The organism is Bradyrhizobium sp. ORS 111 (assembly GCF_045571485.1).
GTDB lineage: Bacteria > Pseudomonadota > Alphaproteobacteria > Rhizobiales > Xanthobacteraceae > Bradyrhizobium.
Genome location: NZ_CP120701.1, coordinates 7,807,787 through 7,865,457 on the forward strand (window position 1 = coordinate 7,807,787; position 57,671 = coordinate 7,865,457).

Genomic DNA, 57,671 nt, shown 5'->3' on the forward strand with positions numbered 1-57,671 from the left:
GGGACAAGCGAAACTAAGACAGAAAGCCTATGCTGATATTCTCGCCGGCCACCCAAGCTGCATCTATTGCGCTGGCGCAAGCGTGGCTACAACGATCGAGCATATGCCCCCGATCCAGATGTTCGAGGGGAGACAACGGCCGAAGGGACTTGAATATCCGGCCTGCACAAGCTGCAATAACGGAACGGGGCGGTCAGATTTAGTCGCTTCGATGCTCGCACGAGCTCTTACCAGCAAGGATACCGAAGTCCACCGCAGGGACCTACAGAAAGTCCTCTCGGCGGTGGCGAACAATGTCCCAGGCGTACTGCAAGAAATGCGGATCGCTCGAGGAGGGGAAAAACTTGCTCGAAAGCGGCACGGAATTCCGCCCGACATGCATCCGCTGCGAGTCGATGGTCCGCTGCTGACGCAGCACATCCTCATCTTCGCGGCAAAGCTCGGTTTCGCGCTCCACTACGAAACGACAGGAACGTGCATTCCGCTGGCCGGAGGCGTTCAAGTTATGTGGTTTTCTAACCTTCAGGCCATGAACGGAGCCATTCCACAGGAACTGTTCAACTTGCTGCCTGCTCCATCAACCCTTCAACAGGGGATAAAGAGCGTAGGAGATCAATTTCAATACGCTCTAGCGCAAGGCGAACAAGACCACTTACTATATTTTGCGTCATTCAATCGTTCGTTTGCCGTCGCAGGAATCACCGCGACAGATCGATCTATTTGGTTAGAAAGCTACGCCGATCGCTTTCCGATTTATGCGCCGGGCAGCTTCCGAAGTGCTGACGTCTGTAAGCAATGACTAGCTCTCCCTTTCACCACTCCACCGGTTGTAGCGCACCACGTGCGCAGCGTAATCTCCGGGTGCCCGAAAGCTGAGCGTGTGCGCTGGCGGCGCACGGCGGGGATTGCCCCGCAGTACCTGTGGTCCTACCCCCGTGCTTTCTTGTTGCACCGGGCCCATGGGTGCGGGTGCTGGCACCCGGCGTTCCCCGCGCCCACTGCTTCAACGCGAGGGTCCGAACTGCCGCAAAGCTCGGGCCGATCAGGTCGCGAGCGCGCATCTCTCTGCTGTCTGACATGTGAATCGACCTGAACCTGCGTGTCGCGGCGTCCCGTCGCTCGCGCGATGGAATTGACGAAGGATAGTTTGCTTCGAACCATCCGGCGCGGAGCAAGACAATCCATTGCGGAGACAAACGATAGATGGATTGTTCTTGCGAGTTCGCTTCCGCCTTCCAAGGCTACGGCGCGACGAGAGACGACTCGACGAGTCCGCCTACGTTGAGTCCTCAGCGAACAAGTCGGCGTGACGACAAGTCCGCTGCTGACAAGTCCCGCCATGGCGCTCGGAAGGGCATCTGGTGAAAGAAGGATTAACGAAAAACGCCTTTAGACAAAGAATATTTCCAACGTGAAGATTCGCATCACGCGCGCATGAGGCACATGCAAAACGCTGCGATCTCTTTCATAAATTTGTAGTCTAACCAGACGCCCAACCACGCTCGCGATTCGGCGCGGCACCTTCCGCAATACTAGCGGGACCGTGAAGAGGATCACGGTCGGCACAACTCATCGTGAGGCGCGTGCGCCGCACCCTTGGGAAGAAGCCGGGCCCCACCTAGATCGTAGCTCAAGAACGACCCACGCAAAGGAATTGGTAAATGCAACTTCGCGCATCCGACACGCGCGGAAGACTGGTGCCTGCGCTCGCGTCCGCCGCCGTGGCGGTGCTGGCAACGGCCGCCCTGTTCATCCTCGAATTCAACCCGCCCCGCAATGTGCGCGTGGGCGACCCCGGCATGATCACCACCGCCGCGGCCAGCCGCGCCGGCGCCATCGTGCTGCCGACTGATCCGGAGACGACGGGCGCCATCCGGTAAGACGAACTGCAACAACGTCGTCCCGGCCTGGTGCGCAATTGCGCACGGGGGCCGGGACGCATTATCCCGAATGCATCTGTGGCACGACGCTGGGGCCACATTCCGCATAACGGCAAACAGCGGTGGCTATGGGTCCCGGCCTGCGCCGGGACGACGGTCAATCTGAGCGGCACCACGCCGCATTTTCGCATCCCTGCCCCAGCTTCTCGCCACAAGCCTGATCCGCGCAGCCTGCGTAAGCTCTCCCTTGCGAACAACAATAAACGCAAAAGGGAGGCTCTCGAATGATGTGGAAGGCCATCACGGTCGCGGCGGCGATTGCGCTCGCGGCACAGGCGCAGGCTGCCGAGAAGAAATACGGCACCGGCGCCAGCGACACCGAGATCAAGCTCGGCCAGACCTCGCCATTCTCGGGCGCGGCGTCGGCCTACAGCGTGATCGCGAAGACGCAAGCCGCCTATTTCAGGATGATCAACGACCGGGGCGGCGTGAACGGGCGCAAGATCAACCTGATCACGCTCGACGACGGCTACTCGCCACCGAAGACGGTGGAGCAGACCCGCAAGCTGGTGGAGCAGGAGGAGGTCGCCGCGATCCTCAATCCGCTGGGCACCCCGACCGGCCTCGCGGTACGCAAATATCTCAACGACAAGAAGGTGCCGCAGCTCTTCGTCGGCGCCGGCGCCACGCTGTGGGGCGACTACGCGCATTATCCGTGGACGATCGGCTTCCAGCCGTCGTACCAGGCCGAGACCGCGGTCTATGCGAAATATGTGCTGGCCAACAAGCCGGACGCGAGAATCGCGCTGTTCTACCAGAACGACGACGCCGGCAAGGACTATGGCAACGGCTTCAAGAAGGGGCTGGGGCCGGAGAACACCGCGAAGATGGTGGTGGCGGAAGCGACCTATGAATCGACCGACCCAACAGTCGACAGCCAGATCGTGAAGCTGAAATCCTCCGGCGCCAACGTGCTGTTCATGCACGCGATCCCCAAGCAGGCGGCACAGGCGATCAAGAAGATCGGCGAGATCGGCTGGAAGCCCGACATGTTCTTCCTTGCGGCGACCTCGACCTCGGTATCCTCCGTGCTGAAGCCCGCGGGCTTCGAATACTCCAAGGGCATCATCTCGTCCTACTCGCTGAAGGATCCCAACGATCCGCAGTGGAAGGACGATAAAGACGTGATCGCCTGGCAGGAGTTCATGAAGACATACTTCCCGGACGGCAATCTGCAGGACCAGCTCATCGTCTACGGCTATGTGGTGGCGGAGGCGACCGTGCAGGTGCTGAAGCAGTGCGGCGACGACCTGACCCACGAGAACATCATGAAGCAGGCCGCCAACCTCGACACCACGCTGCCGATGCTGCTGCCCGGCATCAAGATCAAGACCTCGCCGACCGACTACTTCCCGATTCAGGCGATGCGGCTGCAGAAGTTCAACGGCGAGACCTGGGAGCTGTTCGGCGACACCATCGGGAATGATTGAGGGGGAGCGATTTAAGGCTGGCCCCTCCACATCGTCGTCCCGGCGCAGGCCGGGACCCATTACCCCGACCGGATGGTGTGGCGCGACGCCGGGGCCACAGCCCGTTGCAACAACAGGCTGCAGTGGTTATGGGTCCCGGCTCGCGCTTCGCTTGGCCGGGACGACGCGGAGGCTACACTCCCCCTTATCAACAACGGCCGGGACGACGCGGAGGCTACACCCCCCAACAGCGGCCGGGACGGCGGGAGGGTTACGCCCCCTTCTCCAGCAGAAGCTTGAAATCGGCCCGCGCGCGGCGCGCTTCGGCGCGGGCGGCGTCCGATGCGTCGCCGAGGCCGAAATAGCCGTGGATCAGGCCTTCGCCGGAGTGATAGGCGACCGGCACACCTGCAGCCTGCAACGCCTTGGCATAGGCGTGGCCCTCGTCGCGCAGCGGGTCGAACCAGGCTGTCGTAACCACGGCCGGCGCGACGCCCTTGAGGCTCGTCGCGCGCAGCGGCGAGACCCGCCAGTCGGTGGCGTCGGCCTTGTCGGCGAGATAGTGCCCGCAGAACCACTCCATCACCGCACGCGACAGGAAATAGCCTTCCGCATTTTCGGCGCGCGACGGAAACCTGGCATTCTCCGCGGCATCGGCGAAATTGCCGACGACATCGGTGACGGGATAGACCAGCAATTGCCCGGCGAGCTTGATGCCGGCATCGCGGCAGGCAAGCGCAGTGGTCGCGGCGAGATTGCCGCCGGCGGAATCGCCGGCGACGCCGACGCGCTGCGGATCCCCGCCGAATTCACCGAGCCGCGCGATCACGTCGCGAACAGCGGCGAACGCATCCTCGAACGCGCCGGGAAAGCGCGTCTCCGGCGGACGGCGGTAATCCACCGAGACCACAACGGCGCCCGTCTCGATCACCAGGTTGCGCGCTTGGCGGTCATGCGTCTCGAGATCGCCGGCCACCCAGCCGCCGCCATGAAAGAAGATCACGGTCGGCGCCCTGCCGCTGCCATTGCGATAAAGTCGCGCAGCGAGCTTGCCCGTTGCGCCCCCGACCTCGATGTCGCGCGCCACATCGACCGGCGGCGGCGGCACCGCCGCGCGCTGCGCCGCCAGCGCTCGCAGCGAATCGCGCGCGCTCTGCGGCGTCATGGTGGCGGGGTCGCGCAGCGGCAGCAGCGGAATGATCTTCTCAATGACGGGATCGAGGGGCAGTGGCATTGATGTCCTTCAGGTCAGGTGCTTGGAAAGGGTACCGGCCTCGATCGCGGCGATTTGCAGCGCGATGAAGCGGCTATAGATGCGGGCTTGCGAGAACGCGCCGCCGGTGAACCAGAGGCCGGGCTGACCCGTGCGCGTCCACATGTTGCGGAGCTCCTGCGTCGTATCGTCGAAGCCCCAGACGCGGCCGACGCGCCTTGCGACGTCGTCGCCGAACAGCTTTGCGAGCAGATGATCGAGGCCCTTGTAGCCGGTCGCGAGCACGAACAGCTCGGCGTTCAATTGAGAGCCGTCCTTCAGCGCGAGACCATCGGCGGTGAAGCCTGCGATGTCGGCGGCCTGGATCAGGCGGATCTTGCCGTCGGCGATCAATTCGGAGCAACCGACGTTGAAATAGTAGCCGCCGCCGCGCGAGCGGAATTTCAATGGCCAGCCGGTGCCGTCCTCGCCGAATTCGAGCCGGAAGCCGGCGCGCTCCAGCCGCGACAGCAACGGCGCATCGAGCCGCTTCACCTCGTCGGTGATGAGCTTGTGCGCGATCTTCATCACCGGCAACGGAACGCCGGAATTGAGGATGTCGCGCACCTCGATCGGCGGGCCGTCGCCGAGATAGGTCCTGTCGTAGAGCTGCGCCGGCTCGACGTTGACGACCATGGTCGGGCTGCGCTGCACCATGGTGACGTCGGCGCCCACGGCGTGCAGCTCCTGGCAGATGTCATGCGCGCTGGTGCCGGTGCCGAACACGACAACCGACCGATCCGACCATTCGCGGCCGGCTGCAAATTTACTGGAATGCAGCACCCGGCCCTTGAATTGCTCGATGCCGGGAATCTCAGGGTTGTTCGGCGTGCCGCTGACGCTGGTTGCGAGCACGATGTGCTTCGGATGCAGCGTGCGCGTGTGCTCCGCGCGCTGCAGCGTCACCGTCCAGCGTTGCGTGGTCTCGTCATAGGCGGCGCCTTCGAACGCAGTCTCGGTCCAGAAATCGAGCTCCATGATGTCGACATAGCTTTCCAGCCAGTTCGCGATCTTGTCCTTCGGGATGTAGTCCGGAAAGGTCTGTGGGAACGGCAGATAGCGGAAGTGGTTGACCGGCGTCTTGTTGTGCAGCTTCAGCCCGCGATAGCGCAGCCGCCAATTGTCGCCGATGCGCCGCGCGCGATCGACGATCAGCACGTCGAGCCCGATCCGCTTGCACTCGGTGGCGGCCGCGATGCCGGCATGGCCGCCGCCGACGATCAGTACGTCGGGCTCGCGATCGGCGTACGCGCGCGCGACCTGCCGCTGCTCGATCCAGTCGGGCGCGGCGAAGTCGCGGGCATGGATGCCGTCGGCTGCTCTTGCGCTACCAGCGTCGCAGATCGAATCGAAGTCGAGCATGGTCGAGAACGTCCACGCCACGGAATGTCCGTTGGCACCGGGCAGCAGACGAACAGCGCCGGTGCCGGGGCCATGCGAGGTGTCGAAGGTGAAGACGGCCTCGATCACTTCCCGTCCAGCCACGACGGCGCGCCGCGGTATCAACGCCCTGTCGTCGATGCGAAATCCCGTGGCGCGGACTTTGCCGGCGCGCTGCGAGAGTTCAGCGGCGACACTGTGCCGGCCGCTGAAGGTCGCGAACAGCCAGGAGATCCCGAAGAGGTTGCGCCAATGGCCGTCGGGCGCGAACAGCACGGCGAGATCGTCAGCAGAGCCTGTGGCGAGCGCGCCGTTGAGGGCGGCGATCCAGTCGGCCGCGACGATGTCGGGCGTTTCCTCTTGAGCCGGCTTCAGTTTGTCCAGCATGGTCGTGCTTTCTTGAGGAGCAGTTGCCAGCCATCTGACAACATGCTCTCGGAAAGCACAACCGTCATGCGACGTGTTGCTGCAGCGGCTCCGCCTCGGCTGGCGGCGCGGCAGTATCGGCGGGCGTAGCCGCGAGGTGGTTGGCGAGCGCGGCGGCGTCGCCGACGGCGAGACCACTCATCGGCGATTTTGGCGAAGCGCTTGGCGCGGCCCCCTGATCGTGATGAAGCCGTGCGCATCAACCGTGACGATGTCGCCGGTGTCGTGCCAACCCGCGGCGAGATGCTCCGACACGCCGGGATGTTCCGCGCAGAGATAATCGAGCATAACGTTCGGGACGCGCACCGAGAGACATCCGCCGGGCGGTCCTGATGCGCGCTTGAGCAACGCTCAAGCTTCGGCCGCGAAGATGGACATCGGATCAAGAACGCCAGGCGTTCCAAATAGCGTGCAAGCGAAGGTCACGCGCGCGTGCGCGTGATCGCGCCGGCGACGATCTGCATGGCGACGCCGAGAACCCAACCGACCATGACCGTGGCGGTCCAGGCGATATGCGGCTCGCCGTGCAACACGATCACCCCGACCGAGAAGAATGCCACCAATGTCGCAAGGAAAGTTCCGACCGCGCTGAGGAACTCTGCCGCGTCGATCTTGCGCGGCGATTTGCCATTCCCGGCGCCAAAGGCAAGCTGCGGCGTGTCGATGCCAAGATAGAAGCCGATGGCGCCGCAGAGCATCATGACGAGCAGGAACGCCTGCGAGGTCAGCACCGATACGCTGGAGCCGACATGGACCGCCACGAACAGGCCGCTCGCCGCCCCCGCCATGGCGAGGCCGAGCCGTTCCAGGATATGAGCAAATTTTCGCACGCGGGCCCGCATCGTGGTGCCCTCATCGGTTGCAGCCGCAAAGCTAGGCCGTTTCGCCGGGTCTTGAAAGCCGCAGTCGGCTCACATGAGCGCGACTTCGCCTGACCGCAATCTGTGATCCAGCCGACAGACACGGTTGCAGTTCAACTGTCATACTTCTCAAGGCTGCGGCACGGCGACCGGGGCAATCCGACGCGTCCAATTCATATTGACGAGATATTTCTCGACAGCGATTCGGAGGCATCATCATGATTTCAAGAATTCAGGCTTTTCCAACCACCGACGGCATCTTCGTGGTCTGGGAGGTGTCGGCAATGATTCCGAACTGCCTCGGCTTTGCGCTGTATCGCCAGCAGAAGGGCAAGAGCGCGAGCGTCGTCGACACCTGGGTCGGCTTCGAGGACCAGGCGCAAGGCCACAAGAACGGGGAGCATCGGCCCAGCACCGAATGGCCGGTGCAGAAGACAAGCTGGACCGATTTCCTGGCCCCGAGCGACGCGCCGGTTCGCTACGGCGTGGTCCCGGTCCTCAAGGACGGCGACAGCAAGGTGAAGCCCGCGGCCAACGCGCCGTCGACATGGAGCGACTATGTCTCCGCCATGCCGACGGGTCCGCTGAAGCCGTGGTTCAACCGCGGCACGATCTCGGCGCAATGGCTGTCGCGCGTGATCGGCCAGGACCGCACGCCGGCGCAAACCCTGGACAAGGCGATCTCGACCAAGGGCAACAAGATTCGCGACTTCCTCAAAGGGCAGCTCGGCGCCCGCCTGCTCGCGCTGCTGGCCGACGCCAGGACAAAGAAGCGCGACGTCTATCTCGCGCTGTACGAGCTCAACGATCCCGAACTGATCGCCGCGCTGACCGCGCTGAAGGGCAGGGCCCATGTCGTGCTCGGCAACAGCACCGGCAAGTCCGACGCCACGGCAAAGGACACCGAGAAGAACGCCGGTGTGCTGAAGAAGGCCGGCGTCGACATCGTCCGCCGCAAGATTGCGCCGAGCCGCTACGCCCACAACAAGTTCGCGGTGTTCTGCGACGGCGCGCAGAAGCCGCAGGTGGTCTGGACCGGCAGCACCAACTGGACGCGCACCGGGCTTTGCACCCAGAACAACAACGGGCTTGAGATTACCGACGATGAGATCGCCGCCGCCTATCACGATCATTGGAAGATGATCTATGCGGACGGCAGCAAGTCTCCGAGGGAATTGGCGACGGCGGGCGATCGAGACTGGCCCTTCACCATCGGCAAGTCCGATATCAGCGTCTGGTTCACGCCGACCACCAAGAGCGGTGATCTCAAGGAAGCCACCCGGATGATCGAGGGCGCCGAGCACGGCGTGCTGTGCCTGATGCTCAATCCGGGCAACAAGGGCTTGCTCGGCCCGATCCTGGAGAAGGCACAGGACAAGAACCTCTATGTGCGCGGCGTGCTCAACAATTTTCCGGCACAGGGCAAGGACAGCCCGAAGGATCAACTGCACCTCTTGACCAGTGACGGTCAACAGCAGGTCTTCAAGGGCAAGCAGATCGCCGACGTGATCCGGCCGGCCGGTATCAACAAGACCGCGGACTGGTGGCAACGCGAGATCAAGAACACCGGCAAGTTCATGATCGCCGTGCACAGCAAGGTGATCGTGCTTGATCCGGCCGGCAAGACCCCGGTGGTGATGACCGGCTCGCACAATTTCAGCGACCGCGCCAGCACCAAGAACGACGACAATCTCGTAATTGTCAAAGGCGATTCGCAACTGGCGCTGACTTATGCCGCGCGCATCATCAGCATCTACGGCCAGTATCGCTGGCAGGCCTGGCGAAATACGCCGGAGGGGCAGAAGGACAAGGGGTTGAAGCGCAGCGATACATGGCTGAGCAGCCGCATCGGCAAAGGATGGGCCGAAACCGAGACGCGGTTCTGGCTTGGCACGACGTGACCGTGCATTGTTGCGATCGGCCGACGCGGAGCGCAGGACGGTTTTGGCCGTCCCGCGCGACCTGTTGGTTCAGTTCTTGTCAACGAGCACATTTCGATGGCTAGTCCCAAGATCATCATTCTGTCTGACGGCACCGGAAATGCCGCCTCCAGCGTCTGGCGGACCAATGTGTGGCGGGTCTTTCAGGCACTCGACCTGCAAAGCAATTGCCAGGCCGCCAAATATGATGACGGCGTCGGCACCTCATCCTTCGTTCCGCTTGCCATTCTTGGCGGCGCCTTCGGCTACGGCCTCAAGCGCAATATCCTGGACGCGTACAAGTTCATCTGCCGCAACTACGACCATCAGGATCATTCGAAGATATACCTGTTCGGATTCAGCCGCGGCGCGTTCGCCGTGCGCGTGCTTGCCGCGCTGATCCTCGATCAAGGCCTAGTCGTCGCCGACACCGAATCCGAGTTGCACGACGGTGCGGTGAAAGCCTACCGCGCCTATCGCGCCAAGGGTTACCACTCGGTGTGGCGCATCGAGGTGCTGTTCCGGGCCATTCGCGACTACATCCTCGTGCCGGTGCTGGACCGCCTGAAGGGCAACAAGCCGTATGCACGGATCGCGCGGAAGCCGGTTCCGGCGATCGAATTCATCGGCATCTGGGATACCGTCGCGGCTTACGGCCTTCCCATCGACGAGATGACCCGCGGCATCAGCAACTGGGTGTGGCCGCTCGAATTGCCGAACCGGATTCTCAGCCCACGCGTCAAGTGCGCGCGGCACGCGCTGGCCCTCGACGACGAACGCACGACCTTCCACCCGGTGCTTTGGACCGAGCACGAGCCGGGGCAACCCCCGCCGCCCGTGCCGGCGACCATCGATGGCGAGCGCCTGGTCCAGGTCTGGTTCGTCGGCATGCATGCCAATGTCGGCGGCGGCTACCCCGACGATGCCGTCGCGTTCGTGCCGCTGGCGTGGCTGGTCGACGAAGCCGTCAAGCGCGGTCTCGTCTTCAAGAGCGCGCCCGTCGCCGACCCCGATGCGATCAGATCGATCAGGTCTTCAGAGGACAAGGACGGCCGCCTGTACGATTCGCGCGCCGGGCTCGGCGCGTACTACCGATACGGTCCGCGCAAGGTCGCTGATCTCTGCGACGACCCTCACGTCGGCGTCTTCGTGCCGATGCCGAAGATCCACGAAAGCGTGTTCGAGCGGATCGACAGCGGCTGCAATGCCTACGCTCCGATCGGGCTTCCGCCCAATTATGTCATCGTGTCCCGAAGCGGACAGATCACGCCGCTGGGCTCCGCAACGTTTGAAACCCCGGCCAGTGCGCCGGCACGACATGCGGCCCAGGAGAAGCTCTGGAACTACGTCTGGATGCGCCGGATTGCGTACTTCGCCACGCTGGCAGCGTCGCTGCACCTGGCAGCGTTCTGGCTGTTCCACAACCAGCACAAGGAGCACGAGTTCGACTCCCATTTCAGGATGGTTTCCGAGCTGGTGCGCTTCGTCGAATCGTTCCTTCCCAGTTCGCTTCATTGGTGGACCGATTGGTACGCGGGCAACCCGGAATGGTTCGCCGGCGGCATCATCGCCCTCATCGTGCTGATGACGGTCGGCAGCGCGCTCAGTGCGACGATCAGTGACAAGATGCGGATCATCTGGCGCGACCGCGCCAAGCCGGCCGCACTCTCCGGGATCGTGCACGACGCGATCTACGCGTTCCGCACCAGCGCGATCTATCAGTGGGTCCTCAACGTCGGGAAACGACACGTCGTTCCGTTCGTGCTCACCGCCGCCCTGGTCTGGTACGGCGCAACGCTGCTCAGCCATTTTCTGTTCAACGCGGCGGACTCGATGGGTGCATTCTGCCGGGGGACGGCGGCCGACAAGCTTGTCGCCGTCGACAAAGGCATCCCGCAAGATGCTGCCGACTTCGATACGAGCGCGATCTGCGCGCCGACCGGGCTCGCGGTGCGCACCGGCTTCAGGTACGAAATCGCGATCACCATGACGGATCCCTGGGAGGACGACGAACGGTCGGTGACGCCGGTCGGATACCGGACGTCCACCAGCGAGCCCTCGAAACGCTGGCGCGGATACGCGACGATCTTCCTGCGGCGCATCCTGTTCCGTCCGTGGTACAGACTGATCGCGCGCGTCGGACAAACCGGGGTCGATGAATATTTTCTGGACCCCGCGCCTGTGCCGAGCACCGACCCGCAAGTCTATAAGGCAAGGTTCACGGCCGACCGCAGCGGCGAGATCTTCCTCTATGTCAACGAGGCCGTTATCGGACTGCCGGGGCTCTCCAACTGGTTCTATGGAGATCACAAGGGCAAGGCGAAGGTAACGGTGAAGTTGCTGTGACGTGGCGCTGCCCGCGTCGCGCCGGCGTGGCTGGACCGCCAACACAGCGCGGGGCAGCAGGCACCGCCCCGCACCTTTCTTAGAGCATGATGGGATTAGGTTGACCTGAAAGCAACGTCGGAGGTCACCTCTCCCTTGGGAGAGGTCGATTTGCGCAGCAAATCGGGTGAGGGGTTACGGTCTATCGAGGGCGCAAGGCCCCTCACCCGGATTGCTTCGGACGATGCTCCGCATCGCCGAGCGCAACCCGACCTCTCCCCGTCGGGGAGAGGTGGACAGAAGCTGCTGCGAGTCGATTCGCCCCAATCTCATTGTGACGTGGCGCTGCCCGCATCGCGCCGCCGTGGTTGGACCACTAACATACAGCGCGGGGCAGCAGACACCGCCCCGCACCCTTCTTAGAGCATGATGGATTAGGTTGACCTGAAAGCAGCGTCGAAGGTCACCTCTCCCTTGGGAGAGGTCGATTTGCGCAGCAAATCGGGTGAGGGGTTACGGTCTATCGAGAGCGCAAGGCCCCTCACCCGGATTGCTCCGGACGATGCTCCGCATCGCCGACCGCAATCCGACCTCTCCCCGTCGGGGAGAGGTGGACAGGAGCTGCTGCGAGTCGATTCGACCCAATCTCGTCGCGCTTTACCCCTTACGCCGCGCGACCGAGCGAGGCGTCGAGATGCTTCAGCCGCGGCATCACCTCGTTCTTGAGCAATTCCAGCGAGCGCCGCCAGGCCTCCGGCTTGTGCTTGTAGTCGAAGCCGAACACCGACAGCACGCCGAAGCCGCCGACCTCCTGATAGATCTTCTCGATCTTCTCGGTGACGGTCGCCGGCGAGCCGACGATCCAATTCCGGCGCGCGCAATATTCAACCGTAACGTCGCTGTCGGGCACGTCGGGCGCGTGCTTCAGATAGTCCTTGAAGCCGAAATGACCGAGCAACGGCAGGAAGTATTCGCTCATCATCCGGCCCATCATGTCGCCGACCGAAAGCTTCCAGGCCTCCTCGTCGGTGTCGGCGACGAACACCTCGCGCACCATTCGCCAGTCCTTGCGGCTCGGCTTGCGGCCGGTCTTGGCGGCGCCGGCCTCGACCGACTCCCAGTGGCTGCCGACATAGGCCGGGTTGAGGTTGAGGCTCATCGGGATGAAGCCGCGCTCGCCGGCGAGCTTCAGCGTATCTGAGTTCTTCGACAGGCCGGCAACCCCGATCGGCGGATACGGCGCCTGCACCGGCTTGATGTGCGGCTTGAGGAAGTCGAACATCGTGTCCGGCTTGGTCACCGTCCAGTACTTGCCCTTGTGGGTCCACGGCGCCGGATCGGTCCACATCTTCAGGATGATCTCGAGCGCCTCGCGGGTCATGTCGCGGTTCTGGCCCGACATGCCGTCGACATTGAACATCGCCCAGTCGCTCGGCAGGCCGCTCGCGGCGACGCCGAAGTTGAGCCGTCCGTTCGACAGGTGATCGAGCACCGCGACGCGGTTGGCGAGCTCGGCGGGGTGATGATAGGGCAGCAGGAAGCCGCCGGGCCCGATGCGGATGGTCTTGGTCTGCAAGAGCGCCTGCGCGATCAACAGGTCGGGCGACGGATGCGGCTCCCACGGCGCGGTATGATGCTCGCCGATCCAGGCCTCCTGATAGCCGAGCTCATCGAGCCAGCGCAGCGTCTGCAGGTCCCAATCGTGGCCCTCCTTCAATCCGCACTCCGGCGGATGCGAGGGCATCGCGAAGTATCCGAGTTCCATAAGGGCTCCTCTCCTCGTTGTTCTCCGCGTGTCTTGCGCACGCGATCGAAGAGTACCTCCTTTGGTTGCGGCCGCAACATGGCTTTGATGCCAAGCGGGGCCCTGCATCGGTTGAGCAGCCCGGATGGAGCGGAGCGCGATCCGGGTGGATCTCGCAGCCTGCACCGCGGTCCTGGATTTCGCTTCGCTTGATCCGGGCTACTCAGCGTTGAAATTTCTACCTCGCTCCGAACGTGGTCTTGCCGAACAGCGCCTTCTGCGTTGAAGGTTGCGAGCGCCAGTATTGCGGTGGCGCGCTGACCTCGCCGCCGAGTTCGGCGGCGGCGTGCCAGCCCCAGCGCGGGTCGTAGAGCATGCCGCGGGCGAGCGCGACCATGTCGGCCTTGCCGGAGGCAACGATCTCTTCCGCCTGCTTCGCTTCGGTGATCAGGCCGACCGCCATCGTGGTGACGCCGGCCGCCTCCTTCACTGCCTGCGCGGCCGGCACTTGGTAGCCCGGCCCCAGCGGGATCTTCTGCAGCGGCGAGACACCGCCGGACGAGACATCCATCCAATCGACGCCGCGCTTGTGCAGCTCTTTTGCAAATTCAACGGTCTGCGCAAGGTCCCAGGCCCCCTCGACCCAGTCGGTTGCCGAGACGCGGATGCCGATCGGTTTGTGATCCGGGAATGCGGCGCGCACCGCGTCGAACACTTCGAGCGGAAAGCGCATCCGGTTTTCCAGCGAGCCGCCATACTTGTCGGTGCGCTTGTTGGCGATCGGCGACAGGAACTGGTGCAAGAGATAACCGTGCGCGCCGTGCAGCTCGAGCGCGTCGATGCCGAGCCGTTCGGCGCGCTTGGCCGCCGCGACGAAGGCATCGCGGATGCGCTTCAGACCGGCCTCATCCAGCGCCAGCGGCGGCGCCTCGCCGCCCTTGTGCGGGACATCGGACGGTCCCACCGTCTGCCAGCCGCCTTCTGCGCTCGGGATCAATTGCCCACCCTCCCAGGGGCGTCGGCTCGACGCCTTGCGGCCGGCGTGAGCGAGCTGCATGGCAACCGCCGCCTTCGAATGCTTGCGCACGGAGGCGAGGATCGGCTTCAACGCCGCTTCGTTGGCGTCGCTGTAAAGGCCAAGGCAGCCCGGCGTGATCCGCCCGATATCCTCGACATGGGTCGCCTCGATGCAGAACATTGCCGCGCCCGACAGCGCCAGCATGTTGATGTGGGTGAAATGCCAATCGGTGGCCGAGCCATCGACCGCCGAATACTGACACATCGGCGACACCATGATGCGGTTTGGAAGTGTCAGGCCACGCAACTCGATCGGGGAGAACAGGGCGCTCATGCGGGACTATCCGGAGCTGAGGAAGGGAGTGTGCGGCTTAAGATAGAGGGCGTGTGCAAAATCACCAACCGTCCGCCCGATGAAACGAGCCCGTGCGCAGACCAGCAATGCGCCAGCGCGGGGCACCTCACTCCAGCAGCGTGAATTGCAGCAGCAGGTTGCGCTGGATCAGTGAGAAATTGTCGTCCGAGACCATCGTCAGCACGGTCTCGCCCTCCGCCGTCACATGGGCGTCGATGCCTTCCATGTTGTCGATCTCGTTGCCGAGGTCGGCGTTGAAGATCGCGGGACCGTCGACGACGGCGCCGGGTCCGATCTCCGACAGCGCCAGGCGGCGGATGCGGATGCCGACGCCCCCGATCCAGGAGAATTTGCGCTCAAGGATCAACAGGTCGCCAGACGGCAGCAACACCGCATCGCTGATGTCGAAACTGTCGGTACGCCGGATGCTGAACTGGCCCGGCGTTTTGCCGCCGACGAGAAAGGCGATCAGATTGCCGCTCGGATCGAGGCCGCGTTCGGACAGCGCGAGCAGCGTGCCGGCGAGCGGCAGGCCCTTGGGCACGAAGACCAGCGCCTCGAGCCCCTTGTTGAGGGGAAGCTTGCGCACCGCCGGCGGCATCGGCACCACCTCGCCGCGGGCACGGGTAAAGCCTTTGGCGAAATCGTAGCGCAGCACCTGATTGACGCGCTCGAGCCCGACATAGACCACGGAGCCATCGAGCGCGATCGATTCCGAATCGTACCAGTTGCGCGAGGTGATCGGCCTGCCGTCGGGCCCGAGCAGCGGCGCGGCTTCGACGTCATCGAGCCCGACCATCTCCCGGCCGCGATAGACGATACGACCGGTGAACCAGCTCCCCTTGTCGCTGACCGCGATGAAGCGCTCCCCCTTGGGATCGAGACGCAGGCTCGACAGCCCACCAAAGCCGGGAAACGGCGAGGTCAGGATCAGGCCGCTGCGATATTCCAGCGCGCCGAACCGCGTCCGCGAACGATCGCGGATATCGAACGAGGGCAGCGGCCGCGCCTTGACCTCGATCGAAACGGGTTCACTGACGGAATAGGGGCTGGGTTTGGCGGCCCGCTTCGGCGGCGTCAGCGGCGCGCTCTGCGCCTGCGCAAGGCTCGGGAGCGCGGCGGCCGACAGCGCCGCCGCCACATCCTGCAGGAAGCGGCGGCGGTTAACAGGTGGGCGCATGTCTCACGAGTGGAGCCTGCGTCGGGTGCCCTGTACAGGCGCGGCGCCGTGGGTCTCGCTGAACAGCTCGGCGAGTTTTTCGGTGATGGCGCCGCCGAGTTCTTCGGCGTCCACGATGGTGACGGCGCGGCGGTAATAGCGCGTGACATCATGGCCGATGCCGATCGCGATCAGCTCGACCGGCGAGCGCGTCTCGATCTCTTCGATGATGTGGCGCAGGTGCCGCTCGAGATAGTTGCCGGGATTGACCGACAGCGTGGAATCGTCGACCGGCGCGCCGTCGGAGATCATCATCAGGATGCGGCGCTGCTCGGGACGCGCGAGCAGGCGCTTGTGCGCCCAGTCGAGTGCCTCGCCGTCGATGTTCTCCTTGAGCAGGCCCTCGCGCATCATCAGGCCGAGATTCTTGCGCGCGCGCCGCCACGGCGCGTCGGCCGACTTGTAGATGATGTGGCGCAGGTCGTTGAGGCGGCCGGGATTGGCCGGCTTGCCCGCGGCCAGCCACGCCTCGCGCGACTGCCCACCCTTCCAGGCGCGGGTGGTGAAGCCGAGGATCTCGACCTTGACGCCGCAGCGTTCCAGCGTCCGCGCCAGGATGTCGGCGCAGGTCGCGGCGACCGTGATCGGACGGCCGCGCATCGAGCCGGAGTTGTCCAGCAGCAGCGTCACCACGGTGTCGCGGAACGTCGCCTCCTTCTCATGCATGAAGGACAGCGGGTGATAGGGATCGGTGACGACGCGCGACAGCCGCGCCGGATCGAGGATGCCCTCCTCCAGATCGAACTCCCAGGCGCGGTTCTGCTGCGCCATCAGGCGGCGCTGCAGGCGGTTGGCGAGCCGCGCCACGATGCCCTGCAGATGCGCGAGCTGCTTGTCGAGATAGGAGCGCAGCCGCTCGAGCTCGTCGTGATCGCAGAGATCCTCGGCCGCGATCACCTCGTCGAATTTCGGCGCGAAGGCATGATACTCCGGACCGCGCGGCTCATTCTGTCCGCGCGAGTTGGGCCGCGTCGCCTCACCGGGCGTCTCGTCGTCGCCGAGCTCGCCGTCGTCGAACGTGTCGCTGGTGGAGGCTTGCGCGCTCTCCATCGCGCTTTCGCTCATCTCTTCGGCGGTGGCCTGCGCTTGATCGGCGCTCATTTCCTGCGCGGCGTCGGAATCGGGCGAGCCCTCGGCGCCGGACTGATCGTTGTCGCCGTCCGGGCTCTCGTCCTGATCGTCCTCGTCGGTATCCATGTCGCGCTCGTCGCCGAGATCGAGCGCCGACAACAGATCATGCACGAGGTCGCCGAACCTCGCCTGGTCCTCGGTGAAGCGGCTCAGCTTGTCGAGCCGCGTGCCGATCTTGTCTTCCAGCACCGGGCGCCAGAGATCGACCATCTTCTTGGCGGCCGCGGGCGGGGCGAGGCCGGTGAGACGCTCGCGCACCAGCATCGCCAGCGCATCCGACAGCGGCGCATCGGCGCGATCGGTGATCTCGTCATACTTGCCGCGATGGAAGTGATCGTCGAGCATCGCAGTGAGGTTCTTGGCCACACCGGACATCCGCCGCGAGCCGATCGCCTCGACACGCGCCTGCTCGACCGCCTCGAACACCCCGCGTGCCTGCGGATTGCCGGGCATCAACTTGCGATGCACCTTGGGATCGTGACAGGCGATCTTCAGCGCGATCGAATCGGCATGTCCGCGCACGACCGCGGCATCGCGCTTGGTCATCTTGCGCGCCGGCTCCGGCAGCCGCGCCTTGCCGGGCGCAAGTCCGGGGCGTTCGGCAGCGAAGCTGACCTCGAGCTCGGGCTTCTTGGCGATGGCGCGCAGGCACGCGGTAACCGAGCGCTTGAAGGGCTCGGTCGGCGCTTCCTTCGAACCGGGGCGGAATTTGATGTTGGAGGTTGTCATAGCGATTTCGTAAACCAATGGCGCGTCACGCCGCCGGGATACCCCTCAATCGAACCGAACTCTTGATAGCCGTTGGCACGGTAGAAACCGGGCGCCTGGAAGCTCATCGTGTCGACATAGGCCCGGGTGGCTCCGAAGCGCCGCGCCTCGTCCTCGATCGCCGCGATCAGCTTCGCACCGAAGCCTCTGTTGCGAAACTTCTGCTCCATCCAGAAGTACTGGATGAACAGCACCGCAGTCCAAAGCTCTCCGACAATGCCACCGACGATCTCGTTGCCGTCGCGGAGCGAGATGGCGAAGCGCTTGTATTTCTGCTTCCCCATCTTCTCATTGTTGTAACGCGCCAATCCGTCGAGCACCGCCTTCTTGGTCTGGATCAGGGTGCGCTCGACGGAGACTGTTAGCATGGATCAGCTAAGCGCCACGTTGACCGAGGATTCCGGCAGCTCGACGTTGAAGCAGCGCTGGTAGAACTCGGCGACCAGCGGCCGCTCCAGCTCGTCACACTTGTTGAGGAAGGTGACGCGGAACGCGAAGCCGATGTCGTTGAAGATGTCGGCATTCTCGGCCCAGGTTATCACCGTGCGCGGGCTCATCACCGTCGAGAGGTCGCCGTTGGCGAACGCGTTGCGGGTAAGGTCCGCAAGCCGCACCATCTTGTTGACGATGTCGCGGCCTTCCTGCGTGCGGTAGTGGCGCGCCTTCGCCAGCACGATTTCCACTTCCTCGTCATGGGCGAGGTAGTTCAGCGTGGTGACGATCGACCAGCGGTCCATCTGGCCCTGGTTGATCTGCTGGGTGCCGTGATAGAGGCCCGACGTGTCGCCGAGGCCGACCGTGTTGGCGGTGGCGAACAAGCGGAACGACGGATGCGGCTTGATGACCTTGTTCTGGTCGAGCAGGGTCAGCCGGCCGGAGACTTCCAACACGCGCTGGATCACGAACATCACGTCCGGGCGGCCGGCGTCGTACTCGTCGAACACCAGCGCGATATTGTGCTGCAGCGCCCAGGGCAGGATGCCGTCACGGAACTCGGTGACCTGCTTGCCCTCCTTGACCACGATCGCGTCCTTGCCGACGAGATCGATACGGCTGATGTGACTGTCCAGGTTGACGCGCACGCACGGCCAGTTGAGGCGGGCGGCAACTTGCTCGATATGGGTCGACTTGCCGGTGCCGTGATAGCCGGTGACCATCACGCGGCGGTTCTTGGCGAAACCGGCGAGGATCGCGAGCGTGGTGGCACGATCGAAGCGATAGTCCGGATCCGATTCCGGCACGTGCGGATCGACTTCGGAATAAGCGGGAACTTCCAGGTCGCTATCGATTCCGAAGACCTGCCGGACCGACACCTTCATGTCGGGCAAGCCGACGGGTTCCTGCGTTTTGGTCTGGACGGCGGTCGTCATTCATCCTCCGAGGTCCCGGGCAGTCCCGAAACCAGATTTAAGCATTTGGCTGCGGATTGGGTGCTTCGCACAAGCCTAGCAGAGAGCAGCGGCTGGAAGAAGCCCAGGGGCTAATCAAAGTTCCGTTGTGCTATCATGAAGATAAGGGCGGAGGTCGATTTTTGGAAGGCTGCCCTGCGAATCACGCCGTACTTTCGCCGCATCACCACGGCGCCTGGGCACTTTTCCCAACGGCACGGAGTTGTTAGGTCTGCAACCCCGGTTCCACGGCCGCAGGATATTTGTGACCTCTTTCCTTGACCCCTTGATCAGCTTCGTTTCGGCCAACGCATGGCTTGCCTATCTGACGCTGTTTCTGGCCGCCCTGCTGGAGGCCGTTCCGGTGGCCGGCTCGCTGGTGCCGGGCTCGACCATCATCCTCGCGCTCAGCGCGCTGGTGCCCGGCGGCGAACTGAAGTTGTGGCCGGTGCTGGCCGCCGCCGTGGCGGGCGCGGCGCTCGGCGATGGCAGCGCCTTTCTGATCGGCCACCGCAGCCAGCGCGAGATCCTCTCGACCTGGCCGCTCAGCAACTACCCGCGCGTGATCGCGCAGAGCGAGGCCTTCTTCAACCGCTGGGGCGTGCTCGCGGTGTTCTTTGCCCGCTTCGTGCCGCCGATCCGCGCCTTCGTTCCGATCACGGCAGGGGCACTCGACATGCCGCCGGCGCGCTTCTACGCCGTCAACATTCCCGCAATCCTGCTCTGGGCGCCGGCGCATGTGCTGCCCGGCGTGCTCGCCATCACCGCGCTGCACGACTATGCCGGCCTGCCGCATCACGGCCATGTCGGCAAGCACCTCTGGATATTTGCGGTCGTCGGCTGCGCCTTGATCATCACGCTGGCGGTCTGGACCATCCGCCGCCGGCACGGCGGCGGCGTGATCGAACCGGCCCGATCCAAATAAGCATCTCAAAGGCTGTTGGTCGTGGCGCCCCGCCCGGGGGCCGGGCCGACATAGCGCGCGCGAGGCCGGATCAGCTTGCCGTGTTGCAATTGTTCGCTGGCATGGGCGATCCAGCCGACGCTGCGGGCCATCGCAAACAGCGCAAGCTCACTCCCCGTGGGCATCCGTAAGGCGTGCACCAGCACGGCCAGCGCATAATCGATGTTCACGAACTCGCCGGTCGCCTCCGCGATCCGCTCCGGCACTTCCTTGGTGAACTTGCGCGGCGCGCCGGCGCGGGTCAGCGCCTCGAGCAGCGAGATCGCACGCGGATCGCCCTTCTTGTAGACGCCGTGGCCGAAGCCGGCGAAGCGTTCGCCGAGCGCGACGCGCTCGCGGATCACCGGCGCAACGTCGTTGTCGATCATGGTCTTGACCAGATGCGAGGCCAGCACGCCGGCGCCGCCATGTTTCGGGCCCTTCAGCGCTACGAGTCCCGCAATGACGGCGTCATAGAGATTGAGTCCGGTCGAGGCCGCACAGCGCGCGGTGAAGGTCGAGGCATTCAGCTCGTGGTCGGCGAGCAGCACCAGCGCGCGGCGAATCAGATCGGGCGCGTGCTTGTTGTCGGGCGCCCAGACCCGAGCCACCTGCTGATGTAGCGGCTCCGCCGACGTTCGTGCATTGAGCATGGTTGCGACCACGAGCCGCAAGATCCGGCCCCCCACCATCGCACGTCCGTCCGGCGCGCGGGTGAAGGCACCGGGATCGGCGCTTGCCGCCAGCGCCAGCACCGCGACGGTCCGGTCGATCGGCGCCGCGCGGCGCGTGGCTTCCGCAATCATTCGCATTTCGTCCGAGACGTGCGGGCAGTTGTCCGATGTGAACGGATCGACGTCCGCGACATCCCATAACAATGTCGCGGTGTGCTCCAGCGTATCGCGCTCGGCGAGCTCGACGCAGTTGACGCCGCGATAGATCGGGCCCTGCTCGGTGATGGTTGCGACCGCCGAATCCATCACGGGCAGATCCACGTCGAAACTGCGCAAGCCGCGCGGCTCGGGCGATGGCGCGCGGCGTTGCTTCAAATCCCTGATGTCCTCGGCGCGGTAGCGGTGGCTGCGCGAATCCGGCGAAGGCTCGGAGCGGATCAGCCCGCGGCTGACATAGGCGTAGAGCGTGGCCGGCGAGATCGCGAGCTCGGCGGCGGCTTCCCGGGCGGAGAGGTAGAGCTCAGCGGATTTTTTCATATTGATTGATATAATCAAGATTGATCAATACGTCGAGAGGTCCGACCTTTGCGGGGTGAAGCAAGGAGATCGGGCATGAACATGATTCTCACCAAGAGCCGGATCGGTCTGGACGGCGTCCCCGCCGCCGAGACCGTGTTGAGCCATGTCGATGGCGAGCGCGGCGAATTGATCATCGCCGGCGAGCACCTCGCCAACCTCGCAGGCAAGTCGAGCTTCGAGGGTGTCACTGCGCGACTGTGGAACGGCGCCACCGGCAAGTCGCTCAGCGAGGCCAATGTCCGCGCCAGTCTCGGCGCCGCCCGCGAGCGCGCCTTCGCCCGGCTGCCGGACCTGTTGCCGGCGACGCGCGGCATGTCCATCATTGATGGCTTCCGCGCCGCGATTGCCGGTTTGCGCAGCGAGGACGGGCTGGAGCACGAGGCGACCATCGTCGGCGCCTTCCCCGTGATCGCGGGCGCCCTGGTGCAGCGCGCCAAGGGCCGCGATCCGATCGCGCCGGATCCGAACGCCGGTCACGCCGCCGACACGCTGCGGATGCTGCTCGGCCGCAAGGCCGCGCCGCGCGAAGTTGCCGCGCTCGATGCCTATCTCGTGACCGTCTGCGATCACGGCATGAACGCGTCGACCTTCGCCACGCGAGTCATCGCCTCGACGCAGGCCGATCTGTTCGCGGCGATCACCGGCGGCTATTGCGCGCTGACCGGCCCGCTGCATGGCAGCGCGCCGGAGCCGGTGCTGGAGATGCTGGATGCAATCGGCACGCGCGAGCGGATCAAGCCGTGGGTCGACGACGCGCTGGCGCGCGGCGAGCGGTTGCCGGGATTCGGCCACCGGGTGTATCGCGTGCGCGATCCGCGCGCCGACGTGCTGAAGGCTGCGATCGAGCGGCTGGCGGCCGACGGTGCCGACCTGCCGTTCGCCGGGGAGGTCGAGGCCTATATCCGCTCAGCGTTGCGCAAGAAGAAGCCGGAGCGGCCGCTCGAGACCAATGTCGAGTTCTTCACCGCGATCCTGCTCGATGCGCTGGACATCCCGCGTCAGGCGTTCACGCCGATCTTCGCCGTGGCCCGCGCCGCCGGCTGGACCGCGCATGCATTGGAGCAGCGGCGCACCGGCCGGCTGATCCGGCCGAGTTCGTCCTATGTCGGGGCGATGCCGAAGGGCTCTGGCAAATAGGCTGCCGAATGCGACGGCGGAGGCATCCACTCCGCCGTCGTCCCTGCGAAAGCACTAGGGCATCTACACATCTTTTCCGGACCGAAAAGTGACTCTCGATCAAGGACTTGCTTGCCACTCGATGACGCCATTTCGCGAGCAGAGCTTAGCAAAAGTGCGGCGTTTCTCTGCGTTGCTAAGCTAAGTCGTTGAGAAGACTCCGGAAGACATGTAGATGCCCTAGTGCGAAAGCAGGGACCCATACGCCGCGGCCCGTCAACGGGGCAATCAGACCAACATCTCGTGTGAACAATGAGCGCCGGTGGTTATGGGCCCCTGCTTTCGCAGGGGCGACGAAGGCGAGAGACTTCAGGCCTCGCGCACCACGGTCTTCAGATAGTTGTACGCCTTGATGATCTCGATCAGGCGATCCTCGGTGGAGCGGTCGCCGCCATTGGCGTCGGGATGGTGCTGCTTCACCAGCGACTTGTACTTCGCCTTGACGTCCTCGAGCGTCGCCTCGGCGCCGAGCCCCATCACCTGGAGCGCCTTGCGCTCGGCGTTCATGATCTTGCGTGTTTCGGGCTTGGCCTGGGCGCCCGGACCGGGCCGCCAACGGCCGCGGCCGTTGAGCTCGGAGAACATGTGGAACGGATCGGACGCGGCGTCGAAATCGCCTTCGCCCTTCTTGCCGCCGCTGTTGGCGCCCATCTTCCAGGTCGGGCGATGGCCGGTCAGCGCGTCCTTCTGGTAGCGCGCGACGTCCTCCGGATTCATGCCCTGGAAGAAATTGTAGGACTGATTGTATTCGCGAACGTGATCGAGACAGAAGTGCCAATATTCGCGTGAGTTCTCACGACCCTTCGGGGCACGGTGCGCGCCCTTGTTCTGGCAACCCGCCCACTCGCAGGCGACCGCCTCTTGGCCGGCCTGCGCCTGGCGCTTCGCACTCACCTTGGTCGGCTTGATGCGAATGGAGTCGAAGAATTTTGATGAATCGATCGGCATGTTGTCTTTGACTACGCAATGCACAATTCTTCAAGTCTTGACATTGCACAGACCTCGTTTCCCGCTGCACCATTGACGAAAGGCCGTCGCGAACCTAATTCGCCGCCATGAGCACGAAAGACACTATCATAAGCAAGTTGCGTGAAGCTTTCTTGCCGGAAAGCCTCGACGTCGTCGATGAATCACATCTGCATGAAGGCCATGCCGGCCATCGGTCAGGCGGCGAGACGCATTTCAGGGTGTATATTGTATCGCCGACCTTCGAAGGGAAGAGCCGGGTCGAGCGCCATCGCATGATAAATGCGGCGCTGGCGCAGGAACTTTCGGCCTCCGTGCACGCCCTGGCGATCCACGCGAACGCCCCCGGGGAAAACCGGCGCTAGCTCGCGCTTGCCTCGCGACGCCGCGGCGGTTTTCCTCTAATGAGGATGCATACTCCCGGCGATGGACCTGCGCCATATCCGAGCAGGCAATCTTGCGGATCGCATCGCCGGCCGATTAAAGGGGGCCGCCCGATGATCCCTCGCTGGCTACGCTTCCAGTCGATCGCAGCCGCTGCCGGCCTGCTCCTGACCTGCGCCACGCAGCCGGCATCGGCGCTCGATATGCCGAGCCCGTTCGTCCAGGAAGTGTTGATCAAAAGCATCCTGGTCTCGCTCAACGACGCGGTGGCCGCCGATAATTTCACCGTGTTCCATGCCAAGATTTCGAAGCCGTTCCGCGACCAATTTCCGCCGGACAAGCTGAGGACCGTCTTCAAGGATCTCATCGACAAGCACGCGGTGTTCGATGCGATCGTCGCCAAGCCGATCGTCCTGGACCAGGACGCCAAGGTCGACGACAAGGGCGTGCTGCAACTGAAGGGCCATTTCGATACCACGCCCAAGCAGGTCAAATATCAGCTCGGCTTCATCCCCTCCGATGGCGCCTGGAAGCTTTCGGGTATCTCGATCGACATCGAGTAGCTCCCGAGCTCTAGACCCGTCATCCTGAGAGGCTGTGAATCTAATTGAAGGTTGGCAGCTTTAGCGGAGAGGGACTGCGGCGGGCAGAGGCTAGCGGTGATTGTTTGGTTCAGGCGGCGGCCTGCAGCAGGCGGTGTCCGGCCAGGATGTTGTTGGTGAGGGCGAACCAGCGCAGCACCGTTTGGACCTTTTCGAGGCCGCGGACCATAAACCGCTGCAGGCCCCAGTTGCGGAAGCGGGCGTTGATGCACTCTGCCTGGACGCGACGCCTGTAGACTGACTTGCCGTGCGGGCTTCTCATGCGGGCGCGCCAGGCGGCGACACCCGGTCCATCCCTGTCGCTCGGCTGATAGGGATCGCGCCGATGCTTGCTGCGTGAAGGTGGCCCGTAGATTTTGATCCCGCGGCCAGCCGCCCACTCGGTATCGTCATTCTTGTTGAAGCCGCCATCGACCAGATGGCGCTTCGGCCATCGGCCATAGCGGCGGTTGATCTTGTCCAGCATCGGCCGGGCCAGGCCGCGGTCGGAACCGACCGTTGTGACGTCGGTGACGAGCACGATCTGACCACCGGCGGCAGTGGAGAGCTGGCAATTGTAGGCGGGACGGAAGCCACCATCGGCCATCTTCATGACGCGAGCATCGGGATCAGTGGTGGAGGCGCGCGGTTCCTTCTGCTTCTCGACCTGCTTCTTGTTGGTCGTGCTGCGCCGTTCGCGCTCGGCCTCGATCTCGGCCAGCTTCTTCAGCGCCGAGGCCACACGCGCCTCGCGTTCACGTGCGGCCCGTTCCTCGGCCGCAACGATCCGCCGGTTGCTGGCTTGCGGATCGTCAGTGGCTTCTTCCTTCAACTGGCGGATCAGCCGTTGCGCCTTGCGCAGCTCTTTGTGAAGCTTCTTGCGGCGACGGAACGATTTGGTCCCAGCCGACGCACGCACCCGGACCCCGTCCTGTGCCACCTCATCCAGGTCGATGACCCCGGCCACCGACAGGCTGGCGACAGTGTCGCTCAACAGCCGATCCAGAAGCTCCGGATGCGCCGTGCGGAAGTCGGCCAAGCCGTGATAGTTGACGCTGACCCCGCCGCACAGCCACCGATAGACGTCGTGGCTCTCACATAACCGCGCCAGCGCCCGCGCGCTGCCAACGCCCTCGCTCGTCGCATAAAGCCATAGCGCCAGCAAAAGCCGCGGGCTCGCCGGCGCCTGTCCCGGCGTGTGGGTGCGGGCTCTGATCGCCTCTTCAAGCTCCTGCAGATCAAGTTTCTCAACGTAGGCCCAGATCACCCGCACCGGGTGGTCGGCAGCCACCAATGCCTCTAGATCGACCGCCCGAAGTTCGATCTGATCGCGCACCGGCTCTCGCATCCGCGGCTCGCCCGCATCGTTCGCACGTGCTCGTGTCTGCTGCGGAAGATCCGAAAAGAGTTCATCGCCGGACATCGTTGCACCTCTCCAGTGTCCACAATCAGGAATCACTGCAAGCGTGCAAACTCAATCAAAATCTGCACAAAGATTCACAGGCTCTGAGGAGGCCGCAACGCGGCCGTCTCGAAGGATGAACGGCCATCGCTCGTGCCCGTCGCCCTTCGAGACGCCGCTTCGCGGCTCCTCAGGGTGACGGTGATAGATCGACACCACTCGCCACGCCGCTAGAACGCCGTCCCCGCCCGCTTCGGTTTCTTCTCGTCGAGCTCGCCCGCCTCGCGCGGAATTGGAACGATGCGCAGCGCGGTGATGCGGTTGCGCTCGCGGCGAAGGACGCGGAAGCGGAAGCCGTGGAAAGTGAAGCTCTGGCCGCGCTCGGGGATCGAGCGCGCCTCGTGGATCACGAGGCCGGCGACGGTGGTCGCCTCTTCGTCCGGCAGATGCCAGTCCATCGCGCGGTTGAGATCGCGGATCGGCACCGAGCCATCGACCACAACCGAGCCATCCGGCTGGGCGCGCACACCGGCCACCACGACGTCGTGCTCGTCGGAGATATCGCCGACGATCTCCTCCAGGATGTCCTCCAGCGTCACCATGCCTTCGACCTCGCCATACTCGTCGACCACCAGGGCGAAGTGGGTCTTGCGGCGGCGGAACGCCTTCAACTGCTCGGAGACCGGGCGCATCTCCGGCACGAACCAGGGCGGCAGCGCGATGGCGGAGGCATCGATCGCAGAGGTGTCGCCATCGTTGGCGCGGATCGCGCGCAGCAGGTCCTTCGCATGCAGCACGCCGATGATGTTCTCCGGCTTATCTCGCCAGAGCGGGATGCGGGTGTATTCGGTCGCCAGCACCTCCCGCACCAATTCGTCGGGCGGCAGGTCGGCATTGATCATGGTCATCTCGGTGCGGTGAACCATCACGTCGGAGACCTGCAACTCTCGCAAGTCCAACAGGCCTCCGAACATGTCGCGGTCCAGCTTCTCGACCTTGCCCTCGTGATGCAGCAGGTCGACCGCGCCGCGCAGGCGCTCGGTCGGCGACAGGATGGCCTGATGCGCACCGATCTTGATGCCGAACAGCCTCATCAGGGCGCGGACGATGCCCTCGATGACGGTCAGCAACGGCCCGAGCACCAAGACCGTGAGCCGCATCGGGCGCGCCACCAACAGCGACACCCGGTCCGGCGCGTTGATGGCGACGGTCTTGGGCAGTACTTCCGCGAAAATCACCACCAGCACCGTCATCACGCCGGTGGCATAGAGCACGCCGACATCGCCGAACCAGGCGGTGAAGATGCCGGTTGCGAGCGCGGAGGCACCGATATTGGCGATGTTGTTGCCGAGCAGCAGCGCGCCGATCATCCGCTCGCGCATCGCGATCAGGCTGGAGACGACGGTAGCCTCGCCGTTACCCTGCTTCGAGAGCCGCAACATGCTGCCGCGCGAGGCGCCCGTCAGCGCCGTCTCGCTCGCCGAGAAGAAGGCGGAGACCAGCAGGCAGCCAATCACGATGGAGAAGGCTATCCAGTCCAACTTGCTTCACCCGAACAGTGTTTGAGCATGATCTCACCGAAGATCCGCATCCGCTTTGTCGCCGACGCCGCCGCTCCGGTCGACATCCTGTCCTAATGCGTCGCCAGCTTGGTTTGCAGGAAATCGCGCACCAGCGCCGGCTCGACATGATTGGCGATCACCGCGCGGCCGACGGCTTCCAGCAGGATAAAGGTCAGCCTGCCGCGCTTGACCTTCTTGTCCTGCGCCATCAGCGCCAATAGCGCGTCGGCATCGGCCAGCCCCTCCTGCGCGAACCCGGCGATGTCCTGCAGCCGCGTCGGCAATCCGACCGCCGACAGATGACGCTCGATCCGCGCCGCGTCATCGGGCGAGATCATGCCGAGCCGCGCGGAAAACTGCGCGGCCAGCACCATGCCGACCGAAACGCCCTCGCCGTGGAACAGGCGGTCCGAGAAACCGGTCGCGGCCTCCAGAGCATGGCCGAAGGTGTGGCCGAGATTGAGCAGCGCCCGCTCGCCGGTCTCGCGCTCGTCGCGGGAGACGATCGCCGCCTTGGCGCGGCACGAGGTTGCGATCGCGTGCTCGCGCGCCGCGCCACCAGAGAAGATGTCGGCGTGGTTCTTTTCCAGCCAGGCGAAGAAGGCTTCGTCGCCGAGGATGCCGTATTTCGCGACCTCGGCGTAACCGGCGCGGAACTGGCGCGGCGACAGCGTGTCGAGCACCGAGGTATCGGCGATGACCAGCACCGGCTGGTGGAAGGCGCCGATCAGGTTCTTGCCCTGCGGCGAGTTGATGCCGGTCTTGCCGCCGACCGAGGAATCGACCTGCGCGAGCAGCGAGGTCGGCACCTGCACGAAATCGACGCCGCGGCGCAGGATCGCCGCTGCGAAGCCGGCGAGATCGCCGACCACGCCGCCGCCGAGCGCGATGACGAGATCGTTGCGCTCGATCTTGGCCGCGATCAGCGCTTCGCTGACCTGCGACAGCCCGGCATAGCTCTTCGAGCCCTCGCCTTCCTCAACGATGATCGGCGCCGTCGGAACGCCGGCTGACGTGAGCGAGGCCTCCACCGGCTCCAGCCAATGCCTGGCGACGGTGCGGTCGGTGACGATGGCGGTGCGCACGCCGGGCCGCAGCGCCGCGACCCGCGCGCCGAGCGAGGCCAGCACATCGCGGCCGATCACGATGTCATAGGCGCGGTCGCCGAGCGCGACATCGACGGTCACGGAAGCGGGATGTTTCAGGGGCGCGGTCATGAGTCGGTGTTCAATCCATCCTGCGTTGGGTCTGTGCCCGGGCGGCTGCCGCACAGATGCGCGTGCAGGGCCTCCAGGCATTCGTCGACGATGCGGTCATGCGGCACCTCGCGCGAGGCGATCGTCAGGTCGGCGTTCCGGTAGACCGGCTCGCGCTCGCCGAGCAGACGATTGACCGTCGCTTCGGGGTCGGCGGTCTGCAACAGCGGACGGTCAGCGCGGCGACGCACCCGCCGCATGATGACATCCGCATCGGCCTTGAGCCAGATCGAGATTGCCTTGTCCCGGATGCGGTTGCGGGTCTCCTCGCGCATGAAGGCGCCGCCGCCGGTCGCCAGCACGATCGGGCCGTGATCGAGGATGCGCGCAATCACCCGCGCCTCGCCGTCGCGGAAGTAGGACTCCCCGTGGGTCTCGAAGATCTCCGGGATCGTCATGCCCGCTGCGGTCTCGATCTCGGTGTCGGCGTCGGTGAACGGCAGCCGCAGGCGCGCGGCCACCCGCCGGCCGATCGTCGATTTGCCCGCTCCCATCATGCCGACCAGCACGATCGACCGCGATCCCAGCGCGGCCGCGATGTCGGCCTCCAGGGTCGGATGGGTTTGTGCCGGTGCGGCGGTCTCGGACATCAAAAAGCTCGGTTGGCGGATGAATTGCTGGAATTCCAGTCACCTATACTACCCCCGGCGATACCGTTACCAGCGACTCTTGCAACCGCGCGGGGAACATGTTGGATGATTTCATTGGTTAATTCGCCGTCCGAGTCGTCTCCATGCCCAGCCTGTTCCGCTTCCTGACGGTCGTCGCCGTGATTTTCGGGATCGGCTACGGCATCGTCTTCGTGCTGGCGAATTTTGTGCATCCGAAGCCGCGGGAAATGACCGTGACCATCCCACCGGAGAAGTTCCTCAAGAAATAGGCGCTATGATTCGCGGCATGCGCTCCAACACTGCCGCCAAAGTTCCCGCCAAGACCTCCGATGCCAACCTGATCGCGCTGTTCCTCGACATGCTTGCCGCGGAACAGGGTGCCGGTAGCAATACACTCGACGCTTACCGGCGCGACCTCACCGACTGCTCCGAATTCCTCAGCCGCTCCGGCAGCAACTTTACCGGCGCGGATACCGAGACGCTCCGTGCCTATCTCGCCGACCTCGATGCCAGAGGCTTCAAGTCGTCGAGCGTGGCGCGGCGGCTGTCGGCGATGCGGCACCTCTGCCGTTTCCTGCTCAACGAGCGGATCCGCAATGATGATCCCGCCGCGATTCTGTCTGGCCCGAAGCGCGGGCGCGGCCTGCCCAAGGTGCTATCGATCGCCGACGTCGACCGCATGCTGACGCGCGCCAAGGAGCTGACGCAGACCGACGCCTCGCCGGCGCAGCGGCTGCGCGCGCTCCGGCTGCACTGCCTGCTCGAGGTGCTCTACGCCACCGGCCTGCGCGTCTCCGAGCTGGTGTCGCTGCCGGTCTCGGCGGCGCGGCGCGATGCGCGGATGATCGTGGTGCGCGGCAAGGGCAACAAGGAACGGCTGGTGCCGCTCAACGACGCCTCGCGCCAGGCGATGGCGGATTATCTGGCGGCGATGCAAGTGATGCAGCCGGAGAAGAAGAAGATCGCGCAATCGAAATGGCTGTTTCCCTCCTCCGGCGAGAGCGGCCATCTGACGCGGCAGCATTTTGCCCGCGACCTGAAGGAGCTCGCCGCCGCATCCGGCCTCGCGCCGCGGCTGGTCTCCCCGCACGTGCTGCGTCACGCCTTCGCCAGCCATCTGCTGCACAATGGCGCGGACCTGCGCATCGTGCAGACCCTGCTCGGCCACACCGATATCTCGACGACCCAGATCTACACCCACGTGGTCGAAGAGCGGCTGAAGAGCATGGTCCGCGACCTGCATCCGCTGGCGGAGAAATCCTAGCCACATGGAGCACCGGTAGCCCGGGATGAAGCGCAACGAAATCCGGGGACGCTTTATCCACGGGCCGACTTGTCCCGGATTACGCTGCGCTCCGTCCGGGCTACACAGATCGGAGAGGCGGATACCTCCGCGTCATCCGTCTTGACTTCGGCGGCATCTGCGCGGAAACAGCGTCACCTGCCCGCGACCTGGGGCGCCCGTTCAGCCCGGACGCGCGTTAACCATCTGAAGTTACAAAGCTTCTCCACCTCACGCCGAAACGCTTCGCCCCTCGCACCGTTCCTCCTTATATTGAGTTGATGCCCGACCCGATGCGCAGCTATCTCGACTTCGAAAAACCCGTCGCCGAGCTTGAATCCAAGATCGACGAGTTGCGCGCGCTTGCCGCCTCGGGCAGCGATATAGGCGACGAGGTCGCCCGGATCGAGGACAAGGCGCAGCAGGCGCTGACCGAGCTCTACGCCAATCTGACGCCGTGGCAGAAGACCCTGGTGGCGCGCCATCCGCAGCGCCCGCATTTCACCGACTTCGTCGGCGCGCTGATCACCGAATTCACGCCGATGGCCGGCGATCGCAAGTTCGCCGACGACGAGGCCCTGATCGGCGGCTTCGGCCGTTTCCGCGGCGAGAGCATCTGCGTGGTCGGCCAGGAAAAGGGCGCCACGACCGAGAGCCGCATCAAGCACAATTTCGGCATGGCGCGCCCCGAAGGCTATCGCAAGGCGGTGCGGCTGATGGAGATGGCCGATCGCTTCGGCATCCCGGTGCTGTCGATTGTCGATTCCGCGGGCGCCTATCCCGGCATCGGCGCCGAGGAGCGCGGCCAGGCCGAGGCGATCGCGCGCTCGACCGATGCGTGCCTGTCGCTCGGCGTCCCCAATGTCGCGATCGTCACCGGTGAAGGCATGTCGGGCGGCGCCATCGCGATCACCACGGCCAACCGCGTCCTGATGCTCGAGCACGCGATCTATAGCGTGATCTCGCCGGAGGCGGCGTCCTCGATCCTGTGGCGCGACGGCACCAAGGCGCAGGAAGCCGCCAACAGCATGAAGATCACCGCCCAGGACATGCTGCGCTTCGGCGTGATCGACCAGATCATCAAGGAGCCCGCCGGCGGCGCCCACCGCGACGCAGCGGCAATGATCGCAACCACCGGCGACGCGATCGCCCAGGCCTTCAACGACCTACGAAATCTTGATCCCGACGCGGTGCGCAAACAGCGGCGCCAGAAATTCCTCGATATCGGCCGCAAGCTCGGCTAGCCCGCCCGAATTAAGCGGATTTTTCTCCGAATCACCGACTTTGGCCGCAATTGAGCCGGAGCCGGGTGTTTAACGTTCCTTGAACCATGCCTGTTACGTTAAGGGCGGGTGACCCCCGTTCAGGTTGCGAGCATGGGGGCCGAAGGCTAATATTTTAGACAATGGCTTCAGGGCATATTCGCCGTGTTGGGGTCGCGAAAATCGCCCGGTGGGTGTGGAGCTTGGACTTGATTCATCGCACGCTCGTTCGCGCGCTGTTGGCATCCGCGGCCCTCGCGGTGAGCGTGCTGCTCGCCGGCTGCAACAGCGACCAGATTTCCCTCGCCAACAACGCCAAGGCCAACCAGCCGGTCCCGCCGAAGCTCGTCGCCGCCATGGCCGAGAAGGACATGGATCTGCAATCGCCGATCCTGATCCGCCTGTTCAAGCAGGAAGCCGAGCTCGAGGTCTGGAAGCAGACCCGCTCGGGCGACTTCGCGCTGCTCAAGGCCTATCCGATCTGCCGCTGGTCGGGCGATCTCGGGCCGAAGATCCGCGAAGGCGACCGCCAGGCGCCGGAAGGGTTCTATTCGATCAACCCGAGCCAGATGAATCCGCAGTCGGCCTATTACCTGTCGTTCAACACCGGCTATCCCAACGCGTTCGACCGCTCGCTTGGCCGCACCGGCTCCGAGCTGATGGTGCATGGCGACTGCTCGTCGCGCGGCTGCTACGCGATGACCGACGAGCAGATCGCGGAGATCTATGCGCTCGGCCGCGAGTCCTTCTTCGGCGGCCAGAAGGCTTTCCAGTTTCAGGCCTATCCGTTCCGGATGACGGCGGCCAACATGGCGAAGCACCGCAACAACCCGAACATGCCGTTCTGGAAGATGATCAAGGTCGGCAATGATCATTTCGAGGTGACGAAGCGCGAGCCGAAGGTCGACTTCTGCGAGAAGAAATACGTGTTCGACGCGGCAAGGTCGCCGAACGCGACGCGCGATCCGGTGTTCGATGCCTCCGCCAAGTGTCCGGCCTATGTGATCCCCGACGAGATCGCGAGCGCCGTGCGCGAGAAGGAGCAGCGCGACGACACCGAGATGGCCCGGCTGATCGCCAAGGGCACGCCGGTCGCGCGCATGAACACCGGCATCGACGGCGGCATGAACAAGATCTTCGCTTCGAAGATTCCGGAAGGCGCCACCGGTCTCTCCGACGGCGGCGACAGCCAGAGCCTGCAATCGCTGGCGCTGTCGCGCGCGCCGGGCACGATCCCCGGAACGGTCAATCCGCCGAAGCCGAATCTCGCGCCTGAGCAGAACGAGCCCGTGGTGGCGACGACATCGGCCACCTCATCGACGCGCGTTGCGACGGCCGGCGAGTCCCAGGGCGTCTTCTCGAGCTTCGCCCGCAAGGTCGGCATCGGCGCCACCGCCGACGCATCCCAGGCGACCGCGGCGCGACCGTCCGCGCCTGCGCAGCCCAAGCCGAAGGTCGCCGATGCCAAGCCGCAATCGGTGGTTCGCGTGCCGCCCAAGCATGAGGCGAAGCACGAGACCAAGCAGGCCGCCAAGCCGGCGCTGAAGCCCTCGGTCACCGACAGCACCGCCGCAGCAGCGCCTGCCCCGGCGGCGAGCGCCAGCACCCAACTCGCCGGCTCCGCGCCGGTGGTGCAGTCGAACTCGTTCGACAATCGCTTCTCGGCGATGAAGTAGACGCGGCGTTTCGCCTGCTCCGTGCGCGAAGAGAGCGGCGCTGAAGCGCTCGATTCACATTTCAAGCAGCCGATCGATCTTCCGCTGTCGTCACCCGCGAAGGCGGGTGACCCAGTATTCCAGAGACGCCAGGGCTTGGGCCGAGAGTCCGCGGCGTACTGGATGCCCGCCTGCGCGGACATGACGACTGAGGGGACATGAGGGGTCGAAGCCGCTTCTCGAACCGCCCGATCAGTCCGGAATGATCTGACGACGGATGAGTTATATCCGCCGCGCCGCGCGCTCGATGCTGGCGGCCACCAGCAGCGCCTCGTCGGGGACGACAGGCGGCGAAAAGACGAAGCCCTGCACCAAATCGCAATCGAGCTCGCCGAGCACGTCCACCTCGGCCGGCAGTTCGGCTCCCTCCGCCACCACCTTCATGCCCAGCCCGCGCGACAGGGCGATGATGCCGCCCAGCAGCTTGCGCTTCTCCGGCGCGGTGGAAACGCCGTCCACAAAGGCCCGGTCCACCTTCAGCCGGTCGAAGGGCAGACGCGTCAGATAGCCGAGCGAAGAATAACCCGAGCCGAAATCGTCCAGCGCCAGCCGGACGCCAAGACCGGAGAGGGCCGTCAGCGTGCGACTGATCCGCTGCTCGGTATGATCCACGAACAGGCTTTCGGTCAGCTCCAGGCAGAGCAACTCGGCCGGAAGGCCGGTCTCCGCCAGCACGGCCGAGACTGCCGTCTCGAAATCCATGCTCCAGACCTGGGCCGGCGAGACATTGACCGAGACGGAGCGCGGCGGCAGCCCGGCATCCAGCCAGGCGCGGCCCTGCCGGCAGGCCTCGCGCAGCACCCACAGGCCGAGATCGACGATGAGCCCGGAGCTTTCGGCGATCGGGATGAATTCCGTCGGCGAGATCGGCCCGCGCTCGGGATGGGTCCAGCGCAGCAGCGCCTCGAAGCCGGTGACGCGACCGGTCCTCAGGTCTACCTGCGGCTGGTAATGGGCCGTGAGGGCGCCGGCCTCCACGGCGTGCCGCAGATGCCGGCCGAGATCGAGCCTTTGATCGACCGCCTGGGCATGGACCGGCTCGAACAACTGAGCCCGGCCGCGCCCGGCCTCCTTGGCCATGTAGAGCGCCAGGTCCGCATTGCGCATGGCGGTCTCGGCCGCGCCCCCGTGCTCCGGCAAGCGGGCTATGCCGACGGTGGCGCCGATGAAGGCCTCGCCCTCGGTGAGATCCACAGGGCCGGACAGCCTGGCGATGATCCGGTCGGCGAGCCCGGTCAGCGCGACATCGGACATGCCGCATCCTTCCACCAGCACCGCAAATTCGTCGCCGCCGAGCCGGGCGATGAACGCCCGCGGCCCGAGCTCCAGCCGCAGCGCGCCCGCCACCCGGATCAGCAACTCGTCGCCGGCGGCATGGCCGAGGGAATCGTTGACCTCCTTGAAGCGGTCGAGGTCGATGAGGAGCAACGCCCCGCCTCGGCCTTCCAGGGTGCAACCCTCGATCAGGGCACCGAGCTGGCGCTTGAACAGCGCGCGGTTGGCAAGGCCGGTCAAAGGATCGGTGTAGGCGAGCGTTTCGAGCTGGCGCTCGGCCTCCTTGCGCTCGGTGACGTCCTGCACGGTGCCGATGATGCCGATGACCTTGTCGTGGACGACCTCCGCCTTGCAGATTACCGCCAGATCGCGGGCGGTGCCGTCCGCATGCAGGATGCGCAGGTCCATGGACTCGGTCCTACGGGTGCGGAGGACACGTTTCTGCACGTCGCGGAAGCGGTCGGCGTCGCCGTCCAGGAAATAGGGTCTCATGTTCTCGTCGGTCGGCTCGAACCTGTCGGGGTCGAAGCCGAGAAGCTGGTAGAGCTCCGGCGCCCACACCGTACGGCCGATGTCCAGCCGGTAGCTCCAGGTGCCGATCTTGCCGAGCCGATGCGCCTCCTGCAGCGCCCGCGTACGCTCGTCGAGCTTGGCCTGCGCCGCTCTCAGCTCGGTGATGTCGCTCGACGTGCCCCGGTAGCCGAGGAAGATGCCGTCATCGGCGAAGATGGGCTTGCCGCTGGTGCGGATACTGACGCGCGACCCGTCCTGGCCGATCAGCGTATAGATGAAGTCGCGGAAAGGGCGGTGGGCCTCCATGTCGGCGCGGTGCCGCGCCATGGCCTCCTCGTCCTCCGGTGCATAGGCCAGCTCCCAACGCGCTCGCCCACCGGCGGCTACCGTCTGGAACGCGGCATTGCCGGCAAGCGACTTCGGATAGGGCAGCAGCCGGTGGGCGGCGTCGCTCTCCCAGCACCAGTCCGACGCGGTGCTGACGAAATCGGCCAGCCGCTGCTCGCTCTCGGCCAGGCGCCGGAGCGCCGAGGTCTCTTCCGTGACATCGCGGACAATGCCGGACACCCGTCGGACCTGACCCTGCGCATCGAATTCCGGCTCGCCATGCACCATGCAGTCGAGCAGGCTGCCATCGGACTTGCGGAGCTTCGCCTGCACCACATAGGGCTGCCCCTCGGCCCAGCAGGCCGCGTAATGCGCGTCCAGAAGCTTCCGGCTTTCAGGCAGGTATCGGCGGCGCACCGTGGCGATCGGGATGAAGCCGTCGACCGTCTCGAATTCGTAGAAGGCGGCGAGCTCAGGCGATATCCAGAAATCGGTCGCGGCGGCGCTCTGCGACTCCCAGTAGCCCATGCGGGCCATCCTGATGGCGCACCGTAGCGACCGTTCCTCATGCCAGCGGTGACGCGCTACCGGTGTGGGGGCCTGCCCTTGCGACAATCTGCGAGCGACCATCGGTCCCCGACCAAAACGCTAACCTAAAATCACGCGACAATCCGTTAGCATATCGCGTGACAACCTTGGAGCGAAGGCCGTCACGATCCCGGGTTCATGCGCGTATTTGGTATAGTTTCCGTGAATTCATCAACTGACATCACGTATGCCGAAGGACCCAATCCGGGTCGCTGTCACGCTTTCACGAAACGACGGTTTCTCGTTCGCCGTCGTCGCAAGTCGCGAAGATGAAACAGAAGTTCGGGCGCCGTCGGGCAAGTCAGTGATTGGCACCTGATGGACGCACCGGCGGACGGGTTCCCTCTCCCCTTGCGGGAGAGGGTTAGGGAGAGGGGTGGCCGCACGGCGTGACCTCTCCGCATTCGTGACAGCGACAGGTGAGCGCAGTTGGCGCGCAGAACGCCTGCATCAATCATGTCGCCCCGGGGCTCACCCCTCTCCCCAACCTTCCCCCGCAAGGCAGGGCAATCGCATATGAGATTCGAGTCGCAACGGCATCGGCAGTCGGCTCCCTCTCCCGCTTGCGGGGGAGGGCTGGGGTGGGGGTTCTCTCCGCGAGTCGTCTCGTGGAAAGAGCCCCCACCCGCCGCGCGCTGCGCACGCGTCGGCCTCCCCCGCAAGCGGGAGAGGCGAAGGGAGCCCGCGGACAACCTCCGCAGACGCCATATGCGATTGCCCTCCCCCGCAAGGGGGGAGGGAGCCTGAGCAGCGTGCTGACCTCACCGTCACTTCGGAGTGACGCGCGACGTCGAGCCCTAAATCCATTCATCGATGGATCGCGTGGACCGGTCGATTCTCAGATGCGCAATTGCGCGCCTTCGCACGCCCGGCATGACGACGAGAGCGGCGCGCTCGCAGCGGGTGGATGATCGCCGCTACATTGCAGTTGCCAGTTACGGCGCGAGATACCGCAGCAGCTCCGGATCGTTGCGCACTTCGCTCGCTGCGCCCTGCAGCGCGACGCGGCCGCGGTCCAGCACATAGGCGTAATCGGCGACGCGCAGCGCGAGGTCGAGATGCTGCTCGACGATGACGACGGAGATTTCCTTGGCGAGCTCGATCAGCCGCTCCGTGATCTCCTCGATCACGCCGATCCAGACGCCTTCGGTGGGCTCGTCGAGCAGCAGCAGCCGGGGATTGCCGAGCATGGCGCGGCCGATCGCCAGCATCTTGCGCTCGCCGCCGGACAGCGTGCCGGCCGGCTGATCGAGGCGCTGGCCGAGCTTCGGGAAAATCGCCAACACGCGGTCGACCGCGCTCGTGTCGCGATTGAACAGCGAGCCGACCGCGAGATTGTCGCGCACCGACAGCCGCGCGAACACCGAGTGCTCCTGCGGCACATAGCCGATGCCCGAGCGCACCCGTTCCTCGGTGCGGCGGCGGGTGATGTCGCGGCCGTCGAAGAACAGTTCGCCCTGCGAGCTCGAAAGCTCGCCGACGATGGTCTTCATCAGCGTGGTCTTGCCGGCGCCGTTGCGGCCGAGCACCGCGACGCCGCCGCGCCAGGGAATGTCGATGTTGACGTCGAACAGCACCTGGCTGCGGCCGTAGCCGGCATCGAGATGCCTGATATCGAGAAAGGACTGGTCAGGCACGGCGCAGATAGATCTCCTGGACGCTCTTGTTGCTCTGGATCTCCGCGACCGTTCCGCTCGCCAGCACCTTGCCCTGGTCGAGCACGGTGAGGCGGTCGCAGATGTCGCGGATGAAATCGAGATCGTGTTCGACGATGACGAGCGAGCAATGCTGCTTGATCGGCTGCAGCAGCTCGCCGGTGACGCGCCGTTCTTCGAGGCTCATGCCGCCGGTCGGTTCATCCAGCAGCAGCAGCCGCGGCTTGCCGACGAGCGCCATCGCGATCTCGAGCCATTGCTGCTGGCCGTGCGACAGGGTCGCCGCGGCATCATTGGCGCGGTCGGCGAGACGAAACTGCTGGAGCATCGCCATCACCTGATCGTGCAGCCGCCGGCGCGTCCGCGAGAACACGAGTTCGACCAGCGACGACTGCGCCTGCAGCGCCAGCAGGATGTTGTCGTACAGCGTCAACGTCGGCAGCACGGAGGTGATCTGGAACTTCAGGCTCATGCCGGCCCGGGCGCGCTCGGTCGGCGTGAACGCCGTGATGTCGGCGTTGATGAAGCTGACCTTGCCTGCGGTCGGTACCTCGGCGCCGGCGACGCATTTCATCAACGTGCTCTTGCCCGAGCCGTTCGGGCCGATCAGGCCGTGAAATTCGTTCTCGGCGACGGTCAGCCCTGCGCCGTCGAGCGCTGTGAGCTTGCCGAACACCTTGCTGATGCCTGACGCTTCAAGGAGCGGCATTGTGCGTCTCCTTCGGCGCCTTCCCGAAGCGGCCGACCCGCTCGCGCTCGCCGAGCACGAAGGAGATCAGCCCGAGCGGGCGGAACATGATCACCAGCAGCAGCAGCACGCCGAGGATGATCGGCCAGATGTCGCGGTAATTGTCCGACAGCCAGAAGCTGACGCCCTCGATGATCACGGTGCCGATGACGGCGCCGATCAGCGTGCCGGAGCCGCCGAACAGGACGTAGAGCACGACCTGGGTCGAGAACACGACGCCCAGGATGTTGGGCCAGACGAAACCTTCGTGGAAAGCATAGAGGCTGCCGGCGAGCCCCGCGATGGCGCCGCCGATCGCGAACACGATCGCCTTCAGATGCTGCGCCTTGTAGCCGAAGAAGGCGATGCGCTGCTCGTTCTCGCGCAAGCCTGCCAGCGCCAGCCCGAATTGCGAGCGCACCAGGAAGCGGCACAGCAGATAAACGACGGCGAGGATGCCGAGCGCCAGATAGTAATAGACCGGACCTTCCGAGATGTCGGTCGAGCCGAGCGACAGCGACGGGATCGACGGAATGCCGTTCTGGCCGCCGAGGTAATACCAGCCGCGCGCCAGCCGGTCCGCCGCGTAGGAGCCGGTGAGCGTGCCGAGCGAGACGAAGATCACGCTCGCCGGATAGCGCCCGAGCAGCAGGAAGCCGCCAAGCAGCAGTGCCGTGACAAGCCCGATCAGCGTTCCCGCCGGCAGGATCAGGAAGATCGAGGTGATGTCGAGGTCGCGCGCCATCAGCGCCACACCATAGCCGGCGGCGCCGAAGAACAGCGCCTGGCCGAAGCTCATGATGCCGGCGTAACCCCACACCAGGTCGAACGACAGCGCGAACAGCGCGAGGATGATCACGCGGGTGGCGAATACCGTCAGGTAGTCCTGCAAGACCAGCGGCAGGAGCAGTGCGATCAAGAGCACCAGCCCTTCCACGATCGGCAGCACCTGCCGTCCTGCCACGCCACGTCCCGCCGGCACGCCGGCGGCCGGTGCACCCTCACCCGTCACGACATCCGGTCCCTCGCTGAGGCGGGCGACGGCTTGCTTTGCTGCTGCCATCTGCTGCTCAGCATTCCTTGGGGTCGACGAGGCCGTTGCTGTGCGCGACGATCTCATAGGTCCCGTTCTTGGCGACGGCAGTATACATCTTCATCTTGCAGTGGCGCTTGCCCGGTACCATCTCGGCGGGTCCGCCGGGCCCCTCGGCGATCTTGGCATGGTCGAGCGCCGCCGCGACGGATTCGCGGTCGACCTTGCCTGCCTCCTTGACGGCCGCTTCCCACAGCTTGAGGCCGCGATAGGTTCCGGTCGCGGCGCTGCCGGCGGCGAACAGGAAGTTGCCCGGAAAGTCCTTCTCATAGGCCGCCTGGATCTTGGCGCTGGCCGGGTCGTCCTTGGTCAGGGCCTTGAAGTAATCGAGACAGCTCGCCAGCCCCTCGATCTCGTTGGCCTGGTTGATGTTGAGCGTGTTCTCGTCATAGTAGACGCAGGCAAGCCGGCCGCCGCTCTTGAGGAAGCCTGCCTCATAGAGCTGCTTGAAGAACGGGCCGACGCCCGGCGGGATCACCGTGTTGAAGACGACGTCGACCTTGTTGGAGACGATGCGGTTGACGGTGGCGGAGAAGTCGACCTGGTCGAGCGGGTAGTATTCCTCGAACACCACCTCGCCGCCGTTGGCTTCGATCACCTTGCGGGCGTAGACGTTGAGCGTGTGCGGCCAGACATAGTTGGCGCTCGGCAGCGCGAACTTCTTGCCGCCATTCTTGATCAGCCAGGGAATGAATTCGTCGCATTGCTGCGCCGGCGTCGGCCCGGTGCAGAACAGATAGGGCGTGCACTCCTTGCCCTCGTAGAGCTGCGGATAGATGTAGAGCGTTTTGCCGCGAGCCACGATCGGATCCTTGATCGCGTTGCGCATCGACGAGGTGATGCCGCCGAGCACCATGTCGACCTTGTCACGCTGGATCAGCTTGCGGACGTTGCCGACCGCGACCGATTCATTCGACGCGGTATCCTCGATATAGAGCTCGAGCGGCCGGCCGAGCAGGCCGCCGGCTGCGTTGATCTCCTTGATCACCATCTTGGCGACGTTGGCGTCGGCATTGCCGGCATAGGCGATCGGCCCGGTGAGGTCGGTCGCGATGCCGACCTTGATCGGGGCTTCGGCGGCGTTGGCCCAGTCCGGCCGCACCACCCAGCTTCCGACGCCGGTCGCAATGGCGCCGGTGGCGAAGGCGAAATTGCTCATGAAGCGGCGGCGGGTGAGATGGCTATGATCCATTGACATCTGACTAGACCCCTTTTCCCGAAATGAGGCCCTGCGGCCTGAATTTGATGAAGGCAATTGCGAGCACGAAGACGAGCACGTCGGCGACCACGGGCGACATGATCCACGGCAGCGCGGCGCTGAGCGTGCCGATGACGCCGGCGCCGGCGACGGGTCCGATGAAGGAGCCGACCCCGCCGACCATCACGGCGACGAAGCCCTGGATCAGGAAGCGGATGCCGAGATCGGCGAACAGGCTGAACACCGGCACGATCAGCGCGCCGGCGAGACCTGCCAGCGCCGCGCCGAAGGCGAAGGTGGCGCCGTAGATCAGCGGCGTGGAGATTCCCGACGCCCGCGCCAGCGCCGGGTTCTCCAGCGTGGCGCGCACGCGCAAGCCGAACGAGGTGCGCGCCAGCAACAGATTGCAGGCGCCCATCACCACGAGCGTGACCACGATGATGGTGAAGCGCCAGGTCGAGATGTGCACCGAGCCGAGGTCGATCGAGCCGCCGATCGGCTCCGGCACCGTGAGGTAGAAGCCGCCGATCAGGCCGCGCACGGCCTCGCGGATGATCAGGCCGAGCGCATAGGTGCCGAGCATCGCCACGATCGGCGCGGCGTAGAAGCGCCTGATGATCAGCGCCTCCAGCACGAAGCCGAGCGCGCCGACAACGAACGGCGCGGCGACCATGCCGGCCCAGACCGGCGCGCCGTGGGCGGACGCCAGATAGGTGACATAGGCTCCGAGCAGGACGAACTCGCCCTGCGCGAAGTTGAAAATGCCCATCATGCTGGCGATGATGCCGAGCCCCAGCACGACCAGCACGATGATCGCGCCGAAGCTCACGATTTCGAACGCCGCGGCAAAGCTGCTAGCCATGGTGTCCGGTCCGGGTCGGTGACAGCGACAAGCGGCGCCTCACATCTTCTTCCAGTCGCCGCTCTGCTCGAAGGCATGCGCGGCGCGGTAGATGGTCTGTTCCTCGAACATGCGGCCGACCAGCATCAACCCGACCGGCAGCCCGTCGACCATGCCGCAGGGCAGCGACATCGCGGGGTGATGGGTGATGTCGAACGGCGCGGTGTTGGAGATCATCTCGAGCGCGCGGGCGACATATTCCTCGCGGCTGGCATTGGCTGCCGGCAGCGGCGGCGCCTTCATCGGCGTGGTCGGCAACAGCAGCAGGTCGTAATCCTTGAACGCCTTGTCATAGGCCGCAGTGAGCCGCCTCGAGATGTTGAGCGCCTTGCCATAGAAGCGGGGGCCGAAATTGTTGTTGATGTAGGTGCCGAGCATCATGAACAGCTTGGTGGTCTCCGACAGCGAGTCCGCCTGGCGGCGCCAGCCGCGATGGAAATCCATCAGCGAGGTCGAATAGAGGTCTCCTCGGCTGAGGCCGTAGCCGTCGCCGAACATCATGGTCTGGGTCAGGCCTTCGGTGCCGATCGGGGTCCAGATCGCGGGGCCGACCAGATGCATCGGGATCGACACGGTCTCGACCGAGGCGCCGAGATCCTTGAAGCGCTTGGCCGCCTCCTGGACGCTTTCATTCACCGCGGCCTCACCATTCGGCTGCTCAAAGCCCTCCTTGAGGATGCCGATCTTCATGCCCTTGACGCCGGCGCCGAGCGCCTTGGTGTACTCTTGGACTTCCGGCGCCTTGATGCGCGGATCGTAGCCGTCGTCGCCGGCGATGACTTCGAGCAGCAGCGCGTTGTCCTCCACCGTCGCCGTCATCGGGCCGGTGTGGTCGACGAAAATCTCGATCGGCATGATACCGGTGTAGGGCACGAGCCCCCAGGTCGGCTTCATGCCGTAGGTGCCGCAGAACGACGACGGCATGCGGATCGAGCCGCCCTGGTCACCGCCGATCGCCATGTCGACTTCGCCCAGTGCTACGACGACGCCCGAGCCAGACGACGAGCCGCCGGCCGAGTAGCCCATCTTGTGCGGATTGTGCACCGCCCCGTAGGAGTTGGTGTGGCTGCCGCCGGAGAGGCAGAAGTGCTCACAGTGGGTCTTACCGGCGATCTCGGCGCCGGCGTCGAGCATGCGCGTGACGATGGTGGCGTCGAAATCCGGCACATAGCCTTCCAGCGTCGAGGAACCGTTCGTCATGGGCACGCCGGCCAGCATGATGTTGTCCTTCAGCGCCACCGTCTTGCCCTTGAGCTTGCCGGAGGACGCGCCCTTGACCGTCGCCTTGCGATACCAGGCGTTGTGCTTGTTCTCGTCCGGCGCGGGGCGATAGCCGGGCGTGCGTGGATACTTCACCTCGGGCAATTCGTCGGGCATCGCGGCGATGAGGTTGTAGGCATCGATCGAGCCCTGCATCAGGCCGCGGAACGAGGCTACGTCCTCTTCGGTCAGTGACAGCCCGCATTGCTCGGCGACGGCACGAAGTTGGGTTGGCGTGGGAAGGACAACTGTCATGGCGCGCTCTCCTTGGCTTCTTGATTTCCCTTTGGGCATTCCCTTGGGCGCGAGGCATGGGACGCGCGCGATGCGCGCGAACCGTCCACCTCCTCACAGCATTCAAAACGGAAATATTTTCCTTTTCAAGTATTATTTCAAACAACTGCGCGCGCGGATCGCCGGCACGGCCTCAGATCGGCTTGATCAGCCGGAAGTCGAGACCATCGGCCTCGGCGAGATACATCGACATCCGCGCATGGCCGTCACGGACCGCGACCGGGCCGCGGGCGCCGCTGTACACCACGTTGCGCGCCGCCGCGAGCAACGGCGCCATCGACAAGGTTCCGGCCTTGCTGGCCGCGGCCTCGAGAAAGCGCAGGCCCTCGTAACTCGATTGCCCGAGCGAGCCGACCGGAGGAGCATTCGGACCAAACATCGCGCGATAGCGGATCTGGAAGTCGTCGTTGGCCCGCGAGCCGACGCCGGGGAAGAAACCGGAGGCGCAGAACAGATTCTCGGAGTTGTCGGCGCCGATTCCGAGCAGCACGGTCTCGTCCATCGCGCCGCCCAATCGCAGCGTGGTCGCGGCGAGCCCGCACTCACCGAACGCGCGATTGAAGACGATGCTGTCGGTGCCGATCAGCGAGATCAGCACGACATCCGGCTTGGCGGCGCGGATGCGCGCCAGATGCGGCTCGTGATCGTCCTCGCCGAGCGGGACGAATTCCTCGCCGACCACCTGCCCGCCGGTCTCCGCGATGTATCGCTTGACCGCGCGATGCGACTGCCACGGCCAGACATAGTCGCTGCCGATCAAATACCAGCGCGAGGCGTTCTTGATCTCGGCCAGCCAGTGAATCGACGGCCGGCTTTGCCAGCGCGGCGTCTCGCCGATCGCGATCACGCCCGGCGTCCGTTCGCCGCCCTCATAGACGGAGGTGTAGATATAAGGGACGCGATTGCGGGTGACCTTGCGCATGGCGACGCGGACTGCGCTGGTGTGCAAGCCGACGATGAGATCGACCTGGTCGACGTCGATGGCTTGTTCCGCGCGTTCCAGCACGTCATCCATCGGCCCGCCGGCGTCATAGATCGAGAGTTCGACCTCGCGTCCGAGGATGCCGCCGCGCCTGTTGATCTCGGCGACCGCAAGCTGCGCGCTACAGATGCCGGACGGCCCCCAGACGCCGGGCGAGCCGGTGCAGCAGATGAAGGCGCCGACGCGAAGCCGCCTGTCGGCCCCGCGCCGCCCGAATAGCGCATGATCGCTCGGCGACATCGCCCGTTCGGCCACCGGCGCCGCGAGGTTCCTCAGCAGCAGCGATGGCGGAGCGGCAAAGCCGCTGCGAGCCTGGACGTTGACCGTCGCGTGCACTCCCACTCCTGTCTGGCATCAGGGGCCTGGGACGTTTCGCCGGCAACCGCGGCACTCGCCCTCTTGCGGGCCATGATGCCGCCTTTCAGATCGCCTTGACCAGCCTGAAATCGAGACCGTCGGCCTCGGCGAGATACATCGGCATCTCGGCGCGGCCGTTGCGAATGGTGACGGGTCCGCGTGCGCCGCGATAGACGACGTTGCGCGCCGCGGCGGACAATGGCTCCATTGCTAGGGTTCCCGCACGTTCGGCGGCCGCCTCGAGAAAGCGCAGGCCTTCGTAATTGGACTGCCCGACCGAGCCGATCGGCGGCGCATGCGGCCCGAACATCGCACGGTAGCGGTCCATGAAATCGTCATTGTCGCGCGAGCCGACGCAGGCGAAATAGCCGGAGGCGCAGAACAGGCTCTCGGTGTTGTCGGCGCCGATGCCGAGCAGCACGGTCTCGTCCATCGCGCCGGCGAATCGCAGCGTGGTGGCGGCAAGGCCGGATTCGGCGAAGGCGCGGTTGAAGGTGATGCTGTCGGTGCCGATCAGCGAGATCAGCACGACGTCCGGCTTGGCGGCGCGGATCCGCGCCAGATGCGGCTCGTGATTGTCCTCGCCGAGCGGGACGAATTCCTCGCCGACCACCTGGCCGCCGGATTCGGCGATATAGGACTTCACCGCGCGATGTGATTGCCAGGGCCAGACATAATCGCTGCCGATCAGATACCAGCGCGACGCCTTCTTGACCTCGGCGAGCCAGTGGATCGACGGCCGCATCTGCCAGCGCGGGGTCTCGCCGATCGCCATCACGCCCGGGGTCCGCTCGCCGCCTTCATAGACCGGGGTGTAGACATAGGGGATGCGGTTGCGGGTGACCTTGCGCAACGCCACGCGGACCGCGCTGATATGCGACCCCATGAACAGGTCGACCTCGTCGAGCAGAATCGCAGCTTCGGCGCGGCGCGCCACCTGCTCGATCGGGCCGCCGGCGTCGTACATCGACAGCTCGATCTCGCGGCCGAGGATGCCGCCGCGCTTGTTGATCTCGGCGACCGCGAGCAGGACGCTGTTGGTGGAGCTCGGGCCCCAGATGCCCGGCGAGCCGGAGAAGGTGATGAAATTGCCGACCCGGAGCTTGCTGTTGGCGCTGCGGCGCGCCGACGCGCCGTGCCTGCCGACCGACAGATCGAGCTCGGCCGCGCATGACGACGGATCCCTGAACAGCAGCGGCGGCGGGACGGGCGGACCGCCATATGCCTGGAAAGCAACCGTCGAAAGCACGCCAACTCCTGTCTGGGAAGCACAACGCAACGCAGCCAGCACGGCGGTCCGCGGCACCCGCCCTTTTGGTTGGAGGATTATCCTAGGTGAAAATATTGAATATTCAACAATTGAAGTGCATATAGAAACGGCATGAGTTGCCGGACATTCATTCAACCGGGTCAGGATCCCAGATCGCAGCCGTGGCCAAACCGCCGAAACAAAACTCCCCGATCACCGAACATCTCACCTACCTGCTCGCGCAAGCGAACCGGGAGATCAACCGGCAGTTGGAGACCCGCCTGAGCAAGGAAGGCGTGCCGGTCGAGCAGTGGCGCATCCTGAAGGTGCTGTCCGACGGCAACGGACACTCGATGGGCGAGCTTGCCGAGGCGGTGCTGCTCAACCATCCGACGCTGACCAAGATGATCGACCGCATGGTGTCGGACGCGCTGGTCTATCGCGTCCAGGATCCCAAGGATCGCCGCAAAGTGCTGATGTTCGTCTCCGACCGCGGCAAGGCGCTGAGCCGCCGGCTGAACTCGCTGGCCATGAGCCAGGAGGAGCACATCGTCGAGAGCTATGGCGACAAGTCGACCAACGAGCTCAAGCGTCTTTTGGAAAACCTGATCGGCAGCGCCAATTGACGGCTGCTGGCTGGTCGCGTTTGCCGCGGCGAGCGACGCTCTCGGCTAGATTGCGCTCCAACCCAGCCATCCCGTGTAGAGCCCGACGAACACGATCAGCACCGCCGATGCGTAAGGCGCATGGCGCGCGAACCGGCTGAAGCCGGTCCAGCGCCGCTCGATGTGCCGCATGCTCAGTGCAGCGAGCACGCCGGCCGAGACCATCGTGATCGCAAGCCCGATCCCGAAGCACAGCACCAGCGTGAAGCCGAGGCTGAGCTGCTTGAGCTGGATGCAGAGCAAGAGCACGGTGATCGCGGCCGGACACGGGATCAGCCCGCCGGTCAAGCCGAACAGCACGATCTGCCATGTCGTCACGGTGCGTCCCGCAAAGCGCTTGCGGATGTCGGCCGCATGGGCGCGGGCGTGTTCATCGTCCTCCTCGCCCAGATTCATGTGCGAATGGTCATGCTCTTCGTAAGTCGCCTCGAATGCATCGGGGTGTCCGTGCAGCGACAGGCGCATCTGGAACGCGTGCGGCTCGGGAATCTCGTCGACGCTTTCGAGGAAGCCTTGCTTGGCGACGAACGCGAACGACTGCCTGGTCCCGTCGGGCCGCTCTGTCTCCACCATGACGTCTTTCGGCGACGGCAGTGCGCCCCGCTCGGCTGCGATCCGCCAGCGCGGCGGCACGCCGTCCTCGAAGATCGACAGCGTCAGCGCGGCATCGCCAAGCTCGACGCGCTGCGTTTCATCGTGATGATGGTGGTGATCCTCGCCGTTCTGCTCGCGCCAGGTCCGCCACGCCATCCAGACCGCGATGCCGATGATCACGACGGCTGAGGCGACCTGGAAATAGGCCTCGCTCTGCTCGCCGTTCCATTGCCGCCCGAAATACAGGCCGCCGAGCGCCACCGCCCACACGATTGCGGTGTGCGAGATCGCCGCCGACAGACCGAGCAGCGCGGCCTGCAGCACAGTGCCGCGTATCGCGATGATGAATGCCGCCATCATCGTCTTGGAATGGCCCGGCTCCATGCCGTGCAGTGCGCCGAGCAGGATCGCGCTCGGCACGAACAGCCAGGCGTGGGCGGAGCCCTGCTGCAGAAGTTCGGCGAAACCGGTCATCGCGTCACTTCAGATAGGTGCGGACCACGTCGATCAGATCCGCGGCGCCTTGCGCCTTCGCGGGATCCGTCTCATGCGCGGGATCAACGACGTGATGACGGATGTGCTCCTCGAGCAGCTCGGCAGTCAGCCCGTTCACGGCACCACGGACCGAGGCGACCAGCATCAGCACGTCGGCGCAGCCGAGCTCGGATTCGAGCGCGCGCTCGACCGCCTCGATCTGTCCCTTGATACGCCTGATCCGGCCGATCAGCTTCGACTTGTGCTTGATGGTATGCGACATAATGGCTTAATATAGGGGGGTACCCTATAAGGATCAAGCGGCAATAGGGCCAGTGGGGCGAACTCCATGCCGACGATGTCCCTGCGAAGAGGGGTGCTCCTGATCCTGCCGCTGCTATGGACACAGGCCGCAGAGGCGCACGGCATCGCCGGCAATCGCTATTTCGCCGGCACCATGACGTTCGACGACCCCGCCGTCGCCGACGAATTGATCCTGCCGAACTTCAGCTATCTCGGTTATCCCACGCAGGGCAGCGCCATCGTCGAGAACCGCATCAACGGAGCGTTTGCCCGGCTGCTGACGCCGACGCTGGCCTTCACGATCGACAGTTCATGGGCCCATCAGGGCTGGCCGATCGGGTCCACCTCGGGCTTCGACAAGACCAATATCGGCCTCAAATACGAGGCCTATCGCGACAACCGCCACGAAGCGTTGATCTCGGTCGGTCTCGCCTGGGGCGTCGGCCACTCCGGCGCGGCGGCGATCGGCGCCGATGCACCTGATACGATCCAGCCGGGCATCTTCTTCGGCAAGGGATTCGGCGATCTGCCGGACTCGCTGTCCTGGCTGCGCCCCTTCGCGATCACCGGCGCGCTGGTCGACGAGGTTCCGATCGGCACGGGCGGTATCGCACTGGCGCCCAATCTCGTCACCCGCCGATTCGACACCGTCATCTCGCCCGCGGTCGAGACGCTGCACTGGGGTTTCTCAATCCAGTACAGCACGCTCTATTTGACGAAGCGCTTCGATGGCGGACCGCCGAAGGACGAGCCGCTGAATCAACTGGTGCCGCTCGTCGAGTTCAGGTTCGAGAGCCCACGCGGCCAAGCCACGGCGGCGAGCGCAAATCCCGGCTTTGCCTATGTCGCCGTGACCTGGCAGGTGGCCGCCGAGGCGATCATCCCCCTCAACCGCGCCGGCGGCAGCGGCCCCGGCTTCCGGGCACAACTGCTGCTGTTCCTGGATGACCTCGTGCCTTCGCTGTTCGGCAAGCCGCTTATCAGCGACCACCCGGCACGCACCCAGATCGCCTGGTAGCGCCGTCGGCCCGGCGCGGAGCAGCGAAAAAAATCGACCGGCCCCTGTCGGAAACACGCCCGCCGGTTCGTCCTCAGGACAAGCGCACGAACGGACCGCACCTCGCTGCTTTGGCCCGTTCGCAGGCGCCGCCGTCGTGCCGCCCCGCGCGAGGGTGCCAGCCCACCTGATCCATTTCACGAGGACACTCATCTATGACTTCGATCACGCCGTTCCTCTGGCTCGACAATAATGTCCGCGAGGCCGTGGCCTTCTACAAATCGATATTCCCCAACGCGAGGATCGAGACCGTCAACGACTTCATGGCGAGCTTCGAGCTCGAGGGGCAGCGCTTCCACGCGCTCAACGGCGGCCCGAAATTCAAGTTCAACGAGGCGGTGTCGTTCTTCATCAGCGTCGAGACCCAGGAGCAGGTCGATTACTTCTGGACCAGGCTCACCGCCGACGGCGGCGAGGAATCCAATTGCGGATGGCTGAAGGACAAGTTCGGCTTGTCATGGCAGGTCGTGCCATCAGCCCTCGGCCGCTACCTCGGCGACCCCGACCGCAAAGCGGCCGACCGCGCCATGCAGGCCATGATGAAGATGAAGAAGATCATCATCGCCGATCTCGACAAGGCCTTTGCCGGCTGATCGGCGAATGTGCGCTGACGTGGCAGCGTCGTCGTGCCCGGCTCAAGCCCGGGCACGACAAGGATGCGGGTGGATTAACCAAATCACCGACACCGAACGCCGAGCACAATCAGCGCTCCCCACAAGCGAGAGAGGAGAAGCTCGCGACCGATCTCAACCGCGGATTATCGCGCCTTACGCGTACCGCCCATGGCAGTGCTTGTACTTCTTGCCTGAGCCGCATGGGCAATCCTCGTTGCGGCCGACCTTGCCCCAGCTTGCGGGGTTGTTCGGATCGCGGTCGGCGGCCGGGGTCTTCGGCACCAGCGAGGCCTGGGCGAAATTGGCTTGCGCGAAGTTGGCCTGCGCGAACGCCATCTCGTCCTCGCCGGTGTTCGGATCGAGCTTGTGCACTTCCATCGCCGGCAGCGGCTGCGGCGGCTCCTCCGGCGGCACGATCTGGACTCGCATCAATTGCGCGGTGACCGCCTCGCGCAGATGCGCGCTCATTTCCTGGAAGAGGTTGAAGGCTTCGGTCTTGTATTCCTGCAACGGATCGCGCTGGCCGTAGCCGCGCAGGCCGATCACCTGGCGTAGATGGTCGAGCATGATCAGGTGCTCGCGCCAGAGATGATCCAGCGTCTGCAGCAGGATGGTCTTCTCGACGTAGCGCATCACGTCGGGGCCCCATTGCGCGACCTTGGCCGCCATGTGCTCGTCGACATGCTTGTCGATGCGCGCGAGCAATTCCTCGTCGGCGATGCCTTCTTCCTTGGCCCATTCGTCGACCGGCAGGTCGACATCGAGCACGCGCTTGAGCTCGTCCTTCAGGCCGGCGGTGTCCCACTGCTCGGCATAGGCATGCTCGGGGATGTGCTTGGCGACGACATCCTCGACGAAGGCATGGCGCATGTCCGCCACCGTCTCGGCGACGCTGTCGTCCTTCATCAGCTCGACGCGCTGATCGAAGATCACCTTGCGCTGGTCGTTCTGGACGTTGTCGAACTTGAGCAGATTCTTGCGGATGTCGAAGTTGCGCGCCTCGACCTTCTGCTGCGCCTTCTCGAGTGCCTTGTTGATCCAGGGATGGATGATGGCCTCGCCTTCCTGCAGGCCGAGCCGTTGCAGCATGCTGTCGAGCCGGTCGGAGCCGAAGATGCGCATCAGATCGTCTTCCAGCGACAGGAAGAATTTCGAGCGGCCGGGGTCGCCCTGACGGCCGGAACGGCCGCGGAGCTGGTTGTCGATGCGGCGGGATTCGTGACGCTCCGAGCCGATGATGTAGAGGCCGCCCGGCTTCTTCACGGTCTTGGCCGGCTTGTTGCCCTTGGCGGGCTCGACCTCGACGTCTTCCTCGGCCTTCAGCACGATCTCGCGGAAGCGCTCGATGTCGGCCTTGATCTGCTCGACCTTGGCGGCCTTCTCGGCCTCGTCGGTGATGTCAGCGGTCTCCTGCTGGATCCGCATCTCGAGCGAGCCGCCGAGCTTGATGTCGGTGCCGCGGCCGGCCATGTTGGTCGCGATCGTGATCGCGCCCGGCACGCCGGCTTCCGCCACGATATAGGCTTCCTGCTCGTGGAAGCGCGCGTTCAGCACCGCGAACAGCTTGGCCGGCTTGCCGGCGCGCGCGGCGGCATAGAGCTTCTCCATGCCGGACCCGGAGCTGAAGTCGATCTGCTTGTAGCCGTGCTTGCGCAAATACTCCGCGAGCACTTCCGACTTCTCGATCGATGCCGTGCCGACCAGCACCGGCTGCAGCCGCTTGTTGGCGCGCTCGATCTCGGCGAGGATCGCGGCGTATTTTTCGCCCTGCGTGCGATAGACCTCGTCGTCCTCGTCGAGGCGCGCCACCGGCAGGTTGGTCGGGATTTCCACCACCTCGAGCTTGTAGATGTCGAACAATTCGTCGGCTTCGGTCGCGGCCGTGCCGGTCATGCCCGACAGCTTCTCGTACATCCGGAAATAGTTCTGGAAGGTGATCGAGGCGAGCGTCTGGTTCTCCGGCTGCACCGGCTGGTGCTCCTTCGCCTCCAGCGCCTGGTGCAGGCCTTCGGAATAGCGGCGGCCCGGCATCATGCGTCCGGTGAACTCGTCGATGATCACGACCTCGCCGTCGCGGACGATGTAGTCCTTGTCGCGCGTGAACAGCGTATGGGCCCGCAGAGCCTGATTGATATGATGCACGACGGAGACGTTCTCGACGTCGTAGAGCGAATCGCCCTTGAGCTGGCCGGCATCGCGCAGCAGGGTCTCGATCTTCTCCATGCCGCCTTCGGTCAGCGTCACCGTGCGCTGCTTCTCGTCGACCTCGTAGTCGGACTTGTCGAGCTGCGGGAAGAAGGAGTCAATCGTGTTGTAGAACTCGGAGCGGTCGTCGAGCGGGCCGGAGATGATCAACGGCGTGCGCGCCTCGTCGATCAAGATCGAGTCCACTTCGTCGACGATCGCGTAATAGTGCCCGCGCTGGACCATGTCCTCCAGGCGGTACTTCATGTTGTCGCGCAGATAGTCGAAGCCGTACTCGTTGTTGGTGCCGTAGGTGATGTCGCAGCCATAGGCTGCCTTGCGCTCGGCGTCGTCGAGGCCGTGCACGATCACGCCGGTGGTCAGTCCCAGGAACGAATAGATCTGGCCCATCCAGCCGGAGTCGCGGCGGGCGAGGTAGTCGTTGACGGTGACGACGTGGACGCCCTTGCCGGCGAGCGCATTGAGGTAAACCGCGAGCGTTGCGACCAGCGTCTTGCCTTCGCCGGTCTTCATCTCGGCGATGTCGCCCTCGTGCAGCACCATGCCGCCGATGAGCTGGACGTCGAAATGGCGCTGGCCGAGCGTTCGCTTGGCCGCCTCGCGCACGGTCGCGAACGCCGGAACCAGGATGTCGTCCAGCGTCTTGCCGCTCTCGAGCTGCTGCTTGAACTCGGCGGTGCGGGCCTTGAGCTCCTCGTCCGACAGTTTGACGAGCTCGGGCTCCAAAGCGTTGATGGCGTTGACGCGGGATTGATATCCCTTGACCCGACGGTCGTTGGCGGAGCCGAAAAACTTGCGGGCGAGCGCGCCGATCATGCGTAATTCCTGTTCTTCGGTCTTGCGTTACAGCCAGAAATAGTCCACCGGGTCGCCCATCAACTCACCGTGACGCGCTGCGGGTCGAGCCCCGAACCGGGGGTTGATCCGCCAACTGAGTGGGAAACAGACCATCCAAGGTTCAACGGCCAAAAACGCAGCAAAATAAGCGCTATCGCCGTTGACACGATTGGTCAGAGATATGGCCCGGTCGGTAGGTTGTCAACGCTGGCAAGATGTCAGGGAATTCATCATTTTGCCCGACTTTCGCGTTGCCAACGCCGCACGATTGGGCGAGTGTCCGCCCCGCTCAAGCTTCCCCCCTTTGAGACAAGGATATTGTATGACCACCTCGCTCCCGGAAACCAAAACCGGCCTGCGCCTCGGCCTGGCCACCCTGGCCGCGACGGGCTGTCTTGTCGCACTCCTGGCCGCCGGGCTTCCGGCCCGGGCGGACTCCGACCCGGTGCTCGCGAAGGTGAACGGTTCCGAGATTCGCGCCAGCGACGTGGCGCTCGCCGAAGAGGAACTGGGCCCGAGCCTGCAGCAGATGGACCCGGCCACCCGCAAGGACAACGTGCTGTCCTTCCTGATCGACATGAAGATCGTGGCCAAGGCTGCCGAGGACAAGAAGGTCGAGAACTCGGATGAGTTCAAGAAGCGCCTCACCTTCGCCCGCAACCGCCTGTTGATGGACAGCCTGCTCGCCACCGAAGGCAAGGCCGCGACCACCGACGATGCCATGAAGAAGGTCTACGATGAGGCCGCCAAGCAGATCAGCGGTGAGCAGGAAGTGCGCGCGCGCCACATCCTGGTCGAGACCGAGGACGAGGCCAAGGCGATCAAGGCCGAGCTCGACAAGGGCGCCGACTTCGCCGAGCTCGCCAAGAAGAAGTCCAAGGACCCCGGCGCCTCCGACGGCGGCGATCTCGGCTTCTTCACCAAGGAGCAGATGGTGCCGGAATTCTCCGCGGTCGCCTTCTCGCTCGAGCCGGGCAAGATCTCCGATCCGGTGAAGTCGCAGTTCGGCTGGCACATCATCAAGGTCGAGGAGAAGCGGAACCGCAAGGCGCCGGACTTCGACCAGGTGAAGGGCCAGATCGAGACCTACGTGACCCGCAAGGCGCAGGCCGACTATGTCGCCAAGCTGCGCGAAGCCGCCAAGGTCGAGCGCACCGATGCCGCCAAGGCCGACGATGCGGCGAAGCCGGCGGATGCGCCGAAGCCCGCCGACAACAAGATGGCGCCGCCGGCGAAGAAGTAAGCGTCGCGACGCCACAGTATTGAATTCGCGATGGCCGGGCTCGTCCCGGCCATTTGCGTTTTGCAGCTTCGTTGTCGCCTCGGATTGTTCTCGTTCCCGCTGAAAGGGGGAAGGTTGGGATGGGGGTCAACCACGCACCGTTGCTCATGGAGCGAGTAGATCCCCACCCGCTTTGCTCTGCGAGCAAAGCGACCTCCCCTTTTCAAGGGGAGGTAGGAAGCGGCCCGGACGAAGTTCTTTGAATAGTGAGTGACAGCCTTGTAGCCCGGATATCCTTGAATGATTGATGATACCCGCGTTCGCCCTCTCCCGCTTCAGCGAGCGAAATGATAAGGAGCGCTTCCCTCCCGTAGCCGGAAGCCTTCCCATGTCGACCGCCGTCTCTCCCCTCGCCCCGACCGATGTTCCCGACATGCCCGTGATCGCGGGCGTGAAGCTTGCGACCGCGGCCGCCGGCATCCGCTACAAGGGACGCACCGACGTGCTGCTGGCGTTGCTCGACGAGGGCACCACGGTGGCGGGCGTGTTCACCAAGTCGAAATGCCCGTCGGCGCCGGTCGAATGGTGCCGCGCCAAGCTGAAGGGCGGGAAGGCGCGCGCCGTCGTGGTCAATTCCGGCAACGCCAACGCCTTCACCGGCAAGACCGGCAAGCAATCCACCGCACTGACCGCGCAGATCGCCGCAAAGGCAGTCGGCTGCTCGACCGGCGAAGTGTTCCTGGCTTCCACCGGCGTGATCGGCGAGCCGCTTGACGCCACCAAGTTCAATGGCGTGCTGGCGAGGCTCGCCGAGATCGCCACGCCGGATCACTGGATGGATGCGGCGAAGGCGATCATGACCACCGACACCTTTCCGAAGGTTGCGACCGCGACCGTGAAGCTCGGCAAGGCCAAGGTGACGATCAACGGCATGGCCAAGGGCGCCGGCATGATCATGCCCGACATGGCGACCATGCTGTCCTTCATCTTCACCGACGCGCCGCTCTCGGCCGCGGTGCTGCAATCCCTGCTCAAGACCGGTGTCGAGGACACCTTCAACGCCGTCACCATCGACGGCGACACCTCGACCTCGGACACGCTGCTCGCCTTCGCGACCGGCGCCGCCGCAGCCGATGGCGCGCCGAAGATCAGCCGCGCCAGCGACCCGCGCCTGAAGGCGTTCACCAAGGCGTTCAACGCCGTGCTCGCCAACCTGTCCGAGCAGGTGGCGCGCGACGGCGAAGGCGCGCGCAAGCTGGTGGAGGTCGTGGTCGAGGGCGCGACAACGAAGCCATCGGCGCGCAAGATCGCAATGTCGATCGCCAACTCGCCGCTGGTGAAGACCGCGATTGCCGGCGAGGACGCCAATTGGGGCCGCGTGGTGATGGCGGTCGGCAAGGCCGGCGAGCCCGCCAACCGCGACAAGCTGTCGATCTCCTTCAACGGCATCCGCGTCGCCAAGAGCGGCGCGCGCGATCCGTCCTACAACGAGACCGAAGTGTCAGAGGCGATGAAGGCGCCGAAGATCCAGATCAAGGTCGCCCTCGGCCTCGGCAAGGGCCGCGACCGCGTGCTGACCTGCGACCTCACCAAGGAATATGTCGCGATCAACGGCGACTATCGGTCGTAATGTGCAACGCGCGCGCGTTTGGCCCGCGGGACATTGCTTGGTAATGAAAGCTTGAAGATCGTAACCGAACCATCGCATGGCCGCTATCAAGCTCACCCTCGTCGTCGCCTGCGCGCTTGTCGATGCCGACAAGCGCGTGCTGCTGGCGCAGCGCCCCGAAGGCAAGGCGCTGGCCGGCCTGTGGGAATTCCCGGGCGGCAAGATCGAGCCCGGCGAGCGGCCGGAGCAGACCCTGATTCGCGAGCTGCATGAGGAGATCGGCATCACCGTGAGCGAGCCGTGCCTCGCACCGTTGACCTTTGCCAGCCACGCCTACGAGACCTTCCATCTGCTGATGCCGCTCTACATCTGCCGGCGCTGGGAGGGCATGGTGATGCCGCGCGAGGCCCAGAACCTCGCCTGGGTGCGCGCGAGCAAACTGCGCGACTACCCGATGCCGCCCGCGGACATCCCGCTGCTGCCGCATCTGATCGACCTGCTGCTGTGAGTTGCGACCGCACTCTTGCCAATCAACAGGTGTCGTCCCTGCGAAAGCACTAGGGCATCTACACATCTTTTCCGGACCGAAAAGTGACTCTCGATCAAGGACTTGCTTGCCACTCGATGACGCCATTTCGCGAGCAGAGCTTAGCAAAAGTGCGGCGTTTCTCTGCGTTGCTAAGCTAAGTCGTTGAGAAGACTCCGGAAGACATGTAGATGCCCTAGTGCGAAAGCAGGGACCCATAACCACCGGCTTCACTTGTAGACCACTAAGGTGCCGCACAACAGCGGCGATTGGCTATGATCAGCTTGCTCGACCAGCGCGCCCCTAACCGCTCCCTGTGGTTATGGGTCCCTGCTTTCGCACTAGGGCATCTACACATCTTTTCCGGACCGAAAAGTGACTCTCGATCAAGGACTTGCTTGCCACTCGATGACGCCATTTCGCGAGCAGAGCTTAGCAAAAGTGCGGCGTTTCTCTGCGTTGCTAAGCTAAGTCGTTGAGAAGACTCCGGAAGACATGTAGATGCCCTAGTGCTTTCGCAGGGACGACGGGAAATGCTCGTCCTTGCCACCTCCCTCGCGGGACAGGGGGCGCTGAAAAAATATCGAAAACAACCCCATGCAAAGTAGCCTCCGCTGCCAGGGTTCGACACGGCGACTTGACACGTCGGGCAACTCACCGGCATTATTCCATTATTCCGAAATCGTGATGTGAGGCTGCGGCTCCTCCAACGCGTCCTCCTTGCGGAAGCAGAGACCCATACGCCGCGGCGGACTTTGTTGAAGGGACTCGCCGTTCCAGCATCGCCGAACAATTGGCATTTTGCGGTTATGGCTCCCGGCTCCCGTGCGCAATTGCGCACTAGGCAGGGACGACGCTGAGGACGGTTCTCGATTCCAGGCGTCACGCCACGCGATGTGATCACCGTTGCATCGTGCGTTCCTAACGCTTCGTGCCCTTCACCGCGGCTTCCAGGCTCGCCTTGGCCGAACCCGGCTTCAGTGGCTTCGGCTGGCTCTCATGCGGCGCCCAGCCGGAGAGCCAGACGATGTCGAAGGTGGCGCGGATGCGGCCGTCGGCGTCGGCGAAACGTTCGCCGTAGATCTGCGCCATGCGCAGCATGGTGGCGCGGCGGGTCGGGATGTGACGGCGCTCGCGCAGCACGTTGGTCGCGCCCATCCGCCTCAAATCGGTCATCAGCGCAAACGCGCTGGCATAGCGCACCACGACGCGATCGACATCGGTGACCGGCAGGGCAAAGCCGGCCCGTTGCAGCAGCGCGCCGATGTCGCGCAGATCGGCGAACGGCGCGACGCGCGGCGAGACGCCGCCCTCGCACTCGGCCTCCGCCGCAGCAAAGCTTTGCCGGAGTTCGGTCAGCGTATCGCCGCCGAGCATCGCTGCCAGCAACAATCCGTCAGGCTTCAGCGCGCGGCGGATCTGCGCCAGCACGCCGGGCAGATCGTTGACGAACTGGAAGGCCAGCGCCGAGACTGCGAGATCGAGCGATTCCGGCGCCAGCGGCAGCGCCTCCGAAGGCGTAAACTCGACCTGGCTGATCGAAGCGGCGCGCGCGCGCAGCGCCTCGGCAAGCCCGTCGCCGGGCGTCCACACATCTACCGCCGCGGAAAAGCTCCGCGA

47 protein-coding genes and 1 pseudogene (2 of these 48 running past the window's edge) are annotated in these 57,671 nt (G+C 64.8%); 19 read left to right on the forward strand and 29 right to left on the reverse strand.

What is annotated here, in order from left to right; genetic code table 11:
* From P6U30_RS36075 to P6U30_RS36085, 3 genes are all read left to right on the forward strand, one after another.
* Positions 1-799, forward strand: the 3' portion of a protein-coding gene (locus P6U30_RS36075; RefSeq protein WP_407167400.1) for a hypothetical protein. Its footprint begins 2 nt before the window's first position; 799 of the gene's 801 nt are visible here — the last part of the coding sequence; its start codon straddles the left edge of the window (only 1 of its three bases is visible, at position 1); it ends in the stop codon at positions 797-799.
* A gap of 862 nt (positions 800-1,661) precedes the next feature.
* Positions 1,662-1,880: a hypothetical protein gene (locus P6U30_RS36080; RefSeq protein WP_407167401.1), complete on the forward strand. Its 219-nt coding sequence runs from the start codon at positions 1,662-1,664 to the stop codon at positions 1,878-1,880.
* A 284-nt stretch (positions 1,881-2,164) separates the two neighbouring features.
* Positions 2,165-3,370 (forward strand): ABC transporter substrate-binding protein, encoded by a 1,206-nt coding sequence (locus P6U30_RS36085; protein ID WP_407167402.1) that lies wholly within the window; start codon positions 2,165-2,167, stop codon positions 3,368-3,370.
* 250 nt (positions 3,371-3,620) lie between these two features.
* On the opposite strand, the gene P6U30_RS36090 is transcribed toward P6U30_RS36085, so the two are convergent.
* The 4 genes and pseudogenes from P6U30_RS36090 to P6U30_RS36105 all read right to left on the reverse strand — a co-directional run bounded on the left by P6U30_RS36090 (position 3,621) and on the right by P6U30_RS36105 (position 7,249).
* Positions 3,621-4,583 (reverse strand): alpha/beta hydrolase, encoded by a 963-nt coding sequence (locus tag P6U30_RS36090; RefSeq protein WP_407167403.1) that lies wholly within the window; start codon positions 4,581-4,583, stop codon positions 3,621-3,623.
* Positions 4,584-4,592: 9 nt separating this feature from the next.
* On the reverse strand, positions 4,593-6,368 hold the full coding sequence (locus P6U30_RS36095; protein WP_407167404.1) for an NAD(P)-binding domain-containing protein: 1,776 nt from the start codon (positions 6,366-6,368) through the stop codon (positions 4,593-4,595).
* Positions 6,369-6,544: 176 nt separating this feature from the next.
* Positions 6,545-6,728: pseudogene (locus tag P6U30_RS36100) on the reverse strand (hypothetical protein); the annotation flags it as partial.
* A gap of 101 nt (positions 6,729-6,829) precedes the next feature.
* The gene (locus tag P6U30_RS36105; protein ID WP_407167405.1) at positions 6,830-7,249 is read right to left on the reverse strand and encodes a hypothetical protein; all 420 of its coding nucleotides are present in this window, start codon (positions 7,247-7,249) and stop codon (positions 6,830-6,832) included.
* 236 nt (positions 7,250-7,485) lie between these two features.
* Here P6U30_RS36105 and P6U30_RS36110 point away from each other — a divergent pair, with 236 nt between their 5' ends.
* Both P6U30_RS36110 and P6U30_RS36115 read left to right on the forward strand, forming a co-directional pair.
* On the forward strand, positions 7,486-9,168 hold the full coding sequence (locus tag P6U30_RS36110) for a phospholipase D-like domain-containing protein (RefSeq protein WP_407167406.1): 1,683 nt from the start codon (positions 7,486-7,488) through the stop codon (positions 9,166-9,168).
* A 96-nt stretch (positions 9,169-9,264) separates the two neighbouring features.
* Positions 9,265-11,532 (forward strand): DUF2235 domain-containing protein, encoded by a 2,268-nt coding sequence (locus tag P6U30_RS36115; RefSeq protein WP_407167407.1) that lies wholly within the window; start codon positions 9,265-9,267, stop codon positions 11,530-11,532.
* 643 nt (positions 11,533-12,175) lie between these two features.
* Here P6U30_RS36115 and P6U30_RS36120 read toward each other — a convergent pair.
* The 6 genes from P6U30_RS36120 to cobS form a co-directional block, all read right to left on the reverse strand.
* Positions 12,176-13,276, reverse strand: a complete 1,101-nt coding sequence (locus P6U30_RS36120) for an LLM class flavin-dependent oxidoreductase (RefSeq protein WP_407167408.1) — start codon at positions 13,274-13,276, stop codon at positions 12,176-12,178.
* 217 nt (positions 13,277-13,493) lie between these two features.
* Positions 13,494-14,606, reverse strand: coding sequence for an NADH:flavin oxidoreductase/NADH oxidase (locus P6U30_RS36125; protein ID WP_407167409.1), 1,113 nt, complete (start codon positions 14,604-14,606; stop codon positions 13,494-13,496).
* Between the two features lie 127 nt (positions 14,607-14,733).
* Positions 14,734-15,807: an esterase-like activity of phytase family protein gene (locus tag P6U30_RS36130; protein WP_407167410.1), complete on the reverse strand. Its 1,074-nt coding sequence runs from the start codon at positions 15,805-15,807 to the stop codon at positions 14,734-14,736.
* A 3-nt stretch (positions 15,808-15,810) separates the two neighbouring features.
* Positions 15,811-17,706 (reverse strand): cobaltochelatase subunit CobT, encoded by a 1,896-nt coding sequence (gene cobT / locus P6U30_RS36135; protein WP_407167411.1) that lies wholly within the window; start codon positions 17,704-17,706, stop codon positions 15,811-15,813.
* A complete protein-coding gene (locus P6U30_RS36140) occupies positions 17,703-18,113 on the reverse strand; it encodes a GNAT family N-acetyltransferase (RefSeq protein WP_407167412.1) in 411 nt (136 codons plus the stop codon). The genes cobT and P6U30_RS36140 overlap by 4 nt, the downstream gene beginning before the upstream one ends.
* Before the next feature lie 3 nt (positions 18,114-18,116).
* The gene (gene cobS, locus P6U30_RS36145; protein WP_280974423.1) at positions 18,117-19,115 is read right to left on the reverse strand and encodes a cobaltochelatase subunit CobS; all 999 of its coding nucleotides are present in this window, start codon (positions 19,113-19,115) and stop codon (positions 18,117-18,119) included.
* A gap of 283 nt (positions 19,116-19,398) precedes the next feature.
* Here cobS and P6U30_RS36150 point away from each other — a divergent pair, with 283 nt between their 5' ends.
* Positions 19,399-20,058 (forward strand): DedA family protein, encoded by a 660-nt coding sequence (locus tag P6U30_RS36150; protein WP_407167413.1) that lies wholly within the window; start codon positions 19,399-19,401, stop codon positions 20,056-20,058.
* Between the two features lie 5 nt (positions 20,059-20,063).
* On the opposite strand, the gene P6U30_RS36155 is transcribed toward P6U30_RS36150, so the two are convergent.
* Entirely contained in the window at positions 20,064-21,287 is a 1,224-nt protein-coding gene (locus P6U30_RS36155) for a citrate synthase family protein (protein WP_407167414.1), read from the reverse strand.
* Between the two features lie 75 nt (positions 21,288-21,362).
* Here P6U30_RS36155 and P6U30_RS36160 point away from each other — a divergent pair, with 75 nt between their 5' ends.
* Positions 21,363-22,466, forward strand: coding sequence for a citrate synthase/methylcitrate synthase (locus tag P6U30_RS36160; protein ID WP_407167415.1), 1,104 nt, complete (start codon positions 21,363-21,365; stop codon positions 22,464-22,466).
* A gap of 348 nt (positions 22,467-22,814) precedes the next feature.
* Here P6U30_RS36160 and P6U30_RS36165 read toward each other — a convergent pair whose 3' ends face one another.
* A complete protein-coding gene (locus tag P6U30_RS36165; protein ID WP_407167416.1) occupies positions 22,815-23,453 on the reverse strand; it encodes a J domain-containing protein in 639 nt (212 codons plus the stop codon).
* Positions 23,454-23,560: 107 nt separating this feature from the next.
* On the opposite strand from P6U30_RS36165, the gene P6U30_RS36170 reads away from it, so the two are divergent.
* Positions 23,561-23,836 (forward strand): BolA family protein, encoded by a 276-nt coding sequence (locus P6U30_RS36170; RefSeq protein ID WP_407167417.1) that lies wholly within the window; start codon positions 23,561-23,563, stop codon positions 23,834-23,836.
* A 132-nt stretch (positions 23,837-23,968) separates the two neighbouring features.
* Entirely contained in the window at positions 23,969-24,418 is a 450-nt protein-coding gene (locus P6U30_RS36175; protein ID WP_407167418.1) for a hypothetical protein, read from the forward strand.
* A gap of 109 nt (positions 24,419-24,527) precedes the next feature.
* On the opposite strand, the gene P6U30_RS36180 is transcribed toward P6U30_RS36175, so the two are convergent.
* The 4 genes from P6U30_RS36180 to P6U30_RS36195 all read right to left on the reverse strand — a co-directional run bounded on the left by P6U30_RS36180 (position 24,528) and on the right by P6U30_RS36195 (position 29,246).
* Positions 24,528-25,859 (reverse strand): IS1182 family transposase, encoded by a 1,332-nt coding sequence (locus tag P6U30_RS36180; protein ID WP_407167419.1) that lies wholly within the window; start codon positions 25,857-25,859, stop codon positions 24,528-24,530.
* Between the two features lie 209 nt (positions 25,860-26,068).
* Positions 26,069-27,379 carry an HlyC/CorC family transporter gene (locus P6U30_RS36185; protein WP_407167420.1) on the reverse strand — a complete coding sequence of 437 codons (1,311 nt, stop codon included), beginning with the start codon at positions 27,377-27,379 and terminating at the stop codon, positions 26,069-26,071.
* 92 nt (positions 27,380-27,471) lie between these two features.
* The gene (gene aroB, locus P6U30_RS36190; protein ID WP_407167421.1) at positions 27,472-28,617 is read right to left on the reverse strand and encodes a 3-dehydroquinate synthase; all 1,146 of its coding nucleotides are present in this window, start codon (positions 28,615-28,617) and stop codon (positions 27,472-27,474) included.
* Positions 28,614-29,246: a shikimate kinase gene (locus P6U30_RS36195; protein ID WP_407167422.1), complete on the reverse strand. Its 633-nt coding sequence runs from the start codon at positions 29,244-29,246 to the stop codon at positions 28,614-28,616. Before P6U30_RS36195 ends, aroB begins: the two co-directional genes overlap by 4 nt.
* A gap of 143 nt (positions 29,247-29,389) precedes the next feature.
* Between P6U30_RS36195 and P6U30_RS36200 the strand changes: the two genes are divergently transcribed.
* The 4 genes from P6U30_RS36200 (at position 29,390) to P6U30_RS36215 (ending at position 33,487) form a co-directional block, all read left to right on the forward strand.
* Positions 29,390-29,536 carry a histidine kinase gene (locus P6U30_RS36200; RefSeq protein ID WP_407167423.1) on the forward strand — a complete coding sequence of 49 codons (147 nt, stop codon included), beginning with the start codon at positions 29,390-29,392 and terminating at the stop codon, positions 29,534-29,536.
* Positions 29,537-29,553: 17 nt separating this feature from the next.
* Complete coding sequence (gene xerD / locus P6U30_RS36205; RefSeq protein WP_407167424.1) at positions 29,554-30,531, forward strand: site-specific tyrosine recombinase XerD; 978 nt, start codon at positions 29,554-29,556, stop codon at positions 30,529-30,531.
* 299 nt (positions 30,532-30,830) lie between these two features.
* The gene (locus P6U30_RS36210) at positions 30,831-31,793 is read left to right on the forward strand and encodes an acetyl-CoA carboxylase carboxyltransferase subunit alpha (protein WP_407167425.1); all 963 of its coding nucleotides are present in this window, start codon (positions 30,831-30,833) and stop codon (positions 31,791-31,793) included.
* Positions 31,794-32,020: 227 nt separating this feature from the next.
* Positions 32,021-33,487, forward strand: a complete 1,467-nt coding sequence (locus tag P6U30_RS36215; protein WP_407167426.1) for a L,D-transpeptidase family protein — start codon at positions 32,021-32,023, stop codon at positions 33,485-33,487.
* 261 nt (positions 33,488-33,748) lie between these two features.
* Here the strand turns inward: P6U30_RS36215 and P6U30_RS36220 are convergent, their stop codons facing one another.
* From P6U30_RS36220 to P6U30_RS36260, 9 genes are all read right to left on the reverse strand, one after another.
* Entirely contained in the window at positions 33,749-36,169 is a 2,421-nt protein-coding gene (locus P6U30_RS36220; protein ID WP_407167427.1) for an EAL domain-containing protein, read from the reverse strand.
* A 995-nt stretch (positions 36,170-37,164) separates the two neighbouring features.
* Positions 37,165-37,866, reverse strand: a complete 702-nt coding sequence (locus tag P6U30_RS36225) for an ABC transporter ATP-binding protein (RefSeq protein WP_407167428.1) — start codon at positions 37,864-37,866, stop codon at positions 37,165-37,167.
* A complete protein-coding gene (locus tag P6U30_RS36230) occupies positions 37,859-38,593 on the reverse strand; it encodes an ABC transporter ATP-binding protein (RefSeq protein WP_407167429.1) in 735 nt (244 codons plus the stop codon). Before P6U30_RS36230 ends, P6U30_RS36225 begins: the two co-directional genes overlap by 8 nt.
* Positions 38,580-39,674, reverse strand: a complete 1,095-nt coding sequence (locus P6U30_RS36235; RefSeq protein ID WP_407167430.1) for a branched-chain amino acid ABC transporter permease — start codon at positions 39,672-39,674, stop codon at positions 38,580-38,582. The genes P6U30_RS36230 and P6U30_RS36235 overlap by 14 nt, the downstream gene beginning before the upstream one ends.
* Before the next feature lie 7 nt (positions 39,675-39,681).
* Positions 39,682-40,902, reverse strand: coding sequence for a substrate-binding protein (locus tag P6U30_RS36240; protein WP_407167431.1), 1,221 nt, complete (start codon positions 40,900-40,902; stop codon positions 39,682-39,684).
* Between the two features lie 4 nt (positions 40,903-40,906).
* Positions 40,907-41,764 (reverse strand): branched-chain amino acid ABC transporter permease, encoded by an 858-nt coding sequence (locus P6U30_RS36245; RefSeq protein ID WP_407167432.1) that lies wholly within the window; start codon positions 41,762-41,764, stop codon positions 40,907-40,909.
* 39 nt (positions 41,765-41,803) lie between these two features.
* On the reverse strand, positions 41,804-43,318 hold the full coding sequence (locus tag P6U30_RS36250; RefSeq protein ID WP_407167433.1) for an amidase: 1,515 nt from the start codon (positions 43,316-43,318) through the stop codon (positions 41,804-41,806).
* Between the two features lie 172 nt (positions 43,319-43,490).
* Entirely contained in the window at positions 43,491-44,675 is a 1,185-nt protein-coding gene (locus P6U30_RS36255) for a substrate-binding domain-containing protein (protein ID WP_407167434.1), read from the reverse strand.
* Between the two features lie 85 nt (positions 44,676-44,760).
* On the reverse strand, positions 44,761-45,945 hold the full coding sequence (locus P6U30_RS36260; RefSeq protein WP_407167435.1) for a substrate-binding domain-containing protein: 1,185 nt from the start codon (positions 45,943-45,945) through the stop codon (positions 44,761-44,763).
* A 182-nt stretch (positions 45,946-46,127) separates the two neighbouring features.
* Here P6U30_RS36260 and P6U30_RS36265 point away from each other — a divergent pair, with 182 nt between their 5' ends.
* Positions 46,128-46,571, forward strand: coding sequence for a MarR family winged helix-turn-helix transcriptional regulator (locus P6U30_RS36265; RefSeq protein ID WP_407149244.1), 444 nt, complete (start codon positions 46,128-46,130; stop codon positions 46,569-46,571).
* A gap of 45 nt (positions 46,572-46,616) precedes the next feature.
* Here the strand turns inward: P6U30_RS36265 and P6U30_RS36270 are convergent, their stop codons facing one another.
* Both P6U30_RS36270 and P6U30_RS36275 read right to left on the reverse strand, forming a co-directional pair.
* Positions 46,617-47,678, reverse strand: a complete 1,062-nt coding sequence (locus tag P6U30_RS36270) for a nickel/cobalt efflux transporter (protein ID WP_407167436.1) — start codon at positions 47,676-47,678, stop codon at positions 46,617-46,619.
* A gap of 4 nt (positions 47,679-47,682) precedes the next feature.
* Positions 47,683-47,961 (reverse strand): metal/formaldehyde-sensitive transcriptional repressor, encoded by a 279-nt coding sequence (locus tag P6U30_RS36275; RefSeq protein ID WP_407167437.1) that lies wholly within the window; start codon positions 47,959-47,961, stop codon positions 47,683-47,685.
* Between the two features lie 66 nt (positions 47,962-48,027).
* On the opposite strand from P6U30_RS36275, the gene P6U30_RS36280 reads away from it, so the two are divergent.
* Positions 48,028-48,999: a hypothetical protein gene (locus tag P6U30_RS36280; RefSeq protein WP_407167438.1), complete on the forward strand. Its 972-nt coding sequence runs from the start codon at positions 48,028-48,030 to the stop codon at positions 48,997-48,999.
* 194 nt (positions 49,000-49,193) lie between these two features.
* A complete protein-coding gene (locus P6U30_RS36285) occupies positions 49,194-49,631 on the forward strand; it encodes a VOC family protein (protein WP_407167439.1) in 438 nt (145 codons plus the stop codon).
* Between the two features lie 174 nt (positions 49,632-49,805).
* Here P6U30_RS36285 and secA read toward each other — a convergent pair whose 3' ends face one another.
* Positions 49,806-52,673, reverse strand: a complete 2,868-nt coding sequence (gene secA, locus P6U30_RS36290; RefSeq protein WP_407167440.1) for a preprotein translocase subunit SecA — start codon at positions 52,671-52,673, stop codon at positions 49,806-49,808.
* Positions 52,674-53,016: 343 nt separating this feature from the next.
* Between secA and P6U30_RS36295 the strand changes: the two genes are divergently transcribed.
* The 3 genes from P6U30_RS36295 (at position 53,017) to P6U30_RS36305 (ending at position 56,033) form a co-directional block, all read left to right on the forward strand.
* Positions 53,017-53,937, forward strand: coding sequence for a peptidylprolyl isomerase (locus P6U30_RS36295; RefSeq protein WP_407167441.1), 921 nt, complete (start codon positions 53,017-53,019; stop codon positions 53,935-53,937).
* 367 nt (positions 53,938-54,304) lie between these two features.
* Complete coding sequence (argJ, locus tag P6U30_RS36300; protein ID WP_407167442.1) at positions 54,305-55,546, forward strand: bifunctional glutamate N-acetyltransferase/amino-acid acetyltransferase ArgJ; 1,242 nt, start codon at positions 54,305-54,307, stop codon at positions 55,544-55,546.
* 76 nt (positions 55,547-55,622) lie between these two features.
* A complete protein-coding gene (locus tag P6U30_RS36305; protein ID WP_407167443.1) occupies positions 55,623-56,033 on the forward strand; it encodes a (deoxy)nucleoside triphosphate pyrophosphohydrolase in 411 nt (136 codons plus the stop codon).
* 939 nt (positions 56,034-56,972) lie between these two features.
* On the opposite strand, the gene P6U30_RS36310 is transcribed toward P6U30_RS36305, so the two are convergent.
* Positions 56,973-57,671, reverse strand: partial view of a methyltransferase domain-containing protein gene (locus P6U30_RS36310; protein ID WP_407167444.1) — the 3' portion only. 144 nt of this gene lie beyond the right edge of the window; the window shows 699 of its 843 coding nt (coding positions 145-843); its start codon lies off the right edge, out of view — the gene reads right to left on this strand; it ends in the stop codon at positions 56,973-56,975.

Excerpts from the sequence above, each read along its gene's own strand:
- P6U30_RS36240 (WP_407167431.1), bottom strand. The coding sequence starts at position 40,902 with ATGTCAATGGATCATAGCCATCTCACCCGCCGCCGCTTCATGAGCAAT.
- secA (WP_407167440.1), bottom strand. The coding sequence starts at position 52,673 with ATGATCGGCGCGCTCGCCCGCAAGTTTTTCGGCTCCGCCAACGACCGT.
- P6U30_RS36275 (WP_407167437.1), bottom strand. The coding sequence starts at position 47,961 with ATGTCGCATACCATCAAGCACAAGTCGAAGCTGATCGGCCGGATCAGG.
- P6U30_RS36280 (WP_407167438.1), top strand. The coding sequence starts at position 48,028 with ATGCCGACGATGTCCCTGCGAAGAGGGGTGCTCCTGATCCTGCCGCTG.
- P6U30_RS36125 (WP_407167409.1), bottom strand. The coding sequence starts at position 14,606 with ATGAGCGCCCTGTTCTCCCCGATCGAGTTGCGTGGCCTGACACTTCCA.
- P6U30_RS36175 (WP_407167418.1), top strand. The coding sequence starts at position 23,969 with ATGATCCCTCGCTGGCTACGCTTCCAGTCGATCGCAGCCGCTGCCGGC.
- P6U30_RS36295 (WP_407167441.1), top strand. The coding sequence starts at position 53,017 with ATGACCACCTCGCTCCCGGAAACCAAAACCGGCCTGCGCCTCGGCCTG.
- P6U30_RS36170 (WP_407167417.1), top strand. The coding sequence starts at position 23,561 with ATGAGCACGAAAGACACTATCATAAGCAAGTTGCGTGAAGCTTTCTTG.
- P6U30_RS36080 (WP_407167401.1), top strand. The coding sequence starts at position 1,662 with ATGCAACTTCGCGCATCCGACACGCGCGGAAGACTGGTGCCTGCGCTC.
- cobS (WP_280974423.1), bottom strand. The coding sequence starts at position 19,115 with ATGACGACCGCCGTCCAGACCAAAACGCAGGAACCCGTCGGCTTGCCC.
- xerD (WP_407167424.1), top strand. The coding sequence starts at position 29,554 with ATGCGCTCCAACACTGCCGCCAAAGTTCCCGCCAAGACCTCCGATGCC.
- P6U30_RS36220 (WP_407167427.1), bottom strand. The coding sequence starts at position 36,169 with ATGGGCTACTGGGAGTCGCAGAGCGCCGCCGCGACCGATTTCTGGATA.
- aroB (WP_407167421.1), bottom strand. The coding sequence starts at position 28,617 with ATGACCGCGCCCCTGAAACATCCCGCTTCCGTGACCGTCGATGTCGCG.
- P6U30_RS36210 (WP_407167425.1), top strand. The coding sequence starts at position 30,831 with ATGCCCGACCCGATGCGCAGCTATCTCGACTTCGAAAAACCCGTCGCC.
- P6U30_RS36305 (WP_407167443.1), top strand. The coding sequence starts at position 55,623 with ATGGCCGCTATCAAGCTCACCCTCGTCGTCGCCTGCGCGCTTGTCGAT.
- P6U30_RS36115 (WP_407167407.1), top strand. The coding sequence starts at position 9,265 with ATGGCTAGTCCCAAGATCATCATTCTGTCTGACGGCACCGGAAATGCC.
- P6U30_RS36285 (WP_407167439.1), top strand. The coding sequence starts at position 49,194 with ATGACTTCGATCACGCCGTTCCTCTGGCTCGACAATAATGTCCGCGAG.
- P6U30_RS36180 (WP_407167419.1), bottom strand. The coding sequence starts at position 25,859 with ATGTCCGGCGATGAACTCTTTTCGGATCTTCCGCAGCAGACACGAGCA.
- P6U30_RS36130 (WP_407167410.1), bottom strand. The coding sequence starts at position 15,807 with ATGCGCCCACCTGTTAACCGCCGCCGCTTCCTGCAGGATGTGGCGGCG.
- P6U30_RS36120 (WP_407167408.1), bottom strand. The coding sequence starts at position 13,276 with ATGGAACTCGGATACTTCGCGATGCCCTCGCATCCGCCGGAGTGCGGA.
- P6U30_RS36270 (WP_407167436.1), bottom strand. The coding sequence starts at position 47,678 with ATGACCGGTTTCGCCGAACTTCTGCAGCAGGGCTCCGCCCACGCCTGG.
- P6U30_RS36165 (WP_407167416.1), bottom strand. The coding sequence starts at position 23,453 with ATGCCGATCGATTCATCAAAATTCTTCGACTCCATTCGCATCAAGCCG.
- P6U30_RS36105 (WP_407167405.1), bottom strand. The coding sequence starts at position 7,249 with ATGCGGGCCCGCGTGCGAAAATTTGCTCATATCCTGGAACGGCTCGGC.
- argJ (WP_407167442.1), top strand. The coding sequence starts at position 54,305 with ATGTCGACCGCCGTCTCTCCCCTCGCCCCGACCGATGTTCCCGACATG.
- P6U30_RS36160 (WP_407167415.1), top strand. The coding sequence starts at position 21,363 with ATGAACATGATTCTCACCAAGAGCCGGATCGGTCTGGACGGCGTCCCC.
- P6U30_RS36195 (WP_407167422.1), bottom strand. The coding sequence starts at position 29,246 with ATGTCCGAGACCGCCGCACCGGCACAAACCCATCCGACCCTGGAGGCC.
- P6U30_RS36095 (WP_407167404.1), bottom strand. The coding sequence starts at position 6,368 with ATGCTGGACAAACTGAAGCCGGCTCAAGAGGAAACGCCCGACATCGTC.
- P6U30_RS36155 (WP_407167414.1), bottom strand. The coding sequence starts at position 21,287 with ATGAAAAAATCCGCTGAGCTCTACCTCTCCGCCCGGGAAGCCGCCGCC.
- cobT (WP_407167411.1), bottom strand. The coding sequence starts at position 17,706 with ATGACAACCTCCAACATCAAATTCCGCCCCGGTTCGAAGGAAGCGCCG.
- P6U30_RS36200 (WP_407167423.1), top strand. The coding sequence starts at position 29,390 with ATGCCCAGCCTGTTCCGCTTCCTGACGGTCGTCGCCGTGATTTTCGGG.
- P6U30_RS36140 (WP_407167412.1), bottom strand. The coding sequence starts at position 18,113 with ATGCTAACAGTCTCCGTCGAGCGCACCCTGATCCAGACCAAGAAGGCG.
- P6U30_RS36245 (WP_407167432.1), bottom strand. The coding sequence starts at position 41,764 with ATGGCTAGCAGCTTTGCCGCGGCGTTCGAAATCGTGAGCTTCGGCGCG.
- P6U30_RS36235 (WP_407167430.1), bottom strand. The coding sequence starts at position 39,674 with ATGGCAGCAGCAAAGCAAGCCGTCGCCCGCCTCAGCGAGGGACCGGAT.
- P6U30_RS36110 (WP_407167406.1), top strand. The coding sequence starts at position 7,486 with ATGATTTCAAGAATTCAGGCTTTTCCAACCACCGACGGCATCTTCGTG.
- P6U30_RS36090 (WP_407167403.1), bottom strand. The coding sequence starts at position 4,583 with ATGCCACTGCCCCTCGATCCCGTCATTGAGAAGATCATTCCGCTGCTG.
- P6U30_RS36085 (WP_407167402.1), top strand. The coding sequence starts at position 2,165 with ATGATGTGGAAGGCCATCACGGTCGCGGCGGCGATTGCGCTCGCGGCA.
- P6U30_RS36230 (WP_407167429.1), bottom strand. The coding sequence starts at position 38,593 with ATGCCGCTCCTTGAAGCGTCAGGCATCAGCAAGGTGTTCGGCAAGCTC.
- P6U30_RS36250 (WP_407167433.1), bottom strand. The coding sequence starts at position 43,318 with ATGACAGTTGTCCTTCCCACGCCAACCCAACTTCGTGCCGTCGCCGAG.